We start from the raw sequence: 57,671 nt of genomic DNA, 5'->3' as shown, positions 1-57,671 counted from the left end.
CGCACTGATTCTCTTCACCTTTGCTCGGTGAAATCAGCGCCAGCAACGCCGCCGCCGGTGCCACCACCGCCCCCAGCGCAACGGCCGCTGCGCCTCGGGCAATCAACGGCCCGGCTTTTACCCCGGCATCCGGATTTTTAAAAGTACCTTTGACGTAAAGTGGTGAACGCAACGTCAGGATGCGCATCCCTTTGCTCTCTGGATTGATCGACAAATCGAGGCGTTCGTTGGCGAAGTTGGTGGTGCCGCTGATATTGATAATGGCGTTTTCGGTGTCAAACACGAATAGCCGCGGACTCCCCACCCCATTCTTGATACTGACGTCCGCCGCCGCACAGTTAATGGCGACCTCATCATCGCCAAACAGTTGCGCGACCAGATAGTTACCGACGTTGAGACCGAGGATTTCCATCAGGCTGCGGCTGATCACACCGTCGTTAATCAACAGCCGCATCTCGCCGTTACTGGTACCCAGCAGCGCCGCAATCGAGTTCCCGGTTCCGGTCAGTTTCGCATCACCATTAAGTTGGCCGAGGCTCTTGCGCATCGATTCCACGTTGGGCAGCAGCTCTTTTAGCTGGAAGTTTCGCGCATGCATATCCACCCGCCCATGCATTGGCGACTTATTGCCTTCCAGACGAACCGTCGAATTGAGATTCCCTCCCGCAACGCCAAAGCGTAGCGGATCGAGCAGCAACTCGCCGTTATCCAGCACCAGATGGGTACTCAGATCGCTCAGCGGCAGTGATTTGCCATGTTCGATACGCTTGGCCGAGTATTTTACGTCGGCATCCATGACGTCCCAGTTTTTGGTATCAAACTTCTCAACCGGTAAAACGCGATCCGCAGGCTGACGGGCCGTTTCGCCCCGTTTCGCCTTGTCTTTATTCGAGTCGGCACCAATCAGCGGAGCCAGATCGGCAAAACGCAGCTGTTTGGATACCACTTCGCCGATAAGTTTGGGACGGGGTTTACTGGCGCGGTAAGTCAGCGAACCATGAATATCGCTGTCACCGATTTTGCCATTGAAATTTTGATAGTGGTAATACGCGCCACCCTTCTCATGCAGTTTTGCCGTCAGATGGCCGTCTGTGGAGTATGGTGGCGTCTGCGGCAACAATACGCCCGTCAGGCCATAGAGATCAGACAGGGTCTGGCCGGATAATTTAAGCTGCAAATCCAGGCTGCCGAAATTCATTGGGTCAAGCAATGTCCCCGCGACCACCACCCGCGTGTCGCCGGAACGCACATCGGCCTGTAAGGGGAAAGGGATAGCGGCATCTTTCAGGGAGAGCATGCCACCGACTTTACCGCTGCCAGCAAGCGCTTCGCCGTGGTATTTGCCGTCAACTTTCCAGCCAAAAACATAATCCGGCACGTCTTTGGTGTTAATTTTCTCCACATCCTGACTTTCTTTGCGCTCCTTGTCTGCGACGGTTTTTTTAGTTTTTTCGCCGGTCACCTCACTGAAAGGCAACGGTTTACCCAGCGGATCGATCACCGCACGGAAGTCGGCTTTCAACGGAGCATCTTTATAGTCAATCTGGCCGCGATCGAACACGATGTCATTGATATTCACTGACCAGTCGGACGGGGGTTGCTGCGGATCTTTCTGCTCGCTGTTCGCAAGATTGAAGGTCCAGTTATTGTCCCCGTTTGCCAGCCGTTGCAGTGAAGCATTGGGCTGTTTCAGCCAAATTCGGGGAATTCTTACCTCTTTGCCAAGCAACGCCAGGGGCGCAATGCTGGCATCGATGCGTTGCAGCGTGACCATGTTATCGCCAAGATCTTTGGTCGCAGGAATATTTTCAGGATTGCCCAACACGATGTCTTCAGCATGGATATGCGGCCACGGCACCCATGCGCGCCAACCGCCTTCTTCACGTTTGCGCGACCAGTCCACACCCAGATCGCCGCGGATGGCGAAGGGACGGTTAAGTTCTGTGGAAACTTTCTGGTTAATGGTGGGTTTCAGGCGGTTCCAGTCGAAAGTGATGATAAAAATAATCAGTACTGCAAACACGACCACCAGAACACCCACAATCCAACTTACGGTTTTTCCTGTGCGTGTCATGAGCTATTCCCGTCAGATAAAAAGTGAATTTATCTGATTAACCTTAGCTGAATCTGCACTATTACGCCTGTTTCAGTCGAAGGATCGCTATGTGCATTGATCGCGGCAAAATAACGCTCAGGCGAGAGCGGTTTCTCTGGTGCTTCAGGGTGATCCTGTTGCCATTTCCGTACCCAAACAGGTAAACAAAACTGGCAGGAACAGGGTTGACGGCTTACAGTGAATTCCGACATTCATAGATACCGCAGCCACTCGATTGATATTCATTTGGAGATGCCATGCCATACGTAAATATTAAAATTACCCGTGAAGGGGCTACCGCTGAACAGAAGAAGGCACTGATTGCTGGCGTGACGCAACTGCTGGTCGATACGCTTGGCAAAAATCCCGCGACCACGGTCGTCACCATTGATGAGGTCGATACGGATAACTGGGGTATCGGCGGTCAAAGCGTGACTGATCTGCGTGCGGCAGCCAAAAAGTAAACTCGCGGCGGGTTTCTGCCCGCCTCATTGGCGTCATTACAGCAAGTAAAAACGATCTTCGTCATAAAAATTGAAACAACGTTTTATTAGTATTGACTCGCCAGATCGTTCCTAAGAAACTAAGGCTATTCTCGCCGTATTGTTTACTCACTTTACTGACACAGGCCAGCTTCCATGACCAGCCAAAATATTGCCGTTATCGGTGAATGTATGATCGAACTGTCGCAGAAAGGTACGGATCTCAGCCGTGGCTTTGGCGGCGATACTCTCAATACCTCCGTGTACATCGCACGTCAGGTTCCTGCGGATGCGCTTAAGGTGCATTACGTTACCGCGCTGGGTAACGACACGTTCAGTCAGGAAATGCTGGATGCCTGGGAGAAAGAGGGGGTGGATACCGCGCTGATCCAGCGTCTGGACAATAAATTGCCCGGCCTGTATTTCATTGAGACCGATCCAGGTGGTGAGCGTACGTTCTACTACTGGCGCAACGATGCCGCAGCGCGTTTTTGGCTGGACAGCCCGGACTCTGCTGACATCTGCCAGCGTCTGGCAAAATTTGACTACCTGTACCTCAGCGGCATCAGCATCGCCATTCTGAATGCAGAAAGCCGTCAGCGTCTGTTGACGTTGTTGCGCGAATGCCGTGCCAACGGCGGCAAAGTTATTTTTGATAACAACTACCGTCCACGTTTGTGGCAGAGCAAAGAAGAGAGCCAACAGGCCTATCTCGATATTCTGGCCTGCACTGATATCGCCTTCCTGACTCTCGACGACGAAGACATGCTGTGGGGAGAAAAACCGGTTGAAGACGTGATCAGCCGTACCCGCGCACTGGGCGTGAGCGAAATCGTGATCAAGCGTGGCGCTGATTCCTGCATCGTCTCCGATGCTCAGGGTGAGCAGCACGAAGTCGCTGCGGTGAAATTGCCGAAAGAGAAAGTAATTGATACCACGGCAGCCGGTGACTCCTTCAGCGCCGGCTATCTGGCTGTCCGCCTGACTGGTGGCAGTGCTGTCGATGCGGTAAAACGCGGGCACCTGACCGCCAGCACCGTCATTCAGTATCGCGGTGCCATCATTCCGAAAGAAGCGATGCCGAAGGCATAAGTCCGACCTACATTCATGTAAGTCAGACAATCATGTAAGTCAGACAGACAAAAACGCCCTCCAGCCAAACCTGACTGGGGGGCGTTTTTTCTATTGTTCGCTTGCTAGCTATGGTGCGTTGGTTCCCGCCGCGTTATCAGGCTTCACTTCATCCGCAGACGGGATAACCGCCGGTGCTGGCATCATGACGGCATCGTAAGCTTCCTGCAACGCTTTGACACTCACTTCCACCTCACCTTTCGGCTGTAGCAGAACCAGCGTTGCTTCCTGTGAAAGCTGCTGTTTCAGTTCCTGGTTCAGCATCGGCAGCGTCAGAGTCGAGAGAAACTCCTGACGAACCTTCTGATACTGCTCCGGCGCGATGTCCACGACGCCATTCTGCTGTGAACGCAGACGTTGGCTAATCAATAAGCCGGTATCCGTGTGGGCATAGGTGGCAAAGAGTTTGCTCAACTGATCGTTTTTAAGGGTGATCAACGCATCGAACTCTTTCTGCGTCAGTCCATTGTCACGCACATTCGCCAACTCTTTCGCCAGAACGGTCATACCCGGCAGCAGATTTTCGTTGGGTGTATCCATACGGATAGCACACTGCGCCCGCTGATATTGCACCCGGCAGTCAAAGCCCAGATTAAGATTCAGCTTCGGATCTTTGGTTCCATTAAGCGACTGCTGTAAATGCCAGAACAGCGCTTCACGCGCCAGATCGCTGCGCCAGTAACGGGTCAGCGCCTGAGAATCCCGGATTGGGTGCCACGGCGTGTCCCAGATCAGCGACAGCCGATCCTGCGTCAAACTCTCGTCGATCAACGTCACTGCCTGCGCAGGCAGCGTAGAGAGCGTCGGCATCTGCGGCGGAACTTCCTGCTTACCCTTCAGCGTCGAGAACAATTTACCAATCTGCTCACTCATACTGCGGCTGTCGACGTTACCGACGATATAAAGCGTCATGGCATCCGGCGTATACGACTGCTGGTAGAACTTCTTCAGTTCTTCAATATTCACCGGGCGGGTAGGTTTTTGGCCGGGATCATGACCTAACAGCGGCGACCCTTTCAGTCGGTAGCGCCACCACGGATCCTGGGTATTGGGTGGAAAAGTCCCGATAGGATCTTGCTGCGCATTGACCGCAGCCTGCACGCTGCTCGAATCTATCACCATTTTGCCTGAAGTATCTGCCAGCCAGTTCAGTGCTTCTTTCAGCAAATCCGGGCGGTTATTCGGCAGGCTAAGGTTATACAGGGTGTAATCATAAGAGCTGACGGCCGGAGGCAGCGGTTTTTCATTATCAATACTTTGCTGCCAGAGCGACTGGAGTTGCGCGGCGCTGAAACTCTCGCTGCGGGTGAGCGCCAGATGGGGTAACAAATGGGAATAGCCCACCTGTTGTGCGCCCTCAATCAACGATCCGCCACGGACCATCAGACGTAATTCTATGCGGTCACTGGGCCGCTGGGGAGTGGCAAGTAACTGCCAGGTAAAACCATTGTCCAACTTACCCTGCTGCCAGGCAGGATCGGGTTGTAGTGCTTCAGCCTGCACGTTGCTACTGGCGGCCGCCAGCAGTAACCCACCAACTAACAGACGAATTCTGGTGCCCTGCATGTGAACCCCTACTTAATAACAATCCAATATTTTCTATGCTATTCAATTCGTTCCCTGCTTACGGAACGTAGCCCAAACCTTTGCGATTTCAAAAAAATGCGGGAACGCCGAGTGTAACATCGTGTTAGACCGCATGCCTGTGCCGATGTCACCCCTTCGGAGTAAAAATATTCGGGCAGGTATCAGGGAGGCAAAAGCCGGGTGGGTATTATGCGGATAAGCCACCGTTTACATCAAGTAAACGGTGGCCAAGACTATGATTTACGTCTTTTTTACGGACTGACTACGATAACGAGATGGGCGTTTTGTCAGATGGTGGCGTTTTCTTGTTCGATAACGTGTCCTGAAGCTGTTGCTCGTCCAGTTGGTCTACCCACTTCGCGACAACAACGGTAGCGACACCGTTACCTACCAGGTTGGTCAGCGCACGGGCTTCTGACATAAAGCGGTCGATACCCAGAATCAGCGCCAGACCAGCGACCGGAAGGTGTCCTACCGCCGAAATGGTCGCTGCCAGCACGATGAAACCACTGCCGGTCACACCCGCCGCCCCTTTCGATGACAGGAGCAGCACGACTAACAGGGTAATCTGATGCCAGATATCCATGTGCGTGTTGGTTGCCTGGGCGATAAACACCGCAGCCATCGTCAGGTAAATCGAGGTACCGTCCAGATTGAAAGAGTAGCCAGTAGGAATAACCAGACCGACGACCGATTTCTTACAACCCAGCTTCTCCATTTTATCCAGCATACGTGGGAGCACGGACTCAGAAGAGGAGGTACCAAGAACGATCAGTAACTCTTCTTTGATATAACGGATAAATTTGAAAATGCTGAAACCGTTGGCTCTCGCAATCGACCCCAGAATAAAGATGACGAACAAGAAACAGGTCAGGTAGAAGCACAGAATCAACTGTCCCAGCTGTACCAGCGTTCCGACGCCATATTTACCGATGGTAAACGCCATGGCACCGAAGGCACCCAGTGGGGCAAGACGCATGATCATATTGATGATGCCGAAAATGACCCGCGAGAAACTGTCGATCACATTGAAAATCACCTGCCCTTTTTCACCCAGACGGTGCAAGGCAAACCCGAACATCACGGCAAACAGCAAAACCTGGAGAATATTACCGCTGGCAAACGCACCAATTACGCTGCTGGGAATGATATCCAGCAAGAATGGCACCAATCCCTGCTGCTGGGCCTGTTCCGCATACATCGCGACGGCTTTGGCGTCCAGCGCGGCAGGATCGACGTTCATCCCTGCACCCGGTTGGAAAATATTCACTACCAGCAAACCGATAATCAAGGCGATGGTACTGACGATTTCAAAGTACAGCAGGGCAATTGCACCCGTCCGCCCTACCGCCTTCATGCTTTCCATACCCGCAATACCTGTCACCACGGTACAGAAGATGACAGGGGCAATAATCATTTTAATCAGCTTAACGAAGCCATCACCCAGGGGTTTCATCTGGGCACCGAGGTCAGGATAAAAGTGCCCCAAGAGGATACCTAGCGTAATCGCGGTCAGCACCTGAAAGTAGAGGCTTTTAAATATCGATATTTTCATTTTTAACATCCTTTGAAATATTATATCGCACCCACAGAGAGAGGTTGGTACTGTTAGCGACGAACGGAAAGTAACACCTCACTAACAGAGAGGAAATAACTTGTATTTGTTTGCAACATGGCTTCATTCAAAAATAAGAGCTGAACCGAGTTAAGCTTGGATAAAAAGAGCATAAATCCAGCGTTCATGGGCGACAAAAAACCGGTAAAGACCGGGAAGAGTGAAGGGAATGCGGGCAAAAGAAACCCGACCGATTGGCGATCGGGCAACGACCTGTATCAGGGTATTTTAGTGATGTTTTTTACTCGGGATTGTTGTCACTTTGAAGTCCGAGGCGCTTCTCAAATTCATGGCGCGGCAGAGGCCGGGCAAACAGAAATCCCTGTGCCAGCAAAATATTGTGCTGTTGCAGCCAGTCACGTTGCTCGGGTTTTTCCACGCCTTCGGCAATCACCCGGATATTCATCGCCCCGGCCATCGAACTGACAATGCGCACCATGACGTCGTCCTGCGGCAAGCTGCTGATAAAACTGCGATCGATCTTGATGATGTCGATGGGTAAACGGCGTAAGCGGTTGAGATAATCCAGGCTCGAATACCCCATGCCGAAATCGTCCAACGCCACTGAAACCCCCGCCAGACGCAGCTCGGTGAGCAATTTGAGCGCCCGGTCGAGATCGGAGATGCGCGCAGTCTCGGTGATTTCCAGAATCAATGTACCCGGCTTAATCTGATAGCGGCTGATCAGCGTTTTCAATTCCGGCAGGAAATGGCGGTGCTGAATCTGCACGCCCGAGAGATTGATGGACAGCGGGATATCAATGCCCTGCTTCTGCCAGTCCGCCAGAATCCGACACCCTTGTTCCAAAACCCAATAGCCCAACGGCACGATGATGCCAATGTCTTCCACGAAGGGAATGAAATCCGCCTCAAGGCTATAACGACCATTGATCATTTTACGCCGCAGCAGCGCTTCCGCACCGACTATCTCGTTGGTCGCCAGATTTATCTGCGGCTGAAGGAAGAGCGTAAAGTCATCATGTTCAATGGCTTGCAGGATTTCACTCTCCTGACTCAATCGCTTCTGGATTTTCCTGGTCAGTTCCGGCTCAAAAAACAGGATTTGATTTTTCCCGAGATGATGCGCCGACACCATGGCGGAACGGGCATTGAGCATCAAATCATGCGCACTGACATTGGCACCGCCAGAATAGTGCGAAATACCGATACTTGCCGTCGGGCGCAGCGAGAGTTTGTCCTGTTTCAGCGGCGCGTTAATCCGTTCCATCACTTCACGCGCCATGCGCATTGCCTGGAAAGGGCGTTCAACGCCGCGCGCCAACAACACAAACTCGCTGTCACTCAGCTGTGACAGTTCGCAGTTGTCGGGCAATCCACGGCGGATTTTCTCCACCAGCGTACGCAGCAGTTCATTACGCTGTATTTCGGTGAGGATCCCGGAGACCTCACGCAGCGTCTCGATTCCAATCAGCAAAACGTTGAAGCGTGATGGCCGTAGGCTGAAACGGATGTATTGCGTCAGCAACTCCATAAACAGATTTTCATTGGGTAAGCCGCTGATCGGATGGCGGGTACTCAATCGACTCAAATCACCGTAAGTCTTTTCAACGCTGAGCTGGTTACGATTGTAATTGCGGACCAGCATGCCCAGTTCGTCATCGCTATGCAGCGGCGAAAGGGAAAGGTGATGACCCAGCACATCAGTTGGACGCAGCGATTCCAGCTCACGGGCAATATCACGCAGTGGATGTACCAGCAGGCGATTCATGCACCAACTGATGGAGACCGTCAGAATCAACGCCAACAGAAGATAGGTCGCCAGCATGGTGGAGAGTAAGCTCAAAATGAATTTGTAGATTCGGTAAGAGTCAGCCTGCAGCACCAAATACGCCAGCGGATGGGGATTGGTGGAAACACGCTCCAGCGCATAGAGCGGAACAGAGATCTTCACCGGCAAATTGAACACCCGTGCGATTGTCGCTGGCACAGGCCGTTCTGGCGGAAAGTCAGCATGCAGCGCTTTCAGTTCATTCGGCAGCACCACGTCAGCGCGAGCCAGAATACCCACCGACAATAAGCTATTGAGAAGCCGTTTGCTTTCTGGAATATCAACATTCAATACCGCTTCTGCCAACGGCTTACGAACCGAATGGGCAATATTCTCCAATTGCTGGGCGTAATCCTCCCGTCGCTGTTGCACAAAGTGAAACAGTTGAATAATGGTAAAAATACAGAGCATTACCAATGTCACACTGGACACGGCTGCCATCTGCTTAATGGTTAACGATCGCCTGACTCGCACCCTACCTCTCCGAGAAAACAGCCAAAATCAGGTCTTGGGAAAGGCAACATATTGCCTCTGTCTGCACTGTCGACCTGTGAAAAACGATTACCGGCCCAAGAGCTGGCATCAATTAAGTAAACTACTTTGCCAGAGTAGCATCGAAAACGCAGCCGTAACCTGGCAAGTATAACCAAATACTGGCCCAAGAGACGTCACCCCTGGGAGTTTCCTTTCATAAAACAAACACTTTAGTCTTAATCCTACCCAGTCATCGCCGCGGTTACCTGCCTTTGACATAATATCAATGCTGACTATCACTCTTCGCAAATAACACATAAGATTTATTGAACATTTTTGCAATGTAAATGATCTGGTTTTTAGCATTTAACGCTGTTTTGTAGCTTTCAAGAACAAAAATTAAACATAAACATCCGCAATAATCTCTTTTCTCTGGTTTATATAAGAATATTGCAGATTCCGGCCAATTCCTATTTCTTGAACAGCTATATTAATGTAGGGGACTGTTGATATATTAAGATAAATCCATACAAAAATTTTCTTAATCATCGCCAGCAACATTTGTCTACAATGAATGTTTTCATACCACGCAAACTGGTAAAAATCGGATAAAACCGCAGAGTGACCAATATATCGTATAGGCGGGTTCAATGAATAATTATGACGATATTAAACGATTTAAAGAAAAAGCAAAGATGGAACGCATTGATTATAAAGAGATCGCCGAAAACGAAGACAGTAGCTCAATGCAGGGCTGGGCGATAATAAAACAAGTTTCAGCGCGTGACGAAGCACCTCAGGCTTTCGACAATGGTCGGACAACGCAGCCGACACCTTCGCCCATTTCCAGTAAAGAATTTGATGTATCTTCATTTATGAACGCTGTAGCGGGCGCTTTGCCTCCCCAGACCCCGCCGCCGTTGTCTGAACAACCGGCCGCGAAAGCCGCAGTCGTCAACGCTTCCCCCCTCTTTCAGGCGGTAAGCGCAGCGCGTCCGGCCCAAGCCCCGACTGCCGTTAATCAGATCCAGACTCCCCCCGCACCTCAGCCAGAGCATCAAGTGGCTGGGCAAGCTGTTGATCAAGGTAAGTTAATGTCGCGCTACAAGAACATGTTTAAACAGAAAGTACCGCAAAGCGCCGGGACGACGGCCGATCCACTGCGGGATATTCCATTGCAACCCTTGCTAGAGATGATTGCCTCATGCCGTTAGTTTGCATTTGTTCACCAAAGGGGGGCGTGGGCAAAACGACTGTCGCCGCTAATCTGGCCTATGCGTTGGCACGCAGCGGCAATAAAGTGCTGGTGATAGATTTTGACGTGCAGAATGCCCTGCGCCTGCATTTTGGGGTGCCCATTTCTGATGGCCGTGGCTTCGTTTCTGAAGCCGCCGGTGCCTCTGACTGGAGCCAATTCATTCTCAAAGCCGGTTCAAACACCTTCGTCTTGCCTTATGGCGAGGTGGACGAGTCACAACGCCTGCAGTTTGAACACGAATTGACATCCGATCCCAATTTTCTGCAACGCGGATTAAATACTGTCCTGAATTATCCGGGTTTAATTGTCATTGCCGATTTCCCTCCTGGCCCTAGCCCGGCACTTAAAGCGGTACAAACCATCGCTGATCTGCACGTCATCGTGATGCTGGCCGATACGGCTTCACTGTCATTATTGCCACAGATGGAAAACCATAAATTCATTGGTTCGCCTCTTAATAATAAGAAAGGTGAGTATTACGTGGTTAATCAAATTGATATGCGCCGGACATTAAACCGTGACGTCACCCAGTTTTTTGAACAACGCCTGAATGAAAAGTTATTAGGCACGATTCACAGGGATGAATGCGTACCAGAAGCGAATGCCTCGCAACGCTCAATTATTGATTTCAGCCCAGTATCGGCAGCCGCGTTTGATATTGAGCTAATCAGTAAAAAGGTCGCAGCAATTCTAGGGATAAAAGTCGGTGACGGGGAATTCCATACCTCACTCAAATCTGATACTTATTGATAGTGATCCCGGTACACGATGAATAAATTTCTTTTTTCTTTACTCGTTATATTGCTGCTGCCCGTCGCAGCACTGATTATCGTTACGCCCATGGACAGCCAGAAACAGTATATTTTTGGCCTGATGAGTATCGGTTTGCTATTGCTGCTGGGCATCAATAAAAGCCGCAAAATCAGCGTGATCATGGTCGTGATGTCCGCGTTGATGTCGACCCGCTATATCTATTGGCGTGCGACGGAAACACTGCATTTTAATTCGGTTATAGAAGCCATATTAGGCATCGGTCTGTTTGCTGCCGAAGTTTATGTCTGGGTTATTCTGCTGCTGGGTTATTTGCAAACTACCTGGCCATTAAAGCGCACCATTGAGCCATTACCAGAGGATATGTCGCTCTGGCCTACGGTCGATATTTATGTGCCAACGTATAACGAAAGTCTCGATGTTGTACGCGATACCGTTTTGGCCGCGCAATGTATCGATTATCCAAAGAACAAAGTGAAGATTTATGTCCTCGATGACGGGAAACGCGATGAATTTGCCGTGTTTGCCGCCGATGCCGGGGTCGGGTATATCACCCGTAACGACAACCGCCATGCGAAAGCCGGTAACCTCAATCACGCCATGAAGCTGACCAAAGGCGAATTCATCACCATTTTCGATTGTGATCATGTGGCAACCCGCGCCTTTTTGCAGGCCACGGTCGGCAGCTTTTTGAAAGATGAAAAACTGGCGCTGATTCAGACGCCACACTACTTCTATTCGCCCGATCCCTTTGAACGCAATCTGTCAGCCGCCCGGACCATTCCAAACGAAGGTGCGCTCTTTTATGGCCCGGTTCAGCAAGGCAATGACAACTGGAATGCGACCTTCTTCTGCGGTTCCTGTGCGGTAATCCGTCGCAGCGCACTGGAAGAGATCGGTGGATTTGCGGTGGAAACCGTGACGGAAGATGCCCACACCGCGCTGAAAATGCAGCGTCTGGGGTGGGGATCCGCGTTTCTTTCCCTGCCACTGGCTGCGGGTCTGGCAACCGAGCGTCTGGGTTTGCACGTCGTGCAACGTACCCGCTGGGCAAGAGGCATGACACAGATTTTCCGCGTCGATAACCCTTTGTTAGGACGCGGGCTCAAGTGGCAACAGCGTTTGTGCTACCTCAATGCCATGCTGCACTTCCAGTTTGGCCTGCCGCGCGTAGTCTTCCTGACCGCGCCGATGGCCTATCTGCTGTTCAACCAAAACATCATTGCCTCATCCGCCAATCTGATTTTCGCCTACGCCCTGCCCCATCTGGCGATGTCGATTTATATCAACTCCCGTATGAATGGCCGCTTCCGCTACTCATTCTGGGGTGAGATTTATGAAACCGTGATGGCCTTCCATCTGGTTATCCCAACAATACTGACCATGATTTCACCCAGGCACGGTAAGTTCAACGTTACCGACAAGGGCGGTTTGTTGGACGTGGGATTCTTCGATTTCCACATCGTGAAACCCCACGTCATCGTCGTGGTGTTGATGATGATTGGGATTATTGCCGGCATTGTCCGCGCCATCATGCACGACTACTTTGCCGTGGATCCCCGCGTTATCGCGCTCAATATCGCCTGGGGGAGTTTCAGCGTACTGATTCTGCTGGCCGCCATCGCTGTGGCGAAAGAGACCCGTCAGGTACGCAAAACGATTCGTATCGACGTTGAAATCCCGGCCATCATCCATTACGCCAGCGGGATTTCCGTGCGCACCCGCACCATTGATATGTCGATGGGCGGCGTCAAATTGGTTACGCCTGACGATCGCTACCAGACTGACGTGATTGAAGAGGTCGAACTGCTGCTGCAATCCGGCGCGGTCTGTTTCCCGGTAAGCCTGATCGATGCTAATGAGAAGATAATTCGTCTGGAGTTTCAGCCTATGCCACTGTCCAAACGCCGCGAATTGGTGCGGGTCGTGTTGGCGCGTGCTGATGCCTGGATTTCTGAGCCTTATCCTCAGGATCGTATCCTGCACTCGCTGGGCAGTATTGTCCGCTGCGTGTTTGAGCTGTTTTATAACACCTGGAAAGAGCGGGGCAGCAAGAAGAAAGCGCCGATCAAAGAAGCCAAGGGTGAAGCCGTATGAAACGACTCCCAGCCCTGAAAACCATAATGCGCAGTGCAGGCCGGAATATGGCGTGTGGATTGCTGCTGGCACTGGGCGTCATGCCCGTGAGTTCTTCCGCAGAGCAGGTAACTGACGATCCCCTCGCGCCGCCGCAAGGTCTCGATCTGCAATCCTTGCCAAGACCGGGATCGGTCCCGGCCAACACGACAGCCCCTACACCGGTGCCAGTGCAGAATCCTGCGGTTGCGAATGACGCACAAAGCATACCGCACCCAAGTTACCTTCCTCCGGCAGAAGGCAGCGCTGCCCCGGTTGCGGCGCAATCAGCCATGCCAATCACTGCGCCTTCCCCGATGACCATTTATGCCCCTACGGCCACGCCTGAGCAGCCAGCGGTGGATAATACGACGCTGGTTCATTCTGTCAGTAACAAAATCACCGTGAGTGATATGGGCCAGCCAAACGGTCTGACGCTGAGCGGCGGGCAATTGCAGTCCGGCATTGTCTTCACCCTACCCAATGATCAGGTCATTACTGACGCCAACCTTTCGCTGGTTCTCAAGGTTTCTCCGGCGCTGGTTGCCCGCGACACCAGTCTCGAACTGATGCTGAACGGTCAGCCGCTGGGAACATTGCCGCTGACCGGCAGTGGCAGTAGCGATAAGAACGAGTACGAGCTGGATATTCCGGCAGCGATGGTCGTGTCGAGCAATAACCTCAGTTTCAGGGTGCAAGACAGCAATACCATGGAGTGCCAGAAGGATCAGTCCGATAAATATTGGGTGACCATTATGCCTGCCACCCATGTGCAAATGGATGGCCAGCGCCTGAACATTGGTCGCGATCTGGGGCATTTCCCGCGTCCGTTCTTTGATCCGATGCAGATGCAGGAAACCAAAGTCGCTATGGCTTTCACCAGCGCACTGAAACCGCAGGACGTTAGCGCTGCCGCCATGGTCGCGTCCTATCTGGGTATGTTGTCTGATTACCGTAATGTGGACTTCCCGGTCAGCCTCGGGGATTTGCCGGAACAGAATGGCATTGTGTTTGGCCGACCCGGCGATCGCATCGGTACTTTGGTTCTGCCAGCCAGCGAGGGCGCATCGGTACAAGTTATAGACAACCCGGCTAACCCGATTTACAAACTGTTGCTGGTACTGGGCAACGATGAAAATCAACTGCGTCAGGCAGCGTATCGCCTCATCAGTTCACCCTTACCCGAGAAAACCAACGCGCTCAGCGTACCGCTGCAACAGATCCCTATGCGCGCACCCTATGATGCCCCGCGCTGGATCGATACCGATAAACCGGTCACTCTCGGCTCTCTGGTCCATGACAACGAAAAACTGACCGCCAACGGTATCTATCACGACGGTATTCGCGTGGCGTTCCGTGCAGCACCGGATCTGTTTATGTGGGATGGCGATACCATTCCGGTACAGATCGGCTACCGGTTCCCGACTGAAAACTGGATCGATGAAGACCGTTCGCAAATGAACGTGTCAATTAACGGCACGTTCCTGCGTGATCTGACGGTGAATAAAAACGGGCTGTTTGAAAACGCCTGGCGCAAACTCGGTGGCGACTCTCGTCAGGAAAGTTACCGTCTGCAACTGGCTCCTTACCTGATCTACGGTGATAACCAGCTTGAGTTCTATTTTGATATCAAGCCCAAAGCGGACGCGCCCTGCAATCTGCTGACCAGCAACAACATCAAAAGCCGTATCGATCCCAACTCCTATATCGATCTGAGCCATACACACCATTTCTCGCTGCTGCCGAACCTGTCGTATTACGTCGGTGCTTCGTTCCCCTTCTCCAAACTCGCGGACTTCTCGCAGACGCTGCTGTTACTGCCAGAGAAACCTGATGTGAGTGAACTCAGCACCATGCTCGGCCTGGTGGCGCGTTCGGGGAATGCCACTGGCGTGCCGGTCAGCCACGTAAAAGTGGTGTTTGGTTTGCAGGGCAATGAAGCAGGCAATCCGCTGTTCAATGACAGTGATGTTCTGGCGGTGACCACGCTGGATGACCAGAAACTCAGCCAGCAGTTGCTGCAAGGCTCACCTTTCACCTTGAATAACAAAGTGTTGGGTGTTACTGCGCCGAGCCAAATCGAGAAAGCCAAATCCTGGCTGATCGGTGACTGGTTCCGCTCACCGGTGGATGCCGATCGCTACCTGTCGTCAACCGAAGCCTGGCGCGGATTCCTGAGCTTTCCTTCCCAATGGGGCAGCAAAAGGGTTGTTGTTGTCGCGACCGCCACCAACGGGAAAGAGTTGCAGAAAATCCACGCCGACCTGAAGTCATCAAGCATTAATGCCGGTATCCGCGGCGATCTGGCTATCGTGACCGATGAAAATGGTATCCGCAGTTTCCGCGTGGGCAGTCAGTTTCCAACCGGGCAATTGCCGTGGTACATGATGTTTGTCTGGTACGCCAGCCAGCACATCGTTTTGCTGTCGCTGTTGAGTTTGCTGTTTTCCGCGTTGATTGGTTTGAGCATTTACACACTGCTGGCTCGCCATGCAGCGAAACGCTTACCCTCTCGCCAAGCCAAAAAAAATGAAAAAGAATAGCGCCACGGGCTGCAACATCGCGAGTTACCGGAGTCCATTATGGAAAAAATAACATTGAGAACAGCGGTACTTAATGCCCTCTGCATCGCGGGTCTGGGAACATTGCCCGGCCTGGCGCTGGCGGCCGACAGCAATCCGGCCCTGAAGGCCCTGTTCGATCAAGCGGCGTATTGGCACGACAAGGCCCATGACGAACTGGCGAAAGATGCATTGCAGAAAATCCTGATGGTGGACGCCAACAACCCGGAAGCGCTCTATCTGATGTCACTTTACTCCATGCAAGGTGGCGACAAGGCAGAAGCGGCGCAATGGCGACAGAAACTGAGTGAAGCTTCACCGCAGGATCCGCGCCTGCAGGATCTGGAAAGTGCCAAAATGATTCAGGCGATTCCTCCGGGGCAGTTAGCGGGCGCACGCCAGTTGGCGAGCCAGGGGAATACCGCACGCGCCTTGCAGAGTTATCAGGCGCTGTTCAATGGCACCGAGCCACCGGACAGTCTGGCAGTAGAATATTATCTCACCATGGCCGGTGATAAAGCGTCCCTGCCGCAAGCCATACAGGGTTTGCAGCAGCGTGTCGCGGAACGTCCGAATGACAATGCCTCCCGGTTGGCGCTGGGTAAAGTGTTGACCTATCAGGACAACTCCCGGCGGGACGGCATCAGCCTGCTTGGCACCATGGCGGATAAGAATACCGAGGCAGATCGTTCGCTGCGACAGGCTCTGCTTTGGCTCAATCCGCAACCGACCGATGCGCCGCTGTATCAGGCTTATCAACAGAGCCACCCTAATGACGCCGCTGTGATGACCTATTTCCAGAAAAACGTTGGCGGCGCGGCTAAAGGGCAGGGTTTTGCCGCGCTGAATAGCGGGGATATCGCCGATGCCCGCAACAAATTTGAATCGGTGCTGGCGACCAATCCGCAGGACGCCGATGCCCTGGCCGGTCTGGGGTATATCGCCGAACGCGGCGGTGATTTTGTCGCAGCACAAGATTATCTCAATCGTGCGGCGGCCCTGGGCGGACCGAACAGTGCCCAATGGCGTACACAGGCGCAGGAAGCCAACTTTTATGCCGAATTGGCGAAAGCCAAAAGTGCAGCCACCGGCGGTAATCTGGATAGCGCGCTGGCCTTGAGTGCGCCGCTGGCACAAGCTGGTGGCGATAAAGCGGTGGCAGTCAATTTATTCCGCGCCGATGTGCTGCGCCGAAAAGGGGATCTGGCTGGCTCCGAGCAACTCTACCGCAGCGTAGTGAATCAGGATGGCCAGAACAATGACGCCAAAACCGGTTTGTACTACGTGTTGCGCCAGCAGAATAAAAATCAGGATGCAGAGCAGGTTCTGGCGACCATTCCAGCCAATTTGCGGCCACGCGCCCAACCGGCGGGCGTCAATGTCGATCCGCTGCGGCGCGAAGCCGCACTGGCGATGCAGAACAACGATCCACAGCGGGCCATCAATCTGCTACAGCAGGCCATAGACAAGCAGCCGACCAACGTCTGGGCGCGGCTGGATATGGCCCGTATTCTGGAAAAACAGGGCAACAGTGCACAGGCACAAGCATTAATGGCTCCAGCCACCCAACGCGGTGCATCTGCCGGGGATCTCTACGCGGCGGCGCTGTTTGCCTCCGAAAGCAAGAATTGGGGCACCACCCGCGAACTGTTATCCCGCATTCCGGCGGGCAGTCAGACCAGCGAGATGCGCGCACTTGCGACGCGCGCCAATTTCAACCAGCAGATGGCCGTCGCAGAAAACTACATTCAGCGTGGTGATAGCGCTGCGGCCGCCAACACCCTGCAAGCGTTGGCACAAAACCCCCCAGACAGTCCGGCAGATGTGGGTAATCTGGCAAAAGATCTGCAAACCGTCGGGGATACGCCAACCGCGGTCAGATTGGTTCGCCAAAATATGCAGCAGGGCGTCAAAGGCAATGCGGGTGACTACGCGGCACAACTCAGCGTGCTGAATCAGGCCGGATTAGCCAGCGAAGCCGATGCCTGGTTGCGTAATCCTGCCATTCAGGCCAGCAGTTCAGCGGTACAAATCAGCCAATTGCGTACCGGTTCAGTCATCAATGAAGCCGATCAGTTACGCAATCAGGGCCAGTACGCGGCGGCCTACGATAAATTGATTGTGGCGCTGCAAAGCGATCCGCAAAACCGCGATTTGATGCTGGCGATGGCGCGGCTTTATCAATCCGGAAAAATGAATGCCGAAGCCGGTAAAGTCTACGATTATCTGATGACCCGTGACACACCAACGCAAGATGCCCGTGAAGGGGCAGTCAATATCGCGCTGGCGCAGGGCGATGTCGCCCGTGCCCGCCAACTGATGGGCGGGTTTACCGGGCCAAGAACACCGCAGCGACTCTTGCTGGCGGCGCGTGTCGCCGAAGCAGAAGGCGACCACGATCAAGCACTGGCATTGCTCCGTTCCGCCAAAGGTCGCCTGATTGGCCTTGATGGCACCGATGGCGTCGGCACGCCAACCATCGCCGGTCTGCAACTGAGCGACAACCCGTTCATCAACCAGACTACCGCTGCGCGCCGCCCTGCCACACAGTCGGTCTACGGCGCCGTGATGCCATGGCAGCAGAATGACTCCACGCTGGCCTCTTCAAGCGCCCTCTCCGGTGGCCGCGTTGCCGCACCGGTCAGTCAGCAGGCGGCCACCCTGAAACAGGTCGATGCAATGCTCGACGAGTTGCAGGGTAAAACCGCCACCTGGGTACAGGGCGATTTGTCGGTTCGTGGTCGGGATGGCGAAAGCGGCCTGAGCCAGTTAACCGAAGCCAAAGCACCACTGACCTTCTCCACCGTACCTTTTGAGACCTCACGGCTGAATCTGTCCGTGACACCGGTTTCGCTGAGTGCGGGGTCGAGTTCAAACTCCGGCAATACCCGCTTTGGTCAGGGTGCATTGCAGCAGGCCGCGGCAGTGCAAAATACGGTCAATACGGCATTAACTGACCTGCTCAACTCCGGTGCCATCAGCGCCACTGATTTTGCCAATGCGAAGTCCATGACGCTGGCGAAATTGCAATCCGAAGCCTTGCGCCAATACACGGCGGGCGAGTGTGGTTCAAGCGCCAACGCCAACAATGCCGATTGCCAAAGTGCCAGTACGATCATCGGCACCAACAAAGATGACTACACCGCCGACTCGTCAGGCTCGCAGAATGCGACCGGCGTTGAGGTCAATTTGGGATTGGCAGGGGATCACTATAAAGCTGATATCGGCACCACACCGCTGGGTCAGGATCTGAGTTCGCTGGTCGGCGGGGTGCAATGGTCGCCGCAGATAGGCAGCTACACCACGTTGACGTTGACGGGCGAGCGTCGCCCAATCACGGACAGCCTGCTGTCGTATGTCGGTACCACGGATAAATACAGCGGCAACAAATGGGGTGCCGTGACCAAAAATGGCGGCAGCATCAATCTCGCCTATGATAATGGTGATGCCGGTTTCTACACGGGCGTGGGTTATTACAGTTATCTGGGTGATAACGTCGCCAGCAACAAGGGCTTGAATTCATCGAGCGGGGTGTATGTCCGCCCATTCCGCTATGACGACCGCGAGCTGAAAACCGGTATCAACGTCACATACATGGATTTCTCCAAAAACCTGAGCTATTTCAGCTACGGCCAGGGTGGCTATTTCAGTCCGCAGAATTATGTCAGCGTGTCATTACCGGTTGAATATACACAGAAATATGACGATTGGGATCTCAAACTCAGCGCAGCAGCCGGTTATCAATCCTATACCCAGGATGAGACGCCTTACTTCCCAGGCAACAGCAGCCTACAGTCTCAACTGGAAGATTTGGTTAAAAATGGTTTCGCCACCGATTCTTATTACTCGGCCAAATCGGAAAGCGGTATCGGCTATAATTTTGGCGCTCAGGGCACCTACAAGATCAACCGCAATATGCTGGTCGGTGGCCGGGTGGGATACGATACGTTCGGCGACTACTCTGAAAGTACCGCTGGGGTCTACTTCAGATATCTGCTAGATGGGAAATAACCATGCAAGACACTAATTACGCGTCACAACAGCTCGATTATTACCGTCAGCGCCAGTCCCGACCGGGTTGGCAGGATCTGCTGCAGATTTTATTCTCCGGCATTTTGTCTACCGCAGATGATGAGGATGGCCGTCAATTTCTCAATATGATGGGCAGCAATCTGGCAAAACAGCATCCGTTGCCACCGGCACGCACTGTCGGCGAGCTGGAAGATGCACTGAATGATTTACTGACAGAGTTCGACTGGGGTTTTGTAAAAATCGAACCCACTGAGCAGGAGTTGACGCTGGTCCACTGCGCATGGCCGGCAGCCTCGCCGCACAATGACGATACCCACTGGCGTTATGCGTTGGCTACGGTACTGGAAGGCGCCTACAGCGAATGGTTGCAGGCGCAAGGCGGCAAGAACCACGTTCCTTTGCGCTGGCAAAACCATGACCGTGAAGGGTCACTCGTATTCCGTTATAAAAACGGTCTGTAAGGAAAATCTTTATGACCATTAAGGCTGTGCGCCGCTTTTTTGTGTGCCTGAGTCTGGCTTTCAGTCTGCTCTCTGCTGCTGCACTGGCACAGAATAACAGCTGGGACACGTTTAAAAATCGCTTTCTCATGCCCGATGGCAGAATCATTGATACTGGCAATCGCAACATCAGCCACACCGAAGGGCAAGGGTTCAGTATGTTGCTGGCGGTGTTCAACAACGATAAAACTACCTTCGATCAGATGTGGGGCTGGGCCAATAATACACTTTACCGTCCGGATATCGGTCTCTACTCCTGGCGTTACGATCCCGGTGCCAAAGTGAAAGTGGCCGATAAGAATAATGCCTCGGATGGCGATGTGCTGATGGCCTGGGCGCTGCTGCTGGCTGGTGATAAGTGGTCAGACTCACATTATACCAAGGCGTCGGAGAAGCTTCAGGCGGCATTGCTTAAGCACACGGTGATCGATTTTTCGGGTCACACCGTGATGTTGCCGGGTGTGAGCGGTTTTAATCAAACCAGCTCCATCGTCCTGAATCCTTCCTACTTCATCTTTCCCGCCTGGCAGGCGTTCTATAAGCATAGCCGATTGAAAGTCTGGAAAACCCTGAATGATGATGGCCTCGATTTGCTGGGAAAAATGAAATTTGGTACCACGCGGCTCCCCACTGATTGGGTGACAATGCGAGCAGACGGTTCAATGGTTCCCGCCGATCGCTGGCCGCCGCGTTTTGGCTTTGATGCCGTGCGTATCCCGCTCTATGTGCGCTGGGCGCAGCCCAACAGCCCGGCACTGGCTCCTTTTATCACCTTCTGGCAAGGCTTCCCACGGGAAAATACCCCGGCATGGATTGACGTACTGAGTGGCTCAAAGGCGGAGTATCCGCTCTCTCCAGGTATGCTGGCCATCCGCGACCTGACGTTAGGTAATTTGTTCAATGTCAGCGGTACACTGCAACCCAACGAAGATTATTACTCGTCTTGCCTGCACCTGCTTACCTGGTGGTCGATGCAGCGATAGTACTGTCTAAAGCCGGAAATAATGTTTCCGGCTTTAGAGCCTCCCTTTAGAAATTCAGTCGTTCCGATCATCTCTTTTAGCTCTTTAATACTCCACGAGAATATCCTTCTTAAGGATAAATCCTAATGCTTTCTATACCCAAGAATAATAAAAACAAAAACCATAAAGCCCAAAGTCAACCTTCCCCATATTTCAGTAAAATACATCCCAGCAATACAAGCAAAAATGAATGTAAAAAATATTGGAAGGATAGCCCATAAGAGATCTTTAATAAAATAATGTAGTAAATTTTTTATTTCATCCATATATAATTTCTCCCTCATGCTACCACGCCGAATTTAAGGGTATTATTTTAAACCACCCTACCATTGCTAACGCTAACGCTCAAAAAGTCAGACAACTGTAAAAATTATAACATCCAAATAACAACAATTACCAAACCAAGCGTAGACATCTAAAAGTATCATCAATTCAATCTATTGAATACTTTTGACGAACGCCAAAATTGGACTAATGACATGCTTTTACGTAATTTTACTCCATCAAATCTAAATTTATGCTGATAAAGTTGACGCAACACATTAAGAACCATTAATAAGAGATTGAGACGTTATTGAAAAAACTCATCTAACGATGAAATTATCTCTAACTTAATCGCATTATCAAAATAAGAAAGGATAACCCATGATAAATTCTATAATAAAATTTTTAATGGAGTTAGCTGGTGATATATATAGTGGGCAGTAATACCTTTAGCATTTATCATTATTTTTGGTGGGGGTAACTTTGACATATTTCCCGGACATATGGGGAAGATTAACGTTAGGTTTCATAGTAATTGTTTTAGTTGTCATCTGGTATAGATAATATTTTTTTATTCACTATCGTTATATTCAGTTACCGGGGCAAGCAACGTCTAAATTTGCTTTTGGCAGATTTGTCGCTCACCCCGGTCACAAAGTTACTTCACTACCGCCTGCTGTTTCTCTTGCTCATCCTGATCGACGGCAAAACAGGCTATCAGTTGATCGCCATACTGTTTGAGCTTCGGCTGTACCTGCGTACAGGTGCCAAAAGCGCGGCGGCAACGGGCATTGAACGCACAGCCCGTAGGCGGGTTCAACGGACTTGGCAACTCGCCCGTCAGTTTGATGCGCTCCCGACGCTGATCCGGATTCAGGCGTGGCGTGGCTGACAGCAGAGCCTGGGTGTATGGATGGCGCGGGTTATTGAAGATCGCCTCCTTGGTTCCCTTTTCGACGCAGCGACCAAGGTACATCACCATCACTTCGTCTGCGATATGTTCAACCACCGACAAATCATGGGAGATGAACACATAAGAGAGCCCCAGTTCCTGTTGCAGATCCATCATCAGATTCAGTACCTGCGCCCGCACCGAAACGTCCAGCGCTGAAACCGGTTCATCCGCAATCACTACGTCGGGATTGAGCATCAGCCCACGCGCAATCGCAATACGCTGACGCTGGCCGCCTGAGAACATATGCGGATAACGATCGTAATGTTCGGTCTTCAAACCCACCTTCGCCATCATCTCGAGGGCTTTTTCACGGCGCTCTGCGCTGGTCAGCGAGGTGTTGATTTGCAGCGGCTCTTCCAGAATCTGCCCGACTTTCTTGCGCGGATTCAACGAACCATAAGGGTTTTGGAAGACGATCTGAATCTTCTGGCGACGCAGCTTTTCCGCTGTTTCGTCAGGCTTCAGCAAATCCTGCCCCCGATAATAGAGTTCACCGCCGGTAGGCACTTCAATCATGGTCAGCAGGCGGCCCAGCGTGGACTTGCCACAACCGGATTCACCTACCACCGCCAGCGTTTTGCCACGTTCCAGCTCAAAAGAGACGCCGTCCAGTGCTTTTACCATTCGCTCAGGGGCGAACAACCCCTTCTTCACCGGATAGTATTTTTTCAGATCAATGGCCTGCAACAAAGGCTGTTGCGCAGCGGCCTGATTAAGACTCATAAGTTGGTCTCCCGGCATCATCCAGTGGGAAATGGCACTTCGACTGACGACCCGCCACATCGCGTAATTCCGGCTCTTCTACCCGGCAACGATCGGTGGCATAGGGGCAACGTGGGTTGAGCAGGCAACCATCGGGACGATCGTATTTCCCCGGGACGACGCCCGGAAGCGAAGCCAGACGGGCTTTATCGGTCGCGAACTCAGGCAGGGCGCGCAGCAACGCCTGAGTATAGGGGTGGCGCGGGGCGCGGAAAATCTCTACCGCTTTGCCCACCTCAACGACTTGTCCGGCATACATAACGATGATGTGATGCGCGGCTTCCGCCACCAGAGCCAGATCGTGGGTGATCAGGATCAGCGCCATATTCTCGCGCTGCTGCAATTCCAGCAGCAGTTCGATAATCTGCGCCTGAATAGTCACATCGAGCGCGGTGGTCGGCTCATCAGCAATCAGCAGTTTTGGTCGGCAGGCAATGGCCATGGCGATCATCACTCGCTGGCTCATCCCACCAGAAAGCTGGTGCGGATAGACATCAAGGCGTGAGGCGGCATCGGGGATCCCGACCAGATTCAGTAAATCGATGGTGCGCTGGCGGCGGGTTTTCTTGCTGCCCCCCTGATGCACCTTCAACGCTTCCATGATCTGATAACCGACGGTGTAGCACGGGTTCAGACTGGTCATCGGATCCTGGAAAATCATCGCGACTTCCGAACCCACCAGTTGGCGGCGCTCTTTTTCGCTCATTTTCTGCAGATCGTGGCCATTGAACTCCAGCCTGTCGGCCATCACTTTACCGGGGAAATCGATCAACCCCATAATTGCCAGTGAACTGACGGATTTTCCCGAACCGGACTCACCCACAATGCCGACCACCTGTCCCTGTTGCACGTTGTAGCTGATACGGTCAACGGCGCGGAACGGCGTACCCTCGTCACCGAAGTGCACCGAGAGTTTATCTACCGTCAGCAAAGTCTTGCTGGCGGGTTTTTGAATAGTATCTGTCGAAGACATCTCTCTTACCCTCTGTTACTGCTTGAGTTTGGGGTCGAGAGCATCACGCAGGCCGTCCCCCATCAGGTTAAATGCCAGTACCGTCAGCAGGATCGCCACACCCGGGAAGGTCACAACCCACCAGGCACTTTGCGCGAACTGCAATACGTCGGACAGCATCGTGCCCCACTCAGGCGTTGGCGGCTGTGCGCCCATACCGAGGAAGCCCAGAGCGGCCATATCGAGAATGGCATTCGAAAAGCCGAGAGAAGCCTGAACAATCAGCGGAGCCAGGCAGTTTGGCAGAATGTTGATGAACATCTGGCGCGTCGAACTGGCGCCCGCCACGCGGGAAGCTGTGACGTAATCACGGTGGACTTCCACCAGCACCGCTGCACGGGTTAAACGTACATAATGCGGCAACGCCACAAACGTCAGCGCCAGTGACGCATTGACAATCGAGGGGCCGAAAACCGCAACCAGCACCAACGCCAGCAACAGGCTTGGCAGCGCCAGCATGATGTCGACCACACGCATGATGATGATATCCACCATGCCACCGTAATAACCCGCCAGCAGTCCGAAGACTACGCCGAGGATCAATGACAGCACCACCACCAGACACCCTACCAGCAGCGACAGTCGCGCACCGTACATCAGGCGCGACAGCACATCGCGGCCTACATCATCGGTACCGAGCAGATATTGCCAGCTACCGCCTTCCTGCCAGACCGGTGGACGCAGCAAAGCATCACGGAACTGTTCCGCTGGCGCATGCGGCGCAATGAAATTGGCACCAATGGCGATAATCACCACAATGACGATATAAGCCAGACCGACTACCGCCCCTTTGTTGCGGCGGAAATAGTGCCAGAACTCCTGCAACGGCGTCATTGGTACCGGCGGCCCTTTCCTTTGTGATTCCGTGCCTACAGGCTCACTAATTTGAGACATTGTGCGCCCCTTATTTCTTATGTCTGATACGAGGGTTAACCACACCGTAGAGCACGTCTACCAGCAGGTTAACCAGAATGATCATGGTGGCGACCAACAGCACCCCGCCCTGCACCACCGGGTAATCGCGGCGTTGCAACGCATCAATCAGCCAGCGGCCCAGTCCAGGCCAGGAGAAGATGGTTTCTGTCAGAATTGCACCCGCCAGCAAGGTTCCGACCTGCAAGCCGATTACCGTAACCACCGGTAGCAGCGCATTGCGCAGTGCATGGACAATGATGACTCGCATACGGCTCAGGCCTTTGGCGCGGGCGGTACGGATATAATCCTCACCCAGCACTTCCAGCATGGCGGAACGGGTCATACGCACGATAACCGCCAAAGGAATGGTACCGAGAACCAGGGCTGGCAAGATCATATGCATGACAGCATCAACGAAGTCACCGGGTTCGCCCCAGAACAGCGTGTCGATCAGCATAAAACCCGTCAGGGGAAGACTATCATCAAGGAATACCGTGTCGCCGACGCGCCCCGACACCGGCGTCAGGTTCAAGTGCACCGACACCAGCATGATCAGCATCATGCCCCACCAGAAGATGGGCATCGAATAGCCCGTGAGGGAAATACCTACGGCGGTGTGATCGAAGATCGACCCTCGCTTTACAGCGGCCAACACCCCAACCGGAATTCCCACCAGCACGGCAAAAAGCATCGCGCAGATACCCAGTTCAAGCGTGGCTTTGAAACGTGGCACGAACTCTTCCCAAACGGCAATACGGCTCTTCAGCGACGTTCCGAGGTCGCCCTGCAGGACACCGCTGACGTAATGGAAATACTGTTGGTAAAGTGGCTTGTCCAGCCCCATCTCAGTCATCAACTGAGCATGGCGCTCGGCGGAGATACCACGCTCCCCAGCCATAATGGTTACCGGATCACCTGGAATCATATGAACGAAGGCAAACGTCAGCAACGTAATGCCGATAAACGTTGGGATAACCAACCCCAAACGCCGGAGTATGAACTGCAACATATCCCGAACTCTCTGTAGAAAATGCCCGGTAGCTCATTGGCCATCGGGCTTATTAGGCTCACATCTGAAGCGAAATTTTTTTAACCGGACACGAACAGGCCGGAAAGCGGGATCCCGGCAGTACAGCACATTATGCACTGCACGCCAGACACCACTTCCCAGCCTCGTTATAGGTTAAAAATCAGTCCATGGATACGTTTTCGAAATGGTGTTTACCCAATGGGTCAACAACATAACCTTTCACTTTCTTATTCACGGGTTCGTACACGGTGGAGTGAGCAATGATCAGCGCCGGGGCTTGATCGTGCATCACAACCTGAGCCTGTTTGTACAGTGCGATACGCTTGTCGTGATCGGACTCAGCACGGGCTGGCTGGATCAGGTCCTCAAACGGCTTGTAACACCATTTGGAGTAGTTGGATCCTTGCTGCGCGGCATCACAGCTAAACAGCGTGGCGAAGAAGTTGTCCGGATCCCCATTGTCCCCGGTCCATCCCATCATCACACTCTGGTGTTCGCCCTCTTTGGCGCGCTTGAGATATTCGCCCCACTCGTAGGTCACGATATTGGCTTTAACGCCAATCTTCGCCCAGTCGGACTGAATCATTTCGGCCATACGACGCGCGTTCGGGTTATACGGACGCTGTACCGGCATTGCCCAGAGGTCGATGGTAAAGCCATCGGCCAGACCCGCTTCTTTCAGCAGTTCCTTGGCTTTTTCCGGATTGTAATCGTAATCCTTGATCTCGTCGTTATAGCCCCACATGGTCGGCGGGATCAGGTTTTTGGCCGGTTGGCCTGCGCCCTGATAAACCGCTTCAATGATGGCTGCTTTATTGACAGCGTAGGTCAGCGCCTGACGGACTTTCACTTGATCCAGCGGCTTCTTCTGAACGTTGAACGACAGGTAACCGACGTTCAGGCCAGGTTGTTGCATCAGGTTAATCTTGCCGTCTTTCTTCATGGTTGCGATATCAGCCGGGTTCGGGTACGGCATCACCTGGCATTCATCTTTCTGCATTTTGGCATAACGCACGGACGCATCGGGGGTGATGGAGAAGACCAGACGATCAATCTTCGGCTTGGTGCCCCAGTAGCCATCAAAGGCTTTATACAGAATACGGGAGTCTTTCTGGTACTGCTGCAGTTGGAACGGGCCAGTACCGATTGGATTCATGTCAATTTTTTCTGGCGTACCCGCTTTCAACATGTTGTCAGCATATTCAGAAGAGAGAATAGAGGCAAAGTCCATGGCCAGGTCAGCCAGGAACGGAGACTCAGGGCGAACCAGATGGAAGCGGACAGTATAGTCATCGACTTTTTCGATGCTGCTGATCAGTGTATCCATACCCATACCCTGGAAGTACTCATAGCTGCCGCCGGAGACTTTATGGTATGCGTTCTTTACATCCAGTTGACGATTGAAGGAAAACAGAACGTCATCGGCATTGAAATTACGTGATGGTTTGAAATCTTTATTGTCTTGCCACTTCACGTCTTTGCGCAGATGGAACGTATAGGTTTTGCCGTCGTCACTGATTTCCCACTTTTCAGCCAAGCCAGGTTCTATTTCGGTCGTACCGAGTTTGAACTCTACCAGACGGTTATAGATCGGCACGGAACTGGCATCAAAGGTGGTACCAGAGGTGAACAGCTGCGGGTTGAATCCCTCAGGCGAACCTTCTGAACAGTACACCAGGGTTTTTGCCTGAACACTGGCCGCAACGGTCAGTGCAATCAGGCTAATGCCGAATTTCAGTATCCCTGCTTTTCCCAAGGAGATTGTCATCGATTATGCTCCGTTAATGGTAATGTGATGTTGTGTGTTTTATACAATCCGACCCTGTAATTTTTGGTCTACGGTCGGTATTTTTTGTTTACGATCACGACCCGAAAGCCGCGAGGAACATAACCAGGGATGCCCGACCAACACTGCCTGGACAAGGTGTCGGATGCATGGAATTCACCCGAACGTTTCTCTGGTCATACCCCTGAGGGTACCAATTTGGCAACTGTTTAGGGTGACGTCAATATAACCACCAGGCATTTACAAAGAGTGTGAGAAACAGCAAACAAACATAAAAAAAACCATTTGATAACATTTACAGAATTAAAAATTAGTCTACGTCTCATTGTCAGCTATTAATCACTGCGTAACAGAATGTCTCCAGTTATTTCCGCCATCAATAAACTAAAAAACTTTCTTGCTGAATGATGATTATCTGAACGGTTATTTTTGTGATCGGGGTAAAAGACAGGGGAAAATGCTGGAGACCCACTCGAAAGAGTGAGGAAATGAGACGCAGAAGCAAATACGACTGGTATCATCTTGCGTGAAACGAAAAAACCCTTTCGTTACATCGCTGTTGCATTAACCAAACTTTATGCTGCACCAGAAGCCAAGTCAAAGTGTATGTGACTGTTCGATGTATTGGGCTTTTTCACTCGACATGCGGGAGAAAACCCACTGGGTTTTACGTAACTGTTGACCCGAGCTAACGTACTGCCGATGGCGTTCTGGTTTTAAAAAAAGTCATAAAAAAAAGTCCGGTGACAAGACATACCAGCGTAATCAGTCTGGCCCCTGTTATGGCCTCTCCGAAGAAGAAAACGGAGACAAATGCAACAGTAATTGGCGAGATAAGCTGGGTCATACCTAGTTTAATCATCGTTATCTCCTTTGCAGCCCTGACAAAAAGAGCCAAAGGGAACACAACAACGACGCCGAGAAAAAGCAGCAAAAAACCCTCAGATGAAATCATGTCTATTCCGCCGTCGGATTTTAAAAGCAACAATAAAGCCAGCGGAAGCATTAAAAGTGTTTCGTATTTAAGTGATGCAATAGGACTATTTCTGTTTTTCACTTTATGGGAAAAAATATATAATGAAAAAGTTAATGCAATCAAAATTCCATAAAGCGGGACTACACCAGAAATAATAATATCGAATGATAATCCAACGACGCAAATTAATGCGCCCACTATTTGATATGCTGAAAAACCTTCCTTCAAAAATAACATACCAAAAAACATAGTAATCAATGGCATTATCATATATCCGAGAGAAGCTTCCATGGTTTTATTATTAATAATAGCAAGCAAGTACACAGCCCAATTCGACATTAATAAAATAGCAGATAAAAGAGAGTATTTAATTGAAGACAGTGAAAACTCATGCCTATAAAAAACCATCAGCCATCCAAATGTCGTGATGATTTGCATTGCTAGAAACGTATAAGCATCAACATCAGATAAGTAGTAAAAATAGATAGGGGTTACCCCCCATATCATATTGGATATTATGGCTTTGATAAAATACACTTTATTTACCTGAAACAATGAGTGACATTTTCTTTGTTGCCATTATGATATCACCCTCTGTTATTGCTTCATGACACGGCAAAACCAGAAGTCTGTTCAGGAGAGCTGCTGCATTGGGGAAATCTTTTTTGATAATGCAACTATAGCGTGGGGAATTATAGTACTCCCTTACAAACGGATAGGCAGCGACAATGCTATTTTTATAGCGGTGAGTATCCGTGTTAATTCCATGGATATATAGCTCATTGGCCAATCCCTTGGCATTAATATGCTCTGTATTGTTGATAAGACAACAAAGTGAATACCCATTATGATTGAAGTCAGCACTTGCGTTGAAGAAGGACATATCTATGTTTTGAAGAATATATGATTGCCATAATGCTATTTTCCGTCTTCTTTTCGTCATTTTTTCATCCAGAATGTTGAGCTGACTTATGCCCAAGGATGCCTGCAAAGAAGATAATTTATAATTAAGACCCGTGCGGAAACCAAAGCTTCCCTCAGCTTTCGAGAATCCTATATGTGCAAATGACCTCACGTTTTCTGCATGCCGATCATCATCAGTAAGAATAAATCCTCCTTCCCCTGTGCTGATCATTTTAAATTCATGGGTACTGAAACATCCTATATCACCGAAAGTTCCCTCATATCGACCACTGTTTTTTGTTCCAGCCCCTGGCGCGGTATCTTCGATAATGACTAAATTCTTCTCGGAAGCATATGTTTTGATTTGCAGATCTATAGCAGGGTATCCCCACATGGAAACAGTGATCAATGCTTTCGTTTTGGCGCTGCGCATGGCGTCCAATGAGATGACTGATGGCTTGAATGAATCAATCTGGCAATCATAGAATACCGGCACGCCTCCCGCCTGAAGTACGGCAGCGATGGTCATGGGGACGCAAATGGCAGGAACTAATACTTCATCCCCAGGATTAATCGTCTCAGACAAGCCAGCATGCAATGCTGCTGTGCCCGAGGAGACTGCAATCGCATGCTTTGTTTTGAAATAGTTGGCAAGTAACCTTTCATACTCAACGATTACATTTGAATTCCCAGACAATGAATCAGCAAAATCAATTCTCTCAATCAACTGCTCACATTCATCATGGCTACGTTCAGCTTTAAAGATACAATCTATTTTCATTTTCCACTTCCTCCTAAAGTTCTGTTATCAGAGATCGCTATCAATTTCTTTGGCCAATTTTTCAAGATAATCGGAGAGATATCCTGCATTCACTATGGCAATTCTTTTCCCTTCCGCAGTATTCATCATCTCAGGAAGTCGCAATAATTTGACCTGGAAATGATCAATGGCAAATTTCTTATCATCCAGAGCACGAACTATGGCAAATGGGTCATCATCATCAAATAGCTTTTGCTGTAGCGCACCAGCAATATAAAAAACCCTGGCTAAACCGATAGCTCCCAATGCATCCAGTCGATCAGCATCCTGCAATGTTTTCGCTTCTATTGTTTCAGGTGTAAGACCCGCGCTATAACTATGCGTGAAAATAGCATGAGCCACCGAATCATACAGATGCGACGGAAATTCAGGAAAATGCGCGGACAAAATTTCTATCGCCTTTTCAGCAGAAAACATTGATGAGAGTTTTCTCTCTGGATGGTTCTTAGGTAATGAGATTATATCGTGCAAGTAACTTGCTGCGATAATAACAAGAGGTTCCCCTCCTTCACGAGCAATGATGCGTTTAGCATTCCTTGCCACACGCATTAAATGGCTTAGATCATGGGCACCATCACATTGCAGTGGAGGGTTAAGCCTCAAATATTCATTAATTCTCTTTTCAAAAATAAAAGGATTCATTTTATTACTCATTTAGTAAAATAACATGCTTCATGGATTCCATTTTTTTCATCCGAGAAAATGCCCCCCTATCGAAACCATAAATACGTATCAACCATCTATCAAGACCATCAAAAGTAGCGCTGTCTGTAATAGCACTTCTTCCATGTAAACAGGATCTATTATTCAGAATTAACGCATCCCCAGGATTCAAGTTTACATTGATGGTTTCAGGGTTATCGGTAAGTAACGCATGAACTTTATTGAGAGCAAGTTGCGCGCTTTCATCTTGCCCTTTTAATTTACTGTGGCTATACCTAATCCCCAGTGTCCCATTAGATAGTTCATTTAATACTGAAATATTTCGGATAATTATATTTCGGTCAAACGATGATTGACTGCATGCAGTATACTTTTTCTTCATTAAAAGAGTCATTGTCTCCTCATCCAACTTTTCTAGAACTTTTGCTAGCGGGAGTACTGTTGTTGGGGTTCCATTGGGATTTCTTAAGCAGATTAGTCCAAAGGCTTCTGGAGATACCGTTTGGCCGCATTCAGGAAAGTCTTCCCCAAAATACCCATTGACTACTTCAGTATGAAAATTCAGCATCTTTGTGGAGCGCAAGAAACTTTTTTCATCATTTTTTGCAGGCATCACCATATGGCAAAGCCTTCCACCCATTTCATCCTGAAAGGAGGCAGCGACATACCCCGACAAATGCAAGAGCCCCAGCAGTGCAGCAGCTTGAACTCTCCAGCTATCAGTATCTGGGCTGGTATCATTAGTAGGCGTCGGTGGAATATTCTCTGTAGAGATAAAATTACGCAGGAGTAAATAGGGGGATTGTCGCTTCTCCCTGAAATCGAGAATCTGCGATTGTGTACAAGGATCGAGTAAATCAGCAATTCGGCTTGCTGCTGCTATCGCGAGAGAGGCAGGATCACGTTCTTGATCGTAACTAGCAGGTAAGTTATATAATTTTTCTGAAATTGAGTCTCTAATATCATTAGGTAGCTTTATAACTATATTAGGCTGACAGCTTTTTCTATTTTTCATCATGAATAGCGCTCCTTTTTTGCCATCTAAGAAGCTATCATTTATGCACGTCAGAAAAACGCACAACAGATGTTTATAAAAAAGACAATACAACTATCATTATGAATTTCTCGAATACATTGACGCTATAGATATATTGTCACAGATTAACTTTATTAAATTCCTTAGTCTTGCAGGCATAAACTCCTTCGAAATAAAAACCAGGGTTAGCGGCACATCATATGTCCATTCAGTAAGAATAGGTATCAATAATCCTTCTCTAATCTTATCCCTACAAGTGAAACCCAATGCAGACCCAATACCCAACCCCTGTTCAGAGAATGATAATAATGCTTTCTCACTAGATACCTTTATTGTATTACCAAGTTTATAATTTTCGTATTGATGTGTTTCGGGATTTTTAAATTTCCATTTATCACCCGTTTTGCAATGGCAAAAATTAACACATTGATGGTTTATCAGATCATTCGGTGTCTGCGGAACGCCATTTTTTTCAATATAGTCCTTTGATGCAACGATATAGGTATCAAAATAAATCAACTGTCTCGCATGATAGTTACTGTCGGGCAGATCACCGATATGAAATGAGAGATCTACCCCCTCATCAATCATGTCGATTCTTTTGTCATCAAATATTGTATCAATAATCACCTCTGGGTATATTTTCATATATTCAGAAAAAATATTGTACATTACCGGAATATCTAAAACCGTAGGTATATGAACGGTTATTTTCCCCTTATTTACCCGTGAAAAATCATTCAGTGATTCCGTAGCCTTCTCTAAATTCAAATAAATATTTCTTGCGTACTCCCATAACATCTCCCCTTCCTTGGTCAGTGAAAACCTTCTTGTGTTTCTATTTATCAACCTCACCTGATAATACTCCTCAAGATCCCTTATATTTAGCATAAGAGAAGACCGCGAAACCCCCATTTTCATGGCTGCAATGCTAAAACTTCCGTACAACTTTATATGATAAAAAAAATATATCTGATTAAGTTCTTTTTTCAAGTTACCTATCATATATAACCTACCAATATAATAACAATACGCATCAAAAAAACCAATAAAAACATCCACCTATAAAACTTCAGGAAGATTTTAATTACTGATAATGGCCGTTAATTGTACCAAATCCGTTGCAGGGTATGTGATTAATACCAACAAAAAACAAACGTAATTACCCATGCTTTTCTGAATTTACTAATGAAGTAGCCCCCCTAAGCAGAAAGCTCACTCGACGTATTGGCATCGGACCTTGATACTGGCGATGACAAGATGACTGGAGTATAAGTTAACCAGCCATCTTTACATGTTGAGAGGTATTTATCATGCGCATTGCAATCTTCGGTGCTGGCGGCGTTGGCGGTTATTTTGGTGGCCGGATGATCGCCTCTGGCAGCGACGTCACCTTTCTTGCCCGGGGCAATCACCTGTCCGCCATCAGACAGTACGGCCTGTCGATCAAAAGCCCGCTTGGGGATATCACCCTGAAAAATGTACAGGCTGTGGAAAATATTGCCGATGCTGGCCCCGTTGATCTGGTCATCGTTGCCGTCAAACTCTGGTCTACGGAAGAGGTGGCGAAAACACTGATTCCTATCGTTGAGCAAGGCGCGTCAGTAGTGTCATTGCAAAATGGTGTCTACAAAGATGAAGCATTGCGCAAATACCTGCCCAGCGAGGCGATTATGGGGGGCGTAAGTTACATTTCTGCGGTTATTGAAGAGCCCGGTGTCATTCTTCATAAAAGTCCGTTACAGGCGCTGACCTTTGGGGAATATGATAGAACTCGATCTGAACGCGCCGTTGCGTTGCTGGATATTTGCCAAAAAGCGGGCATCGACGCGACAATCAGCGACGATATTGAACGCAAGATCTGGGAAAAGTTTGTGTTCCTGGTCGGGCTTTCAGCCAGTACCGCATCTATGCGTCAACCGATCGGCGCGATTCGTGCCAACCCAAAAAGCCGTGGATTTCTGCTGGATCTGATGAAAGAGGTGGTGGCGGTAGGCCGAGCGCGCGGTGTCGCTTTGCCGGAGGACTTCGCAGAAGACCGACTGACCTACTGTGATACGCTTCCTGCCGGAATGACGGCCTCGATGCATCACGATCTCATGCAAGGCAACCGGCTGGAGTTGCCGTGGCTGAGCGGGGGCGTAGCGACCTATGGTCGCGAGCTGGGGTTACCTACGCCCTGCAACCGGGCGGTGGAAGATATTTTAGCGCTGTACTGTGACGGACAATAGTTGTGATGGGAAATGATTGATCTTCGACAACCAACGATCGTTGGCTAGGGGCCAAAAAAACAGCATGTCGCAAGACATGCTGTTTTTCGTATTGAACGTCTGCAAAGATACGCTCAATTTTTAATATTTTGTGCGTACTTTGCGCACCTTTTTTTGAAAAAAACATCTTTTTATCAAAAAATAAGATATTTAAAGTCGATAGGCTGCATTTTCCTATAGATAGTAATTATTATAAAACTTTCACAACATAGGATGTCACAAAAAAGGATCTGCGGAAGACCCTTTTGACATTTAACTACTCGTTTGTCATTTCTGGCTCAAGCATTACTATTCAGATTCGTGATGCAGGAAATTAGGATCATCGGATGGATCTCCCTTCCCTATTACTTGGAATTTATTACCCTCTAAGTTATAGATCTGATATTCACATTTATCATCATTGGGATTTGATGCCGGAAGTAATGAACCATTCATCCATAATAAAGTACTGTTACGATAAAAAAATGGGAAATTAGAAGCCGCCCCCGTTGGTGGAGGAGCATTATCATCTTCAGAAGAATAAACCGCACAGCCTTGTGCTACACTCGGGTGGCTCATGTCGTTTTAGGTCGAAATAAACTCCGGTAGTTTTGACACAACCTTACCCGTTATTTTATCAATAATCCATCCACATAGAGGCCTGGCAGAATCACATTCATTAGGAAGGTTTTCTCCATAGTCTACATACAATCGATAATGCCCCGCAAAGTTAACTGGTTCAAGTAACTCACTCTGCATGATGTGCTTCCAGTTGCTGGAGTAGCTATTCTGCATATCAGACAAAATAACCTTTTTTGCATAAGGGCCATGATTTTCTTTAACATGATAGTCTCCAGATTGAGTCCCCCCAAAAACAAAAAAAGAAATGCTGAGTAGGAGAAAATATGACAATTTCTTATTTACTTTCATTTTTTGAAACCTCTAGCGCTTTAATCATTGAATCCGGCATTATCAATGCCCTATTCAGTCCATCTCCAGAATAATAAGTCACCCCGCCGCGATTGGCATAGCGTTTTTTATGAACTGGGCGACCATGCTTGTCTTTGATAATAAGACCATCCGATGTTCTCTCATATTCATGCGGGTCAGGACTTATTTCTTTACCTTGCTTCACACCCACCGATGCAAACTCAAGTGCACAGGCATAGGCTGCATCTTCCACACCGTCATTTCCTTCTAAATAGTTAATAATCGACTTACGCTTCACTTTGATAATATATTCCTCAAACATCCTATCTTGCATTGCCTCATCGTATAGCGCATTCACATCCAGATTCAGCCCGCGAACAATTTCCTTCATCACTGTTTTGTGCGTACTTTGCCCCACTGCGTACAACGGAGAACCCGACAGGACAAGGCTTTAAAGACAACCATATTTCCGAAAAACAGGTTGTCTTTATAGAGAGCGGTTATTTATTACTCAGGGTCGCCTTTATCTTGGTAGTTTGGGTCATCACCATGATCGACTTCGCATTCGCCGCGAAAAACAGGGATGAATTTATTACTTTTAAAGTTGTAGGTAATAATAGCGCATCTATCATCACCTTCGCCTTTTGCTGGAATGTTAGAACCCGCGATCCATAGCATAGTACTATCGGGGTAAAATATTGGAGCGAACTCATCAGGTTTCGGTGTTCCATTGTCATTATAAGAAAAATAAGATGCATTCCCATTAAACTCAGGAAGCGTCGATACTATTTCGCCTGTATGTTTATCCAGAATCCAACCACACACCCAACGGGCATCACCGCATTCTTTCGGAAGCTCTCCATTCCAGGATAAATACACTCTGTAGTGACCTGCAAAGTTAACGGACTTCTTTAGCTCACGCTGCATAATTCTTTGCCATTTTTCAGAAAACATTTTCTGTTGGTCAGTCAAGGAGAGTGCATGAGCAAACGGACCGCTGCTTTTTTGAATATCAAAATCCCCAAATTGAGGCACATCAGCCTTTGCTGCTCCAGCAACCAAGGCTAAAAAAAATAATATCCCTTTAATTTTATTTACCTGCACTTTTTGATTCCTCCAGCTTACGGATCATTTCATTTGGCATGATATGCGCTTTGTTTAATCCGTCTCCTGAATAATAGGATACGCCATCAGTCGGTGCCCATCGTCTTTTATGCATGGGGTTGTTATACTTATCTACCTTTATATGGCCTTTTTCATCTTTCTCGAATTCTTTGGAATCGCGGCTAATTTCCCGCCCTTTTTGTACACCAGCATAGGCAAACTCCATCGCCCAGGCATAAATCGCATCTTCAATACTACCATCACCCTCCAGATAATTAATGATAGGCTCGCGCTTAACCTTAATCAGATACTCCTCAAAAATCCGATCCTGCATAGCTTCGTCATACAGTGCATTGACATTCAGACTCAATGTATTTACAGCCAGTTTCAGTGTGTCCGGGATTATCTGAAAACGCCCAGTCGCGAACATGTCATGATTTTTCTGAGCAGCCATAACCTGGCTGAGGGTCATTGACGTCAAATTCGTATTGTAATGCGCCTCGGTGTGCTTCGGATAAGGATGAGCCCATGTGCAGTTATAGGCCGTGTAATCATTATTGGATTCCACATCCCCCAGCAAATCAGCAAACGGACTGTCCGCCCATCCGGTGGCTTTTGGCGCGCTGATGGCATCAAGGAACATAATCGGGTGCATATGCCACAATTCAGTCGGGAGATTGACCTTCGACTTATCAAGACCGGGCATCCACACCTCGTTTTTCAGGACTGAGTCCCAGTACTCTGCTTCGCCCGGTTCATGTTTGCGGAAGTCGCTCAGGTGCTCTTCTTCCCACATGGCATGGCTGACATAGGCCCATGCGCTGTCAAGAAATTCTTCGCAGTGTGTAAATTCACCGCCCTTTTCGTCTTTCGCTACCGGAAAACGAAAATGTAGCGGGACTGTATTTTCGGCGACCATCAACTGATGGTGATTATGGTTGTATGAATGGCTCATTCTGTATTCCTTTCAGAAAGATTTTCAGCCTCCACTTTATCCCCGTAGAAAGAATACACAACGGCTTTACTGTTATGAAAATTAACAGTAATTACATTAAGTTATGATAGGGGTGCAATTCACTTTTGCGATGAATGCATTGAAGAGTGAATTTTAAATTTCGCGGGTATAAAAATTCGATGATGCAGGCCATTTCTCAGGGGAAGAGGCGCAAAGCGTCGCTATTTTTGAGATATAAGGTATGCCCACGGCGTGACTATTCGGATGCCTGTTTCTACTGCTAGTGGTGTTGCGGGTCAGTGCCTGCGGCGACCATTGCGCTGGCTTCTGTTGCGGTAAGACGAAAAAAAACCGCAATCCCTTAGAGATTGCGGCCTGACTTACGTTTTCTGGTCTGGACTGAACCACACCGTACTGTAATTTGGTCGGCGAGAGAGGATTCGAACCTCCGACCCACTGGTCCCAAACCAGTTGCGCTACCAAGCTGCGCTACTCGCCGAATGCGGTGCGCATCTTACTGCTGCCAACGCTACGCCGTCAATCCCTTTTTTATCAAACGCATCCGTACTGATGATAAATGCAGCAGGTAGCGAAAAGACAGCCCAAATTTCCCCTCAAATGCTGCTATTGCTGCCCGGTAAACGGCACCAGTTATTCTTCTGGTTAATACCACCATCCGGCGATGTGTAACCCAGACAACCGAGAATAGAATCGAATAGCTCCTCATGGCGGTGAATTCCCCCTACCCGCTGTTGCGCCTGCAATTGTTCGAACGCCTGCCGATGATCCTGCTGCGCGAGGAATTTATCCGACGCCCAGACAATCAGCGGAACGCGGAACTGCTCAGCCGGTGCCATTTGTCGCGGCGTACCGTGAAAATGCGAGTTGGCATCGATCGACTCGCCGTGATCGGCGGCGTAGAACACCAACGCCTTCTTATCCCGTACCTGATCGATCACATTATCAATAAAGGTGTCGGTATAAAGCACGCTGTTATCAAATGCATTGATCAATTGCGACTTGGTACAGGACTCGTCAATGCCCATGCATTCCGGCGTATAGCGGGCGTATTCACGGGGATAACGCTGTGAATAGAGGTAATGTGACCCTTTGGTATGCAACACCACCAGATGTTTGCCATCGGGGTAATTCTTGAGTGATTCCTGCAATTCATTCACCAGTAGCATATCGTCCACGGACTTACCGTCATTGCGCTTTTCAGAGGCGATAATTTCACGGAATGAGAAGTTATCCGCGTTGGTGTTGTTGTAGAACCAGACTTCACTTTGCATGGCGAACAGCTCTGAACTGAAGCCCAGCGACTTCAGAACAGCAAAAATATTCTGTTCTTTCAGGGTACGCTGCGGATTGTTTTCCACACCGCCTTCACGCACGAACATACACCGCAGTGAGAGTTTGGTGGCGGTATCGCAGGCAGTACCACGGAACGCCACCAGGTTCTTTTCCTTTGACAGCAGCGGTGTCGTGTCCCGGCTATATCCCAGTATGCCCATGTGATCCCAGCGGGTGGTTTCACCAATGATAAAGACCACATAGGTGTCATCAATCCCTACCGGTGGCACATAGGTGAACTCTTTGGCCGGATCGGTCAAATCGGTGGCATCCTGACTCTCATCGTATTGGGTGTAGGCGAACAGACCCAGCGCCGCCAACCAGTTGGATGGCAAATACGAATGCGCGACCACGCCTCCGTAGCTGGGGAGATCAATATTGGTCACTTTTTCATTGACAGACTGTTCCCTGTCCAGCATCCGCAAAGGTACCCAAACCAGTGCCACCACCGCCAGCAACAGTACGAGTGGGCGGATACGCTGACCGGGCGTTTTCATCTGTTCAATGAGGGTAAAACGCAGCGTATTGCGCCAAATCAGCAAAAGCGGCAAGGCGCTGACCAGCACCATCCAAATAATAAAGTGGTAACCGATAACCTCTTTTGACAGGTCAATATCCGTCGTCATTACCGAAACAATAATGCCGTAACCGATCACAACATTAAAAAACGTCATGTAATAACTGGCGGCCACAGAAACAAGCACCAGCAATGAAGCGATGACACGATAGAACCTTTTACCGCCGAGTGAAATAATACGCATCACGAAGAAGGTAAAAAGGACGATGGCGACGATCTCGGTCACCGCTGAAATAACTTTTATACCTCGAATTCCATGGCTAAATGAGTCGAAGCGGCGGTAGAAAACAGAGACGTTCAAAAAGATCCCGATGTAAATCGCTAACAATAAAGATAATTTTTGTTGCGATAGAGTTTTAACTCTATTCATTTTGATGCCAAAACTCCGCTGGTATTAAGAACGTTCTGAAACAATCAGACACTTCCCAAGGAAAGTTGTTCATTTTCGCAGGCACTTAACGTTACTTCGATACCAATAATCAAGACATTTCTGAGACAGGAAAAAATAATTAATGTGAATAGAGACGTAATTTTGGTTAAATTCCAACCAAAATCTGGATGAGATAAAGACAATCGATCCAAAATAAACCAGCAAATACTGTCGCGGGACATTTTTTGAACAAAATGTCCCGCGAGAAAGTACAGCATCCAATAATGGAAATTTGCGCACGTATCGCTAAAGAAATTAATGCGCAAGGGGGGCGATTTTACTCCCATTTGCAAGCACCGTTGTCGGCGGAGTTTGCGGTAACAGGGCATCAGGGGCGATATCCATGTGGTTGAGGATTTGCCCCATCATTTGACCAAAAATAGGCCCCGCAACGGAACCTCCGAAGTGTTTGCCCGCTTGTGGATTATTGACCATCACCACCAGCGCCACGCGCGGATTACTGGCCGGTGCCACGCCTGCCGTATAGTTGATGTAGCCGCCATCGTATTTACCGCTGGCACCCATTTTTTCTGCGGTCCCCGTTTTAATCGCCAAACGATAGCCCGGCACGGCGGCGCTGAGACCACTGCCGCCGGGCAGCGCATCGCTCTCCATCATATGCACCACCGTCTGCACCACATCCTGCGACACTACCCGAACGCCCATCACTGGCGGCGTAACTTTGGTAATCGACAGAGGGCGATAGATACCCATCGCACCAATGGTCGCGTATTCACGTGCGATTTGCAGTGGCGTCACCCGCAGGCCATAGCCAAAGGAAAAGGTCGCGCGCTCGATGTCAGCCCAGCGCTCACGGTGCAGCGGGAAATAGCCGCTGCTCTCGCCACCGATACCGAGATCGGTCGATTTACCCAGGCCAAAAGCCTGATAAAGCTGAACCAGCACCTGTGCGGGCATCGCCAGCGCAATATGCGAAACAGCAATGTCGCTGGATTTTTGCAGCACGCCAGTGATCGTCAGGGCAGGCCAGTGGCCCACATCACGAATCAGGTGGCCATTGACGGTGTAGGGATGGGTATCCAATACCGAATCGGGGCGAATCATATGGCGTGACAATCCGGCCATCACCACCAGCGGCTTCACCGTCGAACCCGGTTCGAAGCTGTCACTGATCGCCACATTACGCATGTCTTTCGCCTGCGCACCGGCATAATTGTTCGGGTTGTAAGACGGATAAGAGGCCATGCCGAGAATTTCACCGGTATTCACATCAACCAGCACGGCAGCACCGGATTCGGCCTGATTAAGCAGAACTCCCGTCCTTAAACGCGAATACAGGACATACTGCATAAAGCTGTCGATACTCAACGTCACCGTCGGTGGCTGTTCCGGCGCGATCTCTTGCAGAATACCGATCACATTGCCATGTCCATCCTGTCGGTATTCACGCAAACCGGGCTTACCTTCCAGCAACGTATTGAAACCTTTTTCAATCCCGTTCAGCCCCTCATTGTCAGTACCCACAATACCTACCAGATTGGCGGCAGCCTCACTCATAGGGTAATAACGGCTATCGTCGTGCTGGCTGCTGATGCCACCGAGATGCAATTGCGCAATGTCACTGGCGATGCCAGATTCGACTTTACGCCCCAAATAAACGAATCGTCGATCAGGGTCGCTGGTGAGGGTTTGTTGCAATTGCGACAAAGGCACGTCGAGCGCTGAGGCCAGATACTGCCATTTGGGACTGTTCAGGTCGCTTTGCAACTGCAAAATCCGGAACGGGTCGGCGATAATATCGCGGGACGCGACGCTGAGCGCCAGAGGATGTCCATTGCGATCGGTAATGGTCCCACGATCGGCAGGAATCACCGAAGAACGCAGCGAACGCTGATCGGCCTGACGCTCAAGCATCGGCGTGTTCATGAGCTGCAAATAGCCCACGCGCCCGAGCAAAACCACCATGCACAGCACAATGCCCAGGCAGATCAAAGTGAAACGCTTGGTGTAAAAATGGGGTTGTACGTTATTTTTCTTATGTGTCGGCATGTTTTTTATAAATCAACATAACGGTGGTTTCGCCTTGATGCAGTGACAGGCAGTACTGAACAAATAGTGCTGACGCAACATATGCGAAAAAAAGATGAATATCCCCACGCAGGCAGTGGTTTCATCAGTCTGATTGGTAATGACTTTTACCCCTGATTTCATCTTATAATAAGCGTCCGGCAGGGTATGTTTATTTGGATTGCGGTTTGTAAGTAAATACTTATTCATCACCGCATTTTTTTATGCCAAAAGGTAAATAAAAACCCCGCCAATGATGAGGCAGGGTTTGAGGGCACGCGGAGGGAATAAAACCCTCAGTCACAGCGGGATAGCGACATTATTTAATATTCAGCGTGACGTCGATGTTGCCACGAGTTGCATTGGAGTAAGGGCATACGATGTGGGCTTTTTTGACCAGATCTTCCGCCACACTGCGTTCCAACCCTGGCAGGCTGATATCGAGTTGGACTTCAATGGCGTAACCCGTCGGGACTTGACCAATGCCCACTGCACCTTCAATTTGCGCATCGGCTGGAATCTTCACTTTCTCTTTTGCTGCTACGGCTTTCAGTGCGCCGAGGAAACAGGCTGAATAACCCGCAGCAAACAGTTGCTCAGGATTGGTGCCTTCACCACCTGAACCACCCATATCTTTCGGTACACTCAGTTTGATATCCAGCACACCGTCAGAGGACACAGCACGTCCATCGCGACCACCAGTAGCTTTTGCATGTGCTCGATAAAGGACTTTTTCAATAGACATAATACGTTCCTTTTATACCCTAATAATTCGAGTTGCAGGAAGGCGACAAGCCCGTGAATCCCCAGGAGCATAGACGACTATGTGACTGGGGTGAACGGGCGCGGTCAACGCACCAGCAGCTTGAAGTATGACGGGTAGATGATTGATTGGTTCGGTTCTACCTTAGCGCACGATTAAATCGCACACGGTTTAATAATAAGAAACTATCACCAATAGGGTTAATAACATTGCGGGATCGTCCTAAAAAGTAGGTTTATCGTCAGATCCGTTCTATCTTAAAAATGAGCAGAGTGAACGTATGAGCCGTATTTTTCCGGCCTTTGCAGAGGCAAACCCAGAGAGAAATTCATGACGACGTTAACCGATCGCGCCCAGCACTACGCCAGTAAAGCGCACGCCAGTATCGACCAACGGCGCAAATACACTGGCGACCCCTATATTGTGCATCCGCAAGCGGTCATGGAGATCGTTCGCAGCGTTCCGCACACCGAAGCCATGCTCGCCGCCGCCTGGTTACACGACACCGTCGAAGACACGCCGATCACGCTCAACGACGTGATCAACCATTTTGGTGAAGAAGTGGCCACGCTGGTTGAGATGCTAACCAATCCCGCCACTCGTCCAGACGATAACCGCATACAGAGCAAAAACCGCGATCGCCACCATATGGCACAGGCTTCACCCGACGCAAAGACCATCAAACTGGCCGATCTGATTGATAACCTGCGCTCAGTCCTGACCTACGACGTCGAGTTTGCGAAAACCTACCTCATTGAGAAACGCTTGCAACTTGAGGTATTGAAAGAGGGTGATGCAACGCTGTGGAACCATGCGCGGCAAATCATTGACGAGGGTTTGCAGCGTCTGCACCAGCCGCCGCACAACGTTCCGGCAGCCTGGTTCAGTGACATAGAACGCGCCTATCTGGATGGTGATGTGACGTAATGATTACGCCCCTTTTTGTCCGTTGCGTGTGCACCACTGGTAGCGATTTAATTACCGCTACCCTTAAAAACGCTGCCATTAAAAACAAAGAAGCCGCTACACATCAGCGGCTTCTTACTGTTTGCGGAACTACGCTTAACTGCGGATTTTACGGTAAATGAACAATACAACCAGCGAGCCAATTACCGCGACGATAAAACTGCCGAAATTGAAGCCGTCAACACGACCAAATCCGAAGAAGGTACTGATATAACCACCGACCACGGCACCAATAACACCCAGGATCACGGTCACAATAAAACCACCACCATCATTGCCAGGCATAATCCATTTCGCCAATATACCGGCGATCAGACCAAAAATAATCCAAGATAAAATTCCCATATACTCCTCCGAATTCTTTTTCCATTACCGTAAACGATGTTCAGCCAAGTCAGCCAAACAACTGCAGAATATTTCACTACCCTGCTTCGCTAACTTTGTGTGAGATCTCTGGCCTGTCATTTCTGACAAGCAATTCAAGTCTAGCAGAGGTAGAGAAAACCGCACAAAATCAGCATCAAAAGACGATAAATAGAAAAAGTCGGTTGGCCACAGCAAAACGCTGAGAACCACTCGCGCGATACTCATGTTCAGGTGTTATCGCGCTTCAATCACATTCTTGCGCATCACATAATTCTCGAGATGGATGTCGCCAATCTCCGCCCTATTTGGGGTAATCACCGTGAAACCCCATTTCTCAAAGAAAGGTCTGGCGGTCAGGCTCACCCAGGCATGTAACGACAGAATGTCATTCTGTCCGGCCCATTGATGAATCTGCTCCATCAGCGCGTTACCCACGCCCTGACGCCCGTATTCTGCCGAAACGAAAAAGTGGTCGATAAGCCCCGAAGGTTGGACATCGCCGTACCCTACAATCACGCCATCCCTTTCAGCAACGAACGGCGATAAGCTTCTCATTTTGGCTTCCCAGGCCAGCGGATCGCGATTGTCAGCCAGCCAGGCATGGATTTGTTCGGCGGTGTAATCACGTACTGCCGTGCCTGCAACCGCGCTGTGGAATACTTCGAGTAACGCGGCTTCATCGCCGCGTCTGAAATGTCGGATCTGGATCATTGGATACGGTTATTCTTTTTTTTGCGACAGTGAAATCCACGCTTGAACAGATTTCCGCTGCCATTGATAGTTGGCATAAGTTTTTAGCTTCTCTGGCACCGCGTCGCCATTTATCACCAGGCGATTAATCATCAGTGCCAGATCTGTATCAGCTATACACCATTTGCTGAATAAGTTTTGCTGCCCATCCGCCAGAATGTGATCCACCGCAGAAATCAATTTCGCCGCAGCCCGTTTTCCATCATCGGTTAATGGGCCACCTTTCAAGCCGGCAAAAACGACGTCTGTAGGTCGCTCATTGCGAATGGCCTGCAAATCGCTGCGTAACCATGCCTGAATTTCACGCGCCTTGGCACGTTGCTGCAATGCCTCGGGATAGAGTGACGCAAACTCAGGGGCAGGAAAACGTTCTTCAAGATATTCATCGATAGCGGAAGATTCTGACAGGGTAAATTCCCCATCAATGAGTGTAGGAACCCGACGCGTTAAGGAAACGGCGGTGTAGGCTTCCTGCAAATTCTCTTGGCTGGCGAGATCGACGGTTTCCAGCTCAAAGACAATCCCTTTTTCTTGCAAAGAAACAAAAGCAGACAAGGCATAGGGACTGAAGAAATTACTGTCCGTGAACAATGTCAAAACCGGTTGGGACATGATGGCACCTCGGTGGCAACTAATGGCAAAGTCGTGCGATTAACATAGCGTAAAATTGTCGAATAACCACGCAACAACGGAATGTTTTCTCCGTTTTTGTATAAGATTGATCATTATGATCACGCTACGATCACACTACGTCTTGCGAATAAGGATAGTTATGCCAGATATAGCACAATTTATAACCGATTATGGCTACTGGGCGCTGTTTATCGGTTGTCTGGCCGAAGGCGAAACCGTTACCTTATTGGGCGGAATTGCTGCCCACCACGGGCTACTCAACCTGCCGTGGGTATTGGGCGTGGTGGCTTTGGGCGGATGTCTTGGCGATCAAATTCTCTATTTTGTCGGTAGAAAGTTTGGTCCGCGCATTTTGAAAAAACTTCATCGGCGGCAGCATCAGATCAGACGAGCGAACCAGCTTATCAATCACCATCCCATGATGTTTGTGCTTGGCGTCAGATTTATGTACGGCTTCCGTATTCTTGGCCCTTTGATTATTGGTGCCAGTAAAATGCCCCCGTCACGTTTTGTCCCAGTCAATATTCTTGGTGCCTGTTTATGGGCCATTATTTGGGTGTTATTGGGATACTTTTTTGGTCATATGATGCAATCACTGCTCGGCTCGATTGATAAGAAGGTTTCGGGCATTTTCTTTTTGATCGCCGCCATCGTGATTGTTCTGATTGCAAAGCTGGCTTTCGGACTGTGGGATAAAAAAAGCGATAAGTAGTATCAGGCACAATGGTTATTTATAACGCGATGGTTATCTATAACTCAATGGATAACTGTAACTCTATGAATAACTATAAAATAGTGTTCACTGTTATCATTCGGCGAGCGCCTAAATAGCGATCCAGCCAGAAATCATCATTCAGGTAACTGATGCGGATATCTTTTCCAGTACGCGGTGCTTCAATAAATTTGCCCTTTCCGAGATAAACACCAACATGATCCGCTTCTTTCTGGGATTTTATCGCAAAGAAGATCAGATCACCGCGGCGCAACTGTGCCTTGGTCACCCGAAGACCTTGTTTGAAACGATACATTTCATTGGCGGTGCGCGGTAATTTTACCGTCAGAAGTGGGTTGTAGGCGTAATACACCAAACCACTGCAATCAAAACCGGACAACGGTGATTCACCGCCCCAGACATAAGGTTTACCCAATTGTTGTAGCAAGCGCTCAAGCACTGTTTGCGTAATTCTCTGTAGATAATTTGCCTCGCCCGACATTAAATTGGTATCGGCGATATCTACCTCCTCAGCATTCAGCGCAGGAAAAAACCATTGCGCGTTGGCTCGCAATAATTGACGGTTCCTGGCACGTTTTTGCGCCGACGCGTGGTTTTGTATTGATGCTTGCTCTTGTATTGATCGTTGTTCTTTTTCCGATGATCGTCGGGGAAAATTCGCTGAATGATTTCCCTCGACTGATTTGGCATTAACCTTGCTCGTTTTTTGTAATAATACGTTCCGGTTATGGATCCTCTGTCTGGCGGCAATGCTTAGAGACTTCTTTTTGGCTGACGCAGGAGACTTTTTGATGAGAGTGGCGGCCTGAGCGTGGGTAATAGTTGCAACCATGCCATAAAGTAACGTCAACAATAAGGCTCCTTTTAATATCACGACCACAAATGCGCTTCTTTTTCTCCGAACGGGAAGTTCCACTCTCAGCGCCCGCATGGCTTTCTCCTTTAGTCCATATATCGCGAGGATTTCAACTCTCTTTACTCGCCAATGCGCTTTACTCGTTAATTCGGCAACGGCGGTAATTGATTTTCCAAATGCTTCGTCATGGGTTTAATAACTTTTTCACCATGCTTGCCAAAAAATTGATAGAGGGAGTCGGCCGCTGTTTTGGTCAACACCATAATCTCTATACGACGATTGGCAGCAGCATCCGGGCGTTCTGTATCCAATAACATTTGGTCCGACATCGCATTGACCTGCAAAATTTTGCCTTCACCAAGCCCGGCATTTTCCAGAACTTTGCGTGCCATCAGTGCGCGATCACCCGATAAATTCCAGTTATTGTAAACGTTCTTTTTTTTGTAATGGAGAGCGTCAGTGTGCCCTGTGATAATGATTTTGTTATCAATACCGTTCAATGTTGGTACCAGTTTTTGTAATAGCTTTGAAAAGAACGGAGTTATTGCAGCACTGCCCCGCAAAAACATCTCCCGCTCATCATTATCCTGAATTAAAATTCTTAACCCTTGCGGGATAATCTCTATATGAAGATTCGCCGCCATATTACTTTCTTGGGCAATAAGATTGATAACATCCGCCAGTTGTCTTAGCTCATTGACGGATTGTTTAAGGGTGAATATATCGTCCGGATCGTATGCCGCTTTATTGAGAGACTTCAGCGAACGACGCAAATTGTCTGCATTGAGTTCTCGCTGACTCTCAGGCTCAGCGACTTTTGAAGTTGGCATCTTTATGGGTTTGGCAATCACTGCGGTCTCATTTTTCCTGCCAATCTCACTTAATGGCGAGAAAGGATTGCCCGAAAAAATCGACTGATTATTCAGCGCCTGAACGATAGCTTCACGCTCTTTGGGGGTTACAGCATTAATAATCAACTTTATCGTCGTCACAAAAGGTGCCGAGCGTATTTCTGAAGTTTCTGCGCGCTTTACGCTGGATGCCATGCCGGGTAAGCAAATGGCGATTGATGCCGATCTCAATGCAGGACTGATTAATCAGGATCAGGCTCGGGCACGCAGGAAAGAGATCGCCAGCGAAGCCGATTTTTATGGTGCAATGGACGGCGCGTCTAAATTTGTTCGCGGTGATGCAATCGCTGGAATGATGATTCTGACCATCAACTTGATTAGTGGGATATGCATCGGTATTTTCAAATACGATCTCAACGCCAGCGCGGCTTTCCAGCAGTATGTCCTATTGACGATCGGGGATGGTCTGGTCGCACAAATTCCTTCACTGCTCTTATCCAGCGCGGCTGCAATCATTGTTACGCGAGTAAATGATAGTGGTGATATGTCCACTGAGCTCAAGCGCCAGCTTTTGGCTACTCCCGCCATTCTTTACAGCGTTGCCTGCGTGATGTTCATTCTGGCGATTGTGCCCGGTATGCCCCATCTGGCGTTTCTCTCTTTCACCGCTATCCTGATTTTCGCGGCGTGGCGGCAGGGTTTATTGCCAAAAGCGGCAAATAACGATGTCCAGAATCTGGCAAAAATCAGCAAGGCAATGTCTGAGGATATCGATCAAGCCATCAATTGGGAGAGCATCCCACTGATTGAGCCAATGAGCATCAGCCTGGGGTATAAGTTGGTGATGTTGGTTGATAAATCCAAAGGCAGCCCGCTGACTCAGCGCATACGTGGCGTGCGGCAGATTGCTTCCGAGACTTTCGGTATTTTATTGCCTGAAATCCGCATCCGGGAAAATTTCCGCCTTAAACCCACGCAATACACTATTTCCGTGAATGGGATCCAGCAAGCAAAAGGGAATATACCGGCCGATAAGCTTATGGCACTGCCATCCAGTGAAACATATGGTGAAGTCGAAGGTATTCTTGATAACGATCCCGCTTATGGCATGCCAATCACCTGGATAAATGTCGATCAGAAAACGCGGGCACTGAATCTCGGATATCAGGTTGTCGATTGCGCCAGCGTCGTCGCGACACACGTGAATAAAATCATCCGGCAGAATATTCCCGATTTATTTCATTACGATGATATTACGTTGCTGCATAACCGACTTTCATCGCTGTCGCCCAAATTGGCAGAGGATTTGAGTAATGCGCTGAATTACAGCCAATTGTTGCGTGTTTACCGTTTACTGTTGCTTGAAGGCGTCTCTCTGAAAGATATTGTGGTCATTGCCACTGCGTTATTGGAAAGCATTGCATCCGTCAAAGACCCGCTGTTGTTGGTGGCCGATGTGCGGTTTGCCCTACGACGCAGTATCGTCAGCAGTTTGGCTCATCAGGATGAACTTTCCGTCTATACCCTACAGAATGAACTGGAAACGCTGCTGCTCGGTGCGCTCAACCAGGCTCAGCAATCGGGGAAAGTGGTACTTGATAGCATTCCTATTGATCCTAATCTGATGAGTCAATTTCAGGAGGCCATGCCCAAAGTAAAAGAGCAGATGAAAGCACTGGGTAAAGAGCCCGTATTACTGGTTGCTCCCTCGCTACGTCCTTTGCTGGCCCGCTATGCGCGCCTCTTTTCACCGGGTCTGCACGTGCTCTCTTTCAATGAAGTGCCAGATGATCAACGCCTTACCATTGCCGGATATCTCGCATGAGTCAGTGCACCGGAGATGTTGCTGCTTGATGAGGATGGCATTGGCTGAATTGGAGGGACATCGGATATTTGGGGCAAGTTGACGAGTATATCGTGAATACGATGGATTGCTAAGTAGTCATTAGTCGTTCCGCGATCTGTCTCGACAAAATTAAAACATCGTTCCATTTATGAATAGATGTTTGCTATTCTGCTCCAGTCAGGGTGAAAAACCGTATATCGTTGGAGTTCTTATGTCTAAAAAAGTGGCTGTGCTGCTTGCAGAAGGATTTGAAGAAGCAGAAGCAGTGATCGTTGTTGACGTTTTACGACGGCTGAATATAGATGTCGTAAAACTGTCCTGCCAGGATCGTCTTGAACTGCGCACTTACCATAATATCCGCATGTTTGCGGATGTGCTGTTAGAAAGACAAATGGATACGTTGTTTGACGCGGTGGTGATCCCTGGAGGTCCACAAGGAACGGTCAATCTGGCGGCAAACCCGATGGTCGTTGAGTTTATTCGTCGTCATGACGAAGCGGGCAAGCTGATCTGCCCGATTTGCTCTGCAGCAGCGCGCGTATTAGGCGGAAACAAGCTATTGAAAGGGCGTAAATACGTCTGTTCAGGCGACCTTTATCAGTACTTTGATGATGGTGTTTATGTCGATCAAAAAATCGTTGAGGATGGTAATCTGATCAGTGCCAAGGGTCTGGGCGTCGCATTCGATTTCGCGTTTCATATCGGTTACCGCTTGACTGGCGATCGTGAAGATACCGACTTCCAGGTTGAACATATCTATTACGACTCTTGGCGCACTCCGAAATAAATTTAAATATAAGCTCTAATTATTCAATGTAATAAATACATTTTCCCGCGCGATATTTCATTGTTATCGCGCTTTTTGCTTTATGTTGCATTTCATCATTTAAAAAATCCCTCTTATCGGGAAACCGGTTGCCGCGATCACATAAATAAAGAATCGTAACCCCAGTAGCAAATTTCTCAATGGTGAAGCTACCCAACCTCGATTACACCAATAGCACACTTCTGTTTTTATCGATGCTGATTCGATAAGGAATACTGCGAAATGGGCAATCACATTCTCTCGATCAAAGAGAAAATTGGTTACGGTTTGGGTGATGCTGCCAGCCACATCGTCTTTGATAATGTCATGTTGTACATGATGTTTTTTTATACTGATATTTTCGGTATCCCTGCCGGTTATGTCGGTACCATGTTTCTCCTTGCGCGGGCGTTGGACGCAATTTCAGATCCCTGTATGGGGCTGCTTGCGGATCGCACATGTACGCGCTGGGGTAAATTCCGCCCCTACGTACTCTTTGCTGCCATTCCATTTGGTATCGTCTGCGTTTTTGCATATAGCACGCCCGACCTGAGCATGAGCGGCAAAATGATCTATGCCGCAATCACCTATACCCTACTGACGCTGATGTATACCGTCGTAAATATTCCTTATTGCGCATTGGGCGGCGTGATTACCGCCGATCCCGAGCAGCGAATTTCCCTTCAATCCTACCGCTTTGTGCTGGCAACAGCAGGCGGCATGCTCAGTACGGTCCTGATGATGCCGCTAGTCACCTTTATTGGTGGAGAAAATAAAGCGTTGGGTTTTCAAGGGGGTATTGCTGTTTTGGCTCTGGTTGCCATCGTCATGCTCGCCATCTGTTTCGCAACGACCAAAGAACGTGTTACGGCTGATGATGCCAACCAAGGCACGATGAAAGAAGATCTTCGTGATATCTGGCACAACGACCAATGGCGAATTGTCGGTTTGTTGACCATTCTAAATATCCTTGCCGTGTCTGTGCGCGGCGGAGCGATGATGTATTACGTCACTTACATTCTCGGTAATCCGTTGGTCTTTGCGCTATTTCTGGGCACCTACTCTGTTGGCAACCTGTTCGGCAGTGCATTAGCCAAACCCCTAACCGATTGGAAATGCAAAGTCAGCGTGTTCTGGTGGGTCAACGCCATAGTGACAATATTGAGTTTTTCTATGTATCTGGTGCCAATAAACGCCAGCATCACCATGTTTATCTTCATCTTTATGATCGGTGTACTGCACCAACTGGTGACACCAATCCAGTGGGTGATGATGTCAGACACCGTCGATTACGGTGAGTGGAAAAACGGCAAACGCCTGACCGGTATTAGCTTTGCTGGCACGCTCTTTGTCCTGAAACTGGGCCTGGCTTTGGGGGGTGCGCTGATTGGTTGGCTGTTGGCGGGGTCTGGTTACCAATCGGGTGCGGCGACGCAGAATCCCGCAACGATCACCAGCATTATCGCCCTATTCACGCTGGTTCCCGGCTTGTGTTATCTGCTCAGCGCCATCATCTGCAAACGTTTTTATACCCTCCGCACGCCGCTGTTGAAGAATATTCTTGGCGAACTGGCGGCAGGTGTGCGTCGTAACCAACACGAATATATGAAGTAACAGGAGAATCTCATGAAAATCAGCGATGGCAACTGGCTTATCCAGCCTGGGTTCGCTCTCATTCATCCCCTTCAGGTTTTTGACGTCCATGCTCAAGGGAACGAAATGGTGGTCTATGCCGCTCCGCGCGATGCCAGCGAACGCGCCAATCAGCTCGATACGCCCCTGTTTACCCTGCGCTTTTTCTCGCCACAAACGGGCATCATCGGAGTTCGTATTACGCACTTTGAAGGCGCGGTAAAACGTGGCCCCCTATACCCCCTGAACGGTAATACGGACATTGATGTTCATATCGAAAACAACGCGTGCTGTGCCGAACTTCATAGCGGCGATCTCGCTGTACGGCTGACAAAAGGTGATAATTGGTCGCTCGATTTTCTGCGAAATGGCGAACGGATTACCGGCAGTGGTGCGAAATCAGCGGGATATGTCCAAGACAGCAATAGCGGTAAAAACTACATGTACGAGCGTCTCGACCTCGGCGTGGGCGAGAGCGTTTATGGCCTGGGTGAACGTTTTACGGCGTTGGTCAAAAACGGTCAGCAGGTTGAAAGCTGGAACCGTGATGGCGGAACCAGTACCGAGCAATCCTACAAAAACATCCCCTTTTATCTCACCAATCGCGGTTATGGCGTGCTGGTAAATCATCCCGAGTGTGTCTCTTTTGAGGTCGGCTCGGAAAAGGTGTCGAAAGTACAATTTAGCGTTGAAAGTGAATACCTTGAATATTTTGTCATTGACGGACCGACACCGAAAAAAGTGTTGGATCGCTACACGCGGTTGACCGGACGCCCCGCACTTCCCCCAGCCTGGTCGTTTGGCCTGTGGCTCACTACGTCGTTCACGACCAACTATGATGAGGCCACGGTAAACAGTTTTATCGATGGCATGGCCGAACGTAATTTGCCGCTGCATGTGTTCCATTTTGACTGCTTCTGGATGAAGGCATTTCAGTGGTGTGACTTTGCATGGGATCCGCAAACCTTCCCGGACCCACAAGGCATGCTTAATCGGCTGAAGGCGCGTGGATTGAAAATTTGCCTGTGGATCAACCCGTATATCGGGCAAAAATCGCCGCTATTTAAAGAAGGCATGGAGAAGGGGTTCTTGCTAAAGCGCCCTAATGGCGATGTATGGCAGTGGGACAAATGGCAACCGGGTCAGGCCATTGTCGATTTCTCTCATCCCGGAGCCTGCGAATGGTATGCCGGACATCTCAATCGCCTTATTGATATGGGCGTAGATTGCTTTAAAACGGATTTCGGTGAGCGTATCCCAACGGATGTCTCGTGGGCCGATGGCAGCGATCCGCAAAAGATGCACAACCATTATGCCTTTATTTACAATGAGTTGGTTTACAAAACCTTGCAGGCGAAACTCGGCAGAGATCAGGCGGTGCTGTTTGCCCGTTCGGCGTCAGTGGGAGCACAGCAATTCCCGGTACACTGGGGCGGCGACTGTTATGCCACCTATGAATCCATGGCGGAGAGCCTGCGCGGCGGGCTGTCGCTGGGGATGTCTGGATTTGGTTTCTGGAGCCATGACATTGGTGGTTTCGAAAATACTGCACCGGCACATGTCTATAAACGCTGGTGCGCGTTTGGGCTACTCTCCAGCCATAGTCGCCTGCACGGCAGCAAATCGTATCGGGTACCTTGGGCTTACGATGACCAGGCCTGCGATGTTGTGCGCTATTTCACTGAATGGAAATGCCGCATGATGCCCTACCTGTATGCTGCCTCCGCTCAAGCCGCAGAAAGTGGTACGCCTGTGATGCGGGCGATGATACTTGAATTCCCAGACGATCCAGCGTGTGATTACCTCGATCGGCAATATATGCTTGGCGATAACATTCTGGTGGCCCCCGTTTTCAGCGAGCGGGGCGACGTGAATTTCTATCTGCCAGAAGGCCGCTGGACACATCTTTTCAGTAATCAACAGGTTGCAGGTGGCCGCTGGCTTCGTCAACAGCATGACTTTGATAGCCTGCCGGTTTATGTGCGGCCAAACACCTTATTGGCGTTGGGTGATAACAGTCAGAAACCGGATTATGACTACAGTTTACAGACGGCATTCCAACTGTTCGAACTGCAAGACGGTCATTGCGCCGAAAGTCGCATTGTCAGTATGGCGGGTGACATTGTATTTACCCTGACGGCGGAACGCCAAGGCGACAAGATTCATCTCCAGAGCAACGGGCAGGCAAAAAACTGGACGTTATGCCTGCGCAATGTGATGGATGACGTCAACGTCAGCGGGGCGAGCATTGACCCAAGTGAACAAGGCATCATCATCACGCCAGAGTCAGAGGAAGGTAAAATCACCATTACGCTAAAATAGCAGCCCTGTATCCAGGCTCTGATCGGAGCCTGGAAACTACGTTATTCTAAATCAGTACCCCACTTCGCCGTATTTATCCCGGTACTCTTTGGGTGTCATATCGTAACCTTTCTTAAAGACCGAATAGAAATATTGCAGGGAAGGATAGCCGCACATTTGCGAAATCTCGTTGATTGGCAAAGAGGTGGCCGTTAACAGATTACGCGCCCTATCGAGTTTCTCTTCGTGAATAACACCATGAATCGTTTGACCGATTTCATCCTTGAAGCGTTTTTCCAGATTTGACCGTGAGATCCCCACCGAATCGAGCACTTGCTCAACTTTGATACCCTTACAAGCATGATAGCGAATATAGTGCATGGCCTGAATAACAGCCGGATCGCGTAACGATCTGAAATCAGTCGAGCGCCGGGCAGCCACTTTCACCGGCGGTACCAAAATGCGCTGCAACGGGAGATCGCGTTCGTTAAGCAACTGATGCAGCAACTTCGCTGCACGATAGCCCATCTGTCTGGTACCTTGAATAACCGATGAGAGCGCCACGCGCGACAGATAGCGGGTGAGTTCTTCGTTATCAATCCCGATTACGCAGAGTTTTTCCGGCACGGCGATATCCAGATGCTCACAGACTTGCAGCAAATGACGCGCCCGGGCATCAGTCACGGCAATAATCCCGGTTTGTTGCGGCAACGTTTGTACCCAGTCGGCCAGTCGGTTCTGTGCGTGCTGCCAGTTTTCAGGGGCAGTTTCCATTCCCTGATAAATTACTCCCTGATATTGCTCCGCAGCCACCAATTGACGAAAAGCTATCTCCCGCTCCTCAGCCCAGCGTTTGCCACTGGCACGTGGCAGGCCATAAAAGGCAAAACGATTTATGCCCTTTTCCTTCAGGTGCATAAACGCCGACTCAACCAGCGCATGATTATCAGTAGCGATATAGTGCACGGGTGGATAGTCTTCTTTTTGATGATAGGAACCACCCACGCCGACAATCGGCACGTTGACGCCTTTCAATAATTTCTCAATCTCCCGATCGTCGAAGTCAGCGATCACCCCATCGCCCAGCCAATCTTTTATGTTATCGATGCGACAGCGGAAATCCTCCTCGATAAAAATGTCCCAGTCACATTGCGATGCCTGTAAATATTCACCGACACCCTCAACTACCTGACGGTCATAGACCTTGTTGGCATTGAACAGCAATGTGATGCGGTAGCGTTTCTCAAACATACTTTGTCATCCTGCAAAACAAACTGCTCTTTGGATATCACAGCCATCCAAAGAGCAGGAAAAAAGAGAGATTATCTGTGATCCTTCACGAGATATTTCTCAAACAGATGATGTCATTAGCATTACATCCGCCGCTTGGTGGCTGAATCCATCCATACTGCCAGCAACAAAATCGCCCCCTTGACGATGTATTGCCAAAAGGTCGGGACATCGAGCATGCTCATACCATTGTCCAATGAGGCCATGATGAACGCCCCCATTACCGCCCCCGCTACGCTGCCGATCCCTCCCGCCAGACTGGTTCCTCCGATTACGCAGGCCGCGATGGCATCCAATTCGGCAATATTACCGGCGGAAGGTGATCCCGCCCCAAGCCGCGAGCTGAGGATCAGTCCGGCGATGGCCACCATCAATCCGTTAATGGCAAAGACAGCCATTTTGGTGCGCTCAACGTTGACCCCAGATAAGCGGGCCGCATCGATATTCCCGCCAATGGCATAAATGCGGCGGCCAAAAGCGGTGCGCGTCGCCATGAACATACCGGCCAGCATCAAGGCAACCAGCACCAACACCGGTGTAGGAACCCCACGGTAATCATTCAGCAGATAGATTGCGCCCAGCGCGAGAATGGCAGTTACTGAATGTCGCGTCACATCGCCTGAGGTGGAATTGACTGCCAGACCCAGATTTTGTCGCTGGCTGCGCCGCCGCCATTGCCAGCCAATAAAGAGCATCAGAGCTACGGCACCCACAGAAAAACCCACGCCGTTAGGAAGATAACTTTGGCCAATCTGCGACATGGCTGAGCTGGTAGGTGCGACCGTTGTGCCGTTGGTGATACCGATCAATATGCCGCGAAAGGCCAGCATTCCGGCCAGCGTCACGATAAACGACGGTACTTTTCGGTAGGCGACCCACCAGCCATTCCAGGCACCGAGGAACAGCCCCAGTATCAGGGTAACGATAATCGTCAACGGCAATGGCCAGCCCAGCCATACGTCAAAAATCGCTGCCGCCCCGCCCAACAGCCCCATCATTGAGCCGACGGAAAGGTCAATTTCGGCAGAAATAATCACAAACACCATACCCACTGCCAAAATCCCGGTAATCGCCGTTTGCCGCAGCAGGTTGGAAATATTGCGGGCGCTGATATAGGCGCCATCTGTCGTAAAGGTAAAGAACAAGATGATCGCCAGGATTGCCGCCAGCATGACATACACCTGGAGATTGATGCTTTTCAGTCGCTCCACCGCCGTTTTTGGCGCAGCGGATGGCAGATTGAGTTCAGACTGCGTGATTTTCGACATGCGTTTCACTCCTGAGAGCCGCTTCCATAACCTGTTCCTGCGTCAGGTTGTGGTTCTCGAGATCGGCTTTGATTTGGCCCTGATGCATTACCAGTATCCGATCGCTTAGCCCAAGGACTTCGGGCAATTCAGATGAGATAACGATGACGGCAATGCCCTGCTGTACCAACTGATTGATCAGTTTATAGATTTCATACTTTGCCCCGACGTCGATACCGCGGGTTGGCTCATCCAGAATCAAGATTTTAGGATTAAGTAACAGGCACTTGGCCAGAATGGCTTTTTGCTGGTTACCGCCACTCAGGCGACCGATGGCCAATTCCGGTGAAGAGGTTTTTACCCGTAGCTGGGCAATGAATTGCTGAATGGTGGATTGCTCTTTGGCGTCATCAAGCACGCTTAATGTGCCACTAAACCGGCTGAGGGCCGCC

Annotated in this window: 45 protein-coding genes, 1 tRNA gene and 1 pseudogene (2 of these 47 cut by a window edge); 16 read left to right on the top strand and 31 right to left on the bottom strand. The window is 49.6% G+C overall.

What is annotated here, in order from left to right:
• Positions 1-2,074, bottom strand: the 5' portion of a protein-coding gene (locus DRI82_RS07805; RefSeq protein WP_114192941.1) for an AsmA family protein. It extends 35 nt beyond the left edge of the window; only the first 2,074 of its 2,109 coding nucleotides appear in the window; the start codon lies at positions 2,072-2,074; its stop codon lies off the left edge, out of view.
• A 278-nt stretch (positions 2,075-2,352) separates the two neighbouring features.
• Here DRI82_RS07805 and DRI82_RS07800 point away from each other — a divergent pair, with 278 nt between their 5' ends.
• Both DRI82_RS07800 and kdgK read left to right on the top strand, forming a co-directional pair.
• The gene (locus DRI82_RS07800) at positions 2,353-2,559 is read left to right on the top strand and encodes a 2-hydroxymuconate tautomerase family protein (RefSeq protein ID WP_114192940.1); all 207 of its coding nucleotides are present in this window, start codon (positions 2,353-2,355) and stop codon (positions 2,557-2,559) included.
• A gap of 174 nt (positions 2,560-2,733) precedes the next feature.
• Positions 2,734-3,669: a 2-dehydro-3-deoxygluconokinase gene (gene kdgK, locus DRI82_RS07795; RefSeq protein ID WP_114192939.1), complete on the top strand. Its 936-nt coding sequence runs from the start codon at positions 2,734-2,736 to the stop codon at positions 3,667-3,669.
• A gap of 108 nt (positions 3,670-3,777) precedes the next feature.
• Here kdgK and DRI82_RS07790 read toward each other — a convergent pair whose 3' ends face one another.
• From DRI82_RS07790 to hmsP, 3 genes are all read right to left on the bottom strand, one after another.
• Positions 3,778-5,274 carry a M16 family metallopeptidase gene (locus tag DRI82_RS07790; RefSeq protein ID WP_114192938.1) on the bottom strand — a complete coding sequence of 499 codons (1,497 nt, stop codon included), beginning with the start codon at positions 5,272-5,274 and terminating at the stop codon, positions 3,778-3,780.
• A 283-nt stretch (positions 5,275-5,557) separates the two neighbouring features.
• Positions 5,558-6,850, bottom strand: a complete 1,293-nt coding sequence (locus tag DRI82_RS07785; RefSeq protein ID WP_114192937.1) for a dicarboxylate/amino acid:cation symporter — start codon at positions 6,848-6,850, stop codon at positions 5,558-5,560.
• Between the two features lie 301 nt (positions 6,851-7,151).
• Positions 7,152-9,173, bottom strand: coding sequence for a biofilm formation regulator HmsP (hmsP, locus tag DRI82_RS07780; RefSeq protein WP_114192936.1), 2,022 nt, complete (start codon positions 9,171-9,173; stop codon positions 7,152-7,154).
• A 650-nt stretch (positions 9,174-9,823) separates the two neighbouring features.
• Here hmsP and DRI82_RS07775 point away from each other — a divergent pair.
• From DRI82_RS07775 to DRI82_RS07745, 7 genes are read left to right on the top strand one after another with little or no spacing between them, the layout of a single operon-like run.
• On the top strand, positions 9,824-10,387 hold the full coding sequence (locus DRI82_RS07775) for a cellulose biosynthesis protein BcsO (protein WP_114192935.1): 564 nt from the start codon (positions 9,824-9,826) through the stop codon (positions 10,385-10,387).
• Entirely contained in the window at positions 10,378-11,181 is an 804-nt protein-coding gene (bcsQ, locus tag DRI82_RS07770; protein WP_114192934.1) for a cellulose biosynthesis protein BcsQ, read from the top strand. Before DRI82_RS07775 ends, bcsQ begins: the two co-directional genes overlap by 10 nt.
• A gap of 18 nt (positions 11,182-11,199) precedes the next feature.
• Positions 11,200-13,299, top strand: coding sequence for a UDP-forming cellulose synthase catalytic subunit (gene bcsA / locus DRI82_RS07765; protein ID WP_114192933.1), 2,100 nt, complete (start codon positions 11,200-11,202; stop codon positions 13,297-13,299).
• Positions 13,296-15,860, top strand: a complete 2,565-nt coding sequence (gene bcsB, locus DRI82_RS07760) for a cellulose biosynthesis cyclic di-GMP-binding regulatory protein BcsB (protein ID WP_114192932.1) — start codon at positions 13,296-13,298, stop codon at positions 15,858-15,860. Before bcsA ends, bcsB begins: the two co-directional genes overlap by 4 nt.
• Positions 15,861-15,899: 39 nt before the next feature.
• Positions 15,900-19,889, top strand: coding sequence for a cellulose biosynthesis protein BcsC (locus DRI82_RS07755; protein ID WP_114192931.1), 3,990 nt, complete (start codon positions 15,900-15,902; stop codon positions 19,887-19,889).
• Positions 19,890-19,891: 2 nt separating this feature from the next.
• Positions 19,892-20,371, top strand: a complete 480-nt coding sequence (gene bcsD, locus DRI82_RS07750; protein WP_114192930.1) for a cellulose biosynthesis protein BcsD — start codon at positions 19,892-19,894, stop codon at positions 20,369-20,371.
• Between the two features lie 11 nt (positions 20,372-20,382).
• Positions 20,383-21,393, top strand: a complete 1,011-nt coding sequence (locus DRI82_RS07745; RefSeq protein WP_211317642.1) for a family 8 glycosyl hydrolase — start codon at positions 20,383-20,385, stop codon at positions 21,391-21,393.
• A 961-nt stretch (positions 21,394-22,354) separates the two neighbouring features.
• Here DRI82_RS07745 and dppF read toward each other — a convergent pair.
• The 10 genes from dppF to DRI82_RS07690 form a co-directional block, all read right to left on the bottom strand.
• The gene (gene dppF / locus DRI82_RS07735; RefSeq protein WP_114192928.1) at positions 22,355-23,374 is read right to left on the bottom strand and encodes a dipeptide ABC transporter ATP-binding subunit DppF; all 1,020 of its coding nucleotides are present in this window, start codon (positions 23,372-23,374) and stop codon (positions 22,355-22,357) included.
• Positions 23,364-24,386: a dipeptide ABC transporter ATP-binding protein gene (gene dppD / locus DRI82_RS07730; protein ID WP_114192927.1), complete on the bottom strand. Its 1,023-nt coding sequence runs from the start codon at positions 24,384-24,386 to the stop codon at positions 23,364-23,366. The genes dppF and dppD overlap by 11 nt, the downstream gene beginning before the upstream one ends.
• A 15-nt stretch (positions 24,387-24,401) precedes the next feature.
• Complete coding sequence (gene dppC / locus DRI82_RS07725; protein WP_114192926.1) at positions 24,402-25,319, bottom strand: dipeptide ABC transporter permease DppC; 918 nt, start codon at positions 25,317-25,319, stop codon at positions 24,402-24,404.
• A 10-nt stretch (positions 25,320-25,329) separates the two neighbouring features.
• Complete coding sequence (gene dppB / locus DRI82_RS07720) at positions 25,330-26,349, bottom strand: dipeptide ABC transporter permease DppB (protein WP_114192925.1); 1,020 nt, start codon at positions 26,347-26,349, stop codon at positions 25,330-25,332.
• A gap of 181 nt (positions 26,350-26,530) precedes the next feature.
• Positions 26,531-28,138: a dipeptide ABC transporter periplasmic-binding protein DppA gene (gene dppA / locus DRI82_RS07715; RefSeq protein WP_114192924.1), complete on the bottom strand. Its 1,608-nt coding sequence runs from the start codon at positions 28,136-28,138 to the stop codon at positions 26,531-26,533.
• 706 nt (positions 28,139-28,844) lie between these two features.
• Positions 28,845-29,669 carry an EamA family transporter gene (locus tag DRI82_RS07710; protein ID WP_114192923.1) on the bottom strand — a complete coding sequence of 275 codons (825 nt, stop codon included), beginning with the start codon at positions 29,667-29,669 and terminating at the stop codon, positions 28,845-28,847.
• A gap of 1 nt (position 29,670) precedes the next feature.
• Positions 29,671-30,816, bottom strand: coding sequence for a DegT/DnrJ/EryC1/StrS family aminotransferase (locus DRI82_RS07705; RefSeq protein WP_114192922.1), 1,146 nt, complete (start codon positions 30,814-30,816; stop codon positions 29,671-29,673).
• 27 nt (positions 30,817-30,843) lie between these two features.
• Positions 30,844-31,497 (bottom strand): HD domain-containing protein, encoded by a 654-nt coding sequence (locus DRI82_RS07700; protein ID WP_114192921.1) that lies wholly within the window; start codon positions 31,495-31,497, stop codon positions 30,844-30,846.
• 4 nt (positions 31,498-31,501) lie between these two features.
• Entirely contained in the window at positions 31,502-32,536 is a 1,035-nt protein-coding gene (locus DRI82_RS07695; protein WP_114192920.1) for a TauD/TfdA family dioxygenase, read from the bottom strand.
• A 96-nt stretch (positions 32,537-32,632) separates the two neighbouring features.
• Positions 32,633-33,616 carry a LysR family transcriptional regulator gene (locus tag DRI82_RS07690; protein WP_114192919.1) on the bottom strand — a complete coding sequence of 328 codons (984 nt, stop codon included), beginning with the start codon at positions 33,614-33,616 and terminating at the stop codon, positions 32,633-32,635.
• 251 nt (positions 33,617-33,867) lie between these two features.
• On the opposite strand from DRI82_RS07690, the gene DRI82_RS07685 reads away from it, so the two are divergent.
• Complete coding sequence (locus DRI82_RS07685) at positions 33,868-34,785, top strand: ketopantoate reductase family protein (RefSeq protein WP_114192918.1); 918 nt, start codon at positions 33,868-33,870, stop codon at positions 34,783-34,785.
• Positions 34,786-35,112: 327 nt separating this feature from the next.
• Here the strand turns inward: DRI82_RS07685 and DRI82_RS23800 are convergent, their stop codons facing one another.
• The 9 genes from DRI82_RS23800 to DRI82_RS07640 form a co-directional block, all read right to left on the bottom strand.
• A complete protein-coding gene (locus DRI82_RS23800) occupies positions 35,113-35,382 on the bottom strand; it encodes a hypothetical protein (RefSeq protein WP_157968025.1) in 270 nt (89 codons plus the stop codon).
• 6 nt (positions 35,383-35,388) lie between these two features.
• On the bottom strand, positions 35,389-35,733 hold the full coding sequence (locus DRI82_RS07680) for a hypothetical protein (protein ID WP_114192917.1): 345 nt from the start codon (positions 35,731-35,733) through the stop codon (positions 35,389-35,391).
• Complete coding sequence (locus DRI82_RS07675; RefSeq protein WP_114192916.1) at positions 35,720-36,124, bottom strand: hypothetical protein; 405 nt, start codon at positions 36,122-36,124, stop codon at positions 35,720-35,722. Before DRI82_RS07675 ends, DRI82_RS07680 begins: the two co-directional genes overlap by 14 nt.
• Positions 36,125-36,240: 116 nt before the next feature.
• Positions 36,241-36,837 carry a hypothetical protein gene (locus DRI82_RS07670; protein ID WP_114192915.1) on the bottom strand — a complete coding sequence of 199 codons (597 nt, stop codon included), beginning with the start codon at positions 36,835-36,837 and terminating at the stop codon, positions 36,241-36,243.
• Positions 36,824-37,756 (bottom strand): hypothetical protein, encoded by a 933-nt coding sequence (locus DRI82_RS07665; protein ID WP_211317641.1) that lies wholly within the window; start codon positions 37,754-37,756, stop codon positions 36,824-36,826. Before DRI82_RS07665 ends, DRI82_RS07670 begins: the two co-directional genes overlap by 14 nt.
• A gap of 458 nt (positions 37,757-38,214) precedes the next feature.
• Positions 38,215-38,291, bottom strand: a tRNA-Pro gene (locus tag DRI82_RS07660).
• Positions 38,292-38,406: 115 nt separating this feature from the next.
• Positions 38,407-40,092, bottom strand: coding sequence for a kdo(2)-lipid A phosphoethanolamine 7''-transferase (gene eptB, locus DRI82_RS07655; protein WP_114192914.1), 1,686 nt, complete (start codon positions 40,090-40,092; stop codon positions 38,407-38,409).
• A 315-nt stretch (positions 40,093-40,407) separates the two neighbouring features.
• Positions 40,408-42,162, bottom strand: a complete 1,755-nt coding sequence (locus DRI82_RS07650) for a penicillin-binding transpeptidase domain-containing protein (protein ID WP_114192913.1) — start codon at positions 42,160-42,162, stop codon at positions 40,408-40,410.
• 337 nt (positions 42,163-42,499) lie between these two features.
• The gene (locus tag DRI82_RS07640; protein WP_114192911.1) at positions 42,500-42,925 is read right to left on the bottom strand and encodes an organic hydroperoxide resistance protein; all 426 of its coding nucleotides are present in this window, start codon (positions 42,923-42,925) and stop codon (positions 42,500-42,502) included.
• A 348-nt stretch (positions 42,926-43,273) separates the two neighbouring features.
• Here DRI82_RS07640 and DRI82_RS07635 point away from each other — a divergent pair, with 348 nt between their 5' ends.
• Complete coding sequence (locus DRI82_RS07635) at positions 43,274-43,870, top strand: HD domain-containing protein (protein WP_114192910.1); 597 nt, start codon at positions 43,274-43,276, stop codon at positions 43,868-43,870.
• A 135-nt stretch (positions 43,871-44,005) separates the two neighbouring features.
• On the opposite strand, the gene DRI82_RS07630 is transcribed toward DRI82_RS07635, so the two are convergent.
• From DRI82_RS07630 to yfcF, 3 genes are all read right to left on the bottom strand, one after another.
• Positions 44,006-44,254, bottom strand: coding sequence for a GlsB/YeaQ/YmgE family stress response membrane protein (locus tag DRI82_RS07630; protein WP_114192909.1), 249 nt, complete (start codon positions 44,252-44,254; stop codon positions 44,006-44,008).
• A gap of 255 nt (positions 44,255-44,509) precedes the next feature.
• Complete coding sequence (locus tag DRI82_RS07625; RefSeq protein ID WP_211317640.1) at positions 44,510-44,986, bottom strand: GNAT family N-acetyltransferase; 477 nt, start codon at positions 44,984-44,986, stop codon at positions 44,510-44,512.
• Between the two features lie 9 nt (positions 44,987-44,995).
• On the bottom strand, positions 44,996-45,637 hold the full coding sequence (gene yfcF / locus DRI82_RS07620; protein ID WP_114192908.1) for a glutathione transferase: 642 nt from the start codon (positions 45,635-45,637) through the stop codon (positions 44,996-44,998).
• Positions 45,638-45,797: 160 nt separating this feature from the next.
• Here yfcF and DRI82_RS07615 point away from each other — a divergent pair, with 160 nt between their 5' ends.
• Positions 45,798-46,370, top strand: a complete 573-nt coding sequence (locus DRI82_RS07615) for a DedA family protein (RefSeq protein ID WP_114192907.1) — start codon at positions 45,798-45,800, stop codon at positions 46,368-46,370.
• A gap of 73 nt (positions 46,371-46,443) precedes the next feature.
• On the opposite strand, the gene DRI82_RS07610 is transcribed toward DRI82_RS07615, so the two are convergent.
• Positions 46,444-47,322, bottom strand: a complete 879-nt coding sequence (locus DRI82_RS07610) for a C40 family peptidase (RefSeq protein ID WP_114192906.1) — start codon at positions 47,320-47,322, stop codon at positions 46,444-46,446.
• 68 nt (positions 47,323-47,390) lie between these two features.
• Positions 47,391-48,239: an OmpA family protein gene (locus tag DRI82_RS07605; protein ID WP_157968033.1), complete on the bottom strand. Its 849-nt coding sequence runs from the start codon at positions 48,237-48,239 to the stop codon at positions 47,391-47,393.
• On the opposite strand from DRI82_RS07605, the pseudogene DRI82_RS07600 reads away from it, so the two are divergent.
• The 4 genes and pseudogenes from DRI82_RS07600 to yicI all read left to right on the top strand — a co-directional run.
• Positions 48,205-49,923 (top strand): annotated as a pseudogene (locus DRI82_RS07600) (flagellar biosynthesis protein FlhA); the annotation flags it as partial. The gene DRI82_RS07605 and the pseudogene DRI82_RS07600 overlap by 35 nt on opposite strands.
• 232 nt (positions 49,924-50,155) lie before the next feature.
• Positions 50,156-50,731: a DJ-1/PfpI family protein gene (locus DRI82_RS07595; RefSeq protein ID WP_114192904.1), complete on the top strand. Its 576-nt coding sequence runs from the start codon at positions 50,156-50,158 to the stop codon at positions 50,729-50,731.
• Between the two features lie 261 nt (positions 50,732-50,992).
• Complete coding sequence (locus tag DRI82_RS07590) at positions 50,993-52,363, top strand: glycoside-pentoside-hexuronide family transporter (RefSeq protein WP_114192903.1); 1,371 nt, start codon at positions 50,993-50,995, stop codon at positions 52,361-52,363.
• A 12-nt stretch (positions 52,364-52,375) separates the two neighbouring features.
• Positions 52,376-54,703, top strand: coding sequence for an alpha-xylosidase (gene yicI, locus DRI82_RS07585; protein WP_114192902.1), 2,328 nt, complete (start codon positions 52,376-52,378; stop codon positions 54,701-54,703).
• A 51-nt stretch (positions 54,704-54,754) separates the two neighbouring features.
• Here yicI and xylR read toward each other — a convergent pair whose 3' ends face one another.
• The 3 genes from xylR to DRI82_RS07570 form a co-directional block, all read right to left on the bottom strand.
• Entirely contained in the window at positions 54,755-55,933 is a 1,179-nt protein-coding gene (xylR, locus tag DRI82_RS07580) for a D-xylose utilization transcriptional activator XylR (protein ID WP_114192901.1), read from the bottom strand.
• 122 nt (positions 55,934-56,055) lie between these two features.
• Positions 56,056-57,240 (bottom strand): xylose ABC transporter permease XylH, encoded by a 1,185-nt coding sequence (xylH, locus tag DRI82_RS07575; protein WP_114192900.1) that lies wholly within the window; start codon positions 57,238-57,240, stop codon positions 56,056-56,058.
• On the bottom strand, positions 57,218-57,671 hold the 3' end of the coding sequence (locus tag DRI82_RS07570; protein ID WP_114192899.1) for a xylose ABC transporter ATP-binding protein. The gene runs 1,088 nt beyond the window's last position; 454 of the gene's 1,542 nt are visible here — the last part of the coding sequence; the start codon falls outside the window, past its right edge; the stop codon is at positions 57,218-57,220. The genes xylH and DRI82_RS07570 overlap by 23 nt, the downstream gene beginning before the upstream one ends.

The organism is Edaphovirga cremea, assembly GCF_003332275.1.
In the GTDB taxonomy this organism is placed as follows: domain Bacteria; phylum Pseudomonadota; class Gammaproteobacteria; order Enterobacterales; family Enterobacteriaceae; genus Edaphovirga; species Edaphovirga cremea.
Note: the sequence above shows the minus strand (reverse complement) of the source record. Positions and strands in the feature narration are given on the sequence as shown.

Excerpts from the sequence above, each read along its gene's own strand:
- DRI82_RS07800 (WP_114192940.1), top strand. The coding sequence starts at position 2,353 with ATGCCATACGTAAATATTAAAATTACCCGTGAAGGGGCTACCGCTGAA.
- kdgK (WP_114192939.1), top strand. The coding sequence starts at position 2,734 with ATGACCAGCCAAAATATTGCCGTTATCGGTGAATGTATGATCGAACTG.
- DRI82_RS07790 (WP_114192938.1), bottom strand. The coding sequence starts at position 5,274 with ATGCAGGGCACCAGAATTCGTCTGTTAGTTGGTGGGTTACTGCTGGCG.
- DRI82_RS07785 (WP_114192937.1), bottom strand. The coding sequence starts at position 6,850 with ATGAAAATATCGATATTTAAAAGCCTCTACTTTCAGGTGCTGACCGCG.
- DRI82_RS07775 (WP_114192935.1), top strand. The coding sequence starts at position 9,824 with ATGAATAATTATGACGATATTAAACGATTTAAAGAAAAAGCAAAGATG.
- bcsQ (WP_114192934.1), top strand. The coding sequence starts at position 10,378 with ATGCCGTTAGTTTGCATTTGTTCACCAAAGGGGGGCGTGGGCAAAACG.
- bcsA (WP_114192933.1), top strand. The coding sequence starts at position 11,200 with ATGAATAAATTTCTTTTTTCTTTACTCGTTATATTGCTGCTGCCCGTC.
- bcsB (WP_114192932.1), top strand. The coding sequence starts at position 13,296 with ATGAAACGACTCCCAGCCCTGAAAACCATAATGCGCAGTGCAGGCCGG.
- DRI82_RS07755 (WP_114192931.1), top strand. The coding sequence starts at position 15,900 with ATGGAAAAAATAACATTGAGAACAGCGGTACTTAATGCCCTCTGCATC.
- bcsD (WP_114192930.1), top strand. The coding sequence starts at position 19,892 with ATGCAAGACACTAATTACGCGTCACAACAGCTCGATTATTACCGTCAG.
- DRI82_RS07745 (WP_211317642.1), top strand. The coding sequence starts at position 20,383 with ATGACCATTAAGGCTGTGCGCCGCTTTTTTGTGTGCCTGAGTCTGGCT.
- dppF (WP_114192928.1), bottom strand. The coding sequence starts at position 23,374 with ATGAGTCTTAATCAGGCCGCTGCGCAACAGCCTTTGTTGCAGGCCATT.
- dppD (WP_114192927.1), bottom strand. The coding sequence starts at position 24,386 with ATGTCTTCGACAGATACTATTCAAAAACCCGCCAGCAAGACTTTGCTG.
- dppC (WP_114192926.1), bottom strand. The coding sequence starts at position 25,319 with ATGTCTCAAATTAGTGAGCCTGTAGGCACGGAATCACAAAGGAAAGGG.
- dppB (WP_114192925.1), bottom strand. The coding sequence starts at position 26,349 with ATGTTGCAGTTCATACTCCGGCGTTTGGGGTTGGTTATCCCAACGTTT.
- dppA (WP_114192924.1), bottom strand. The coding sequence starts at position 28,138 with ATGACAATCTCCTTGGGAAAAGCAGGGATACTGAAATTCGGCATTAGC.
- DRI82_RS07705 (WP_114192922.1), bottom strand. The coding sequence starts at position 30,816 with ATGAAAATAGATTGTATCTTTAAAGCTGAACGTAGCCATGATGAATGT.
- DRI82_RS07700 (WP_114192921.1), bottom strand. The coding sequence starts at position 31,497 with ATGAATCCTTTTATTTTTGAAAAGAGAATTAATGAATATTTGAGGCTT.
- DRI82_RS07695 (WP_114192920.1), bottom strand. The coding sequence starts at position 32,536 with ATGATGAAAAATAGAAAAAGCTGTCAGCCTAATATAGTTATAAAGCTA.
- DRI82_RS07685 (WP_114192918.1), top strand. The coding sequence starts at position 33,868 with ATGCGCATTGCAATCTTCGGTGCTGGCGGCGTTGGCGGTTATTTTGGT.
- DRI82_RS23800 (WP_157968025.1), bottom strand. The coding sequence starts at position 35,382 with ATGAGCCACCCGAGTGTAGCACAAGGCTGTGCGGTTTATTCTTCTGAA.
- DRI82_RS07680 (WP_114192917.1), bottom strand. The coding sequence starts at position 35,733 with ATGAAAGTAAATAAGAAATTGTCATATTTTCTCCTACTCAGCATTTCT.
- DRI82_RS07675 (WP_114192916.1), bottom strand. The coding sequence starts at position 36,124 with ATGAAGGAAATTGTTCGCGGGCTGAATCTGGATGTGAATGCGCTATAC.
- DRI82_RS07665 (WP_211317641.1), bottom strand. The coding sequence starts at position 37,756 with ATGGTCGCCGAAAATACAGTCCCGCTACATTTTCGTTTTCCGGTAGCG.
- eptB (WP_114192914.1), bottom strand. The coding sequence starts at position 40,092 with ATGAATAGAGTTAAAACTCTATCGCAACAAAAATTATCTTTATTGTTA.
- DRI82_RS07650 (WP_114192913.1), bottom strand. The coding sequence starts at position 42,162 with ATGCCGACACATAAGAAAAATAACGTACAACCCCATTTTTACACCAAG.
- DRI82_RS07640 (WP_114192911.1), bottom strand. The coding sequence starts at position 42,925 with ATGTCTATTGAAAAAGTCCTTTATCGAGCACATGCAAAAGCTACTGGT.
- DRI82_RS07635 (WP_114192910.1), top strand. The coding sequence starts at position 43,274 with ATGACGACGTTAACCGATCGCGCCCAGCACTACGCCAGTAAAGCGCAC.
- DRI82_RS07630 (WP_114192909.1), bottom strand. The coding sequence starts at position 44,254 with ATGGGAATTTTATCTTGGATTATTTTTGGTCTGATCGCCGGTATATTG.
- DRI82_RS07625 (WP_211317640.1), bottom strand. The coding sequence starts at position 44,986 with ATGATCCAGATCCGACATTTCAGACGCGGCGATGAAGCCGCGTTACTC.
- yfcF (WP_114192908.1), bottom strand. The coding sequence starts at position 45,637 with ATGTCCCAACCGGTTTTGACATTGTTCACGGACAGTAATTTCTTCAGT.
- DRI82_RS07615 (WP_114192907.1), top strand. The coding sequence starts at position 45,798 with ATGCCAGATATAGCACAATTTATAACCGATTATGGCTACTGGGCGCTG.
- DRI82_RS07610 (WP_114192906.1), bottom strand. The coding sequence starts at position 47,322 with ATGCGGGCGCTGAGAGTGGAACTTCCCGTTCGGAGAAAAAGAAGCGCA.
- DRI82_RS07595 (WP_114192904.1), top strand. The coding sequence starts at position 50,156 with ATGTCTAAAAAAGTGGCTGTGCTGCTTGCAGAAGGATTTGAAGAAGCA.
- DRI82_RS07590 (WP_114192903.1), top strand. The coding sequence starts at position 50,993 with ATGGGCAATCACATTCTCTCGATCAAAGAGAAAATTGGTTACGGTTTG.
- yicI (WP_114192902.1), top strand. The coding sequence starts at position 52,376 with ATGAAAATCAGCGATGGCAACTGGCTTATCCAGCCTGGGTTCGCTCTC.
- xylR (WP_114192901.1), bottom strand. The coding sequence starts at position 55,933 with ATGTTTGAGAAACGCTACCGCATCACATTGCTGTTCAATGCCAACAAG.
- xylH (WP_114192900.1), bottom strand. The coding sequence starts at position 57,240 with ATGTCGAAAATCACGCAGTCTGAACTCAATCTGCCATCCGCTGCGCCA.